The organism is Phytohabitans kaempferiae, assembly GCF_042433955.1.
Lineage (GTDB): Bacteria > Actinomycetota > Actinomycetes > Mycobacteriales > Micromonosporaceae > Phytohabitans > Phytohabitans kaempferiae.
In genome coordinates this window covers 1-56,614 of sequence record NZ_JBHLUH010000010.1, presented here as the reverse complement: position 1 = coordinate 56,614, position 56,614 = coordinate 1, and the positions used below count along the sequence as shown (strand labels likewise).

51 protein-coding genes and 1 pseudogene (1 of these 52 cut by a window edge) are annotated in these 56,614 nt (G+C 73.1%); 31 read left to right on the top strand and 21 right to left on the bottom strand.

What is annotated here, in order from left to right:
- Window positions 1-493: the beginning of a glycosyltransferase family protein gene (locus tag ACFFIA_RS09045; RefSeq protein ID WP_377248454.1), read on the bottom strand. The gene continues 767 nt to the left of window position 1, outside the view; the window shows 493 of its 1,260 coding nt (coding positions 1-493); the start codon lies at window positions 491-493; its stop codon lies beyond the left edge, outside the window.
- 188 nt (window positions 494-681) lie between these two features.
- Here ACFFIA_RS09045 and dop point away from each other — a divergent pair, with 188 nt between their 5' ends.
- From dop to prcA, 4 genes are all read left to right on the top strand, one after another.
- Entirely contained in the window at window positions 682-2,199 is a 1,518-nt protein-coding gene (gene dop, locus ACFFIA_RS09040; protein ID WP_377248451.1) for a depupylase/deamidase Dop, read from the top strand.
- Window positions 2,200-2,289: 90 nt separating this feature from the next.
- Window positions 2,290-2,508 (top strand): ubiquitin-like protein Pup, encoded by a 219-nt coding sequence (locus tag ACFFIA_RS09035; protein WP_377248448.1) that lies wholly within the window; start codon window positions 2,290-2,292, stop codon window positions 2,506-2,508.
- 90 nt (window positions 2,509-2,598) lie between these two features.
- Complete coding sequence (prcB, locus tag ACFFIA_RS09030) at window positions 2,599-3,438, top strand: proteasome subunit beta (protein WP_377248445.1); 840 nt, start codon at window positions 2,599-2,601, stop codon at window positions 3,436-3,438.
- Between the two features lie 90 nt (window positions 3,439-3,528).
- Window positions 3,529-4,374 carry a proteasome subunit alpha gene (prcA, locus tag ACFFIA_RS09025; protein WP_377248442.1) on the top strand — a complete coding sequence of 282 codons (846 nt, stop codon included), beginning with the start codon at window positions 3,529-3,531 and terminating at the stop codon, window positions 4,372-4,374.
- Between the two features lie 99 nt (window positions 4,375-4,473).
- Here the strand turns inward: prcA and ACFFIA_RS09020 are convergent, their stop codons facing one another.
- From ACFFIA_RS09020 to rfbB, 3 genes are read right to left on the bottom strand one after another with little or no spacing between them, the layout of a single operon-like run.
- Window positions 4,474-5,508, bottom strand: a complete 1,035-nt coding sequence (locus ACFFIA_RS09020; protein WP_377248439.1) for a glycosyltransferase family 2 protein — start codon at window positions 5,506-5,508, stop codon at window positions 4,474-4,476.
- The gene (gene rfbD, locus ACFFIA_RS09015; protein WP_377248436.1) at window positions 5,501-6,346 is read right to left on the bottom strand and encodes a dTDP-4-dehydrorhamnose reductase; all 846 of its coding nucleotides are present in this window, start codon (window positions 6,344-6,346) and stop codon (window positions 5,501-5,503) included. The genes ACFFIA_RS09020 and rfbD overlap by 8 nt, the downstream gene beginning before the upstream one ends.
- Complete coding sequence (gene rfbB / locus ACFFIA_RS09010; RefSeq protein ID WP_377248433.1) at window positions 6,343-7,314, bottom strand: dTDP-glucose 4,6-dehydratase; 972 nt, start codon at window positions 7,312-7,314, stop codon at window positions 6,343-6,345. The genes rfbD and rfbB overlap by 4 nt, the downstream gene beginning before the upstream one ends.
- A gap of 96 nt (window positions 7,315-7,410) precedes the next feature.
- Here rfbB and rfbA point away from each other — a divergent pair, with 96 nt between their 5' ends.
- From rfbA to ACFFIA_RS08985, 5 genes are all read left to right on the top strand, one after another.
- Complete coding sequence (gene rfbA, locus ACFFIA_RS09005) at window positions 7,411-8,277, top strand: glucose-1-phosphate thymidylyltransferase RfbA (RefSeq protein ID WP_377248430.1); 867 nt, start codon at window positions 7,411-7,413, stop codon at window positions 8,275-8,277.
- Window positions 8,278-8,374: 97 nt separating this feature from the next.
- A complete protein-coding gene (locus tag ACFFIA_RS09000; protein ID WP_377248427.1) occupies window positions 8,375-8,974 on the top strand; it encodes a class I SAM-dependent methyltransferase in 600 nt (199 codons plus the stop codon).
- The gene (gene rfbC, locus ACFFIA_RS08995; protein ID WP_377248424.1) at window positions 8,971-9,570 is read left to right on the top strand and encodes a dTDP-4-dehydrorhamnose 3,5-epimerase; all 600 of its coding nucleotides are present in this window, start codon (window positions 8,971-8,973) and stop codon (window positions 9,568-9,570) included. The genes ACFFIA_RS09000 and rfbC overlap by 4 nt, the downstream gene beginning before the upstream one ends.
- Before the next feature lie 255 nt (window positions 9,571-9,825).
- On the top strand, window positions 9,826-11,184 hold the full coding sequence (pafA, locus tag ACFFIA_RS08990) for a Pup--protein ligase (RefSeq protein ID WP_377248421.1): 1,359 nt from the start codon (window positions 9,826-9,828) through the stop codon (window positions 11,182-11,184).
- A gap of 14 nt (window positions 11,185-11,198) precedes the next feature.
- A complete protein-coding gene (locus ACFFIA_RS08985) occupies window positions 11,199-11,381 on the top strand; it encodes a hypothetical protein (RefSeq protein WP_377248418.1) in 183 nt (60 codons plus the stop codon).
- A 521-nt stretch (window positions 11,382-11,902) separates the two neighbouring features.
- Here ACFFIA_RS08985 and ACFFIA_RS08980 read toward each other — a convergent pair.
- Both ACFFIA_RS08980 and ACFFIA_RS08975 read right to left on the bottom strand, forming a co-directional pair.
- Entirely contained in the window at window positions 11,903-13,084 is a 1,182-nt protein-coding gene (locus tag ACFFIA_RS08980) for a DUF3866 family protein (RefSeq protein ID WP_377248415.1), read from the bottom strand.
- Between the two features lie 9 nt (window positions 13,085-13,093).
- Window positions 13,094-14,065 carry a cation diffusion facilitator family transporter gene (locus ACFFIA_RS08975; RefSeq protein ID WP_377248412.1) on the bottom strand — a complete coding sequence of 324 codons (972 nt, stop codon included), beginning with the start codon at window positions 14,063-14,065 and terminating at the stop codon, window positions 13,094-13,096.
- A gap of 91 nt (window positions 14,066-14,156) precedes the next feature.
- Between ACFFIA_RS08975 and ACFFIA_RS08970 the strand changes: the two genes are divergently transcribed.
- From ACFFIA_RS08970 to ACFFIA_RS08945, 6 genes are all read left to right on the top strand, one after another.
- Complete coding sequence (locus ACFFIA_RS08970; protein WP_377248409.1) at window positions 14,157-15,149, top strand: helix-turn-helix transcriptional regulator; 993 nt, start codon at window positions 14,157-14,159, stop codon at window positions 15,147-15,149.
- Window positions 15,146-16,096, top strand: coding sequence for a helix-turn-helix transcriptional regulator (locus ACFFIA_RS08965; protein WP_377248406.1), 951 nt, complete (start codon window positions 15,146-15,148; stop codon window positions 16,094-16,096). The genes ACFFIA_RS08970 and ACFFIA_RS08965 overlap by 4 nt, the downstream gene beginning before the upstream one ends.
- 79 nt (window positions 16,097-16,175) lie before the next feature.
- Window positions 16,176-16,433 (top strand): hypothetical protein, encoded by a 258-nt coding sequence (locus ACFFIA_RS08960; RefSeq protein ID WP_377248403.1) that lies wholly within the window; start codon window positions 16,176-16,178, stop codon window positions 16,431-16,433.
- Between the two features lie 71 nt (window positions 16,434-16,504).
- Window positions 16,505-16,786 carry a Sec-independent protein translocase subunit TatA gene (gene tatA, locus ACFFIA_RS08955; protein ID WP_377248400.1) on the top strand — a complete coding sequence of 94 codons (282 nt, stop codon included), beginning with the start codon at window positions 16,505-16,507 and terminating at the stop codon, window positions 16,784-16,786.
- Between the two features lie 15 nt (window positions 16,787-16,801).
- Window positions 16,802-17,737, top strand: a complete 936-nt coding sequence (tatC, locus tag ACFFIA_RS08950; RefSeq protein ID WP_377248397.1) for a twin-arginine translocase subunit TatC — start codon at window positions 16,802-16,804, stop codon at window positions 17,735-17,737.
- Window positions 17,737-18,630 (top strand): diacylglycerol kinase family protein, encoded by an 894-nt coding sequence (locus ACFFIA_RS08945; protein WP_377248394.1) that lies wholly within the window; start codon window positions 17,737-17,739, stop codon window positions 18,628-18,630. Before tatC ends, ACFFIA_RS08945 begins: the two co-directional genes overlap by 1 nt.
- A gap of 240 nt (window positions 18,631-18,870) precedes the next feature.
- Here the strand turns inward: ACFFIA_RS08945 and ACFFIA_RS08940 are convergent, their stop codons facing one another.
- Window positions 18,871-19,602, bottom strand: coding sequence for an HAD family hydrolase (locus tag ACFFIA_RS08940; RefSeq protein ID WP_377248391.1), 732 nt, complete (start codon window positions 19,600-19,602; stop codon window positions 18,871-18,873).
- A 96-nt stretch (window positions 19,603-19,698) separates the two neighbouring features.
- Between ACFFIA_RS08940 and ACFFIA_RS08935 the strand changes: the two genes are divergently transcribed.
- Complete coding sequence (locus ACFFIA_RS08935) at window positions 19,699-22,455, top strand: DEAD/DEAH box helicase (RefSeq protein WP_377248388.1); 2,757 nt, start codon at window positions 19,699-19,701, stop codon at window positions 22,453-22,455.
- 186 nt (window positions 22,456-22,641) lie between these two features.
- On the top strand, window positions 22,642-23,439 hold the full coding sequence (locus ACFFIA_RS08930) for an MHYT domain-containing protein (RefSeq protein ID WP_377248385.1): 798 nt from the start codon (window positions 22,642-22,644) through the stop codon (window positions 23,437-23,439).
- Window positions 23,440-23,593: 154 nt separating this feature from the next.
- On the opposite strand, the gene ACFFIA_RS08925 is transcribed toward ACFFIA_RS08930, so the two are convergent.
- Entirely contained in the window at window positions 23,594-24,517 is a 924-nt protein-coding gene (locus ACFFIA_RS08925) for a 5'-3' exonuclease (protein WP_377248382.1), read from the bottom strand.
- A gap of 190 nt (window positions 24,518-24,707) precedes the next feature.
- On the opposite strand from ACFFIA_RS08925, the gene ACFFIA_RS08920 reads away from it, so the two are divergent.
- From ACFFIA_RS08920 to ACFFIA_RS08885, 8 genes are all read left to right on the top strand, one after another.
- Complete coding sequence (locus ACFFIA_RS08920; RefSeq protein WP_377248379.1) at window positions 24,708-25,928, top strand: glycosyltransferase family 4 protein; 1,221 nt, start codon at window positions 24,708-24,710, stop codon at window positions 25,926-25,928.
- On the top strand, window positions 25,921-27,510 hold the full coding sequence (locus ACFFIA_RS08915) for a lipopolysaccharide biosynthesis protein (RefSeq protein ID WP_377248376.1): 1,590 nt from the start codon (window positions 25,921-25,923) through the stop codon (window positions 27,508-27,510). Before ACFFIA_RS08920 ends, ACFFIA_RS08915 begins: the two co-directional genes overlap by 8 nt.
- A gap of 44 nt (window positions 27,511-27,554) precedes the next feature.
- The gene (locus ACFFIA_RS08910; RefSeq protein ID WP_377248373.1) at window positions 27,555-29,090 is read left to right on the top strand and encodes an O-antigen ligase family protein; all 1,536 of its coding nucleotides are present in this window, start codon (window positions 27,555-27,557) and stop codon (window positions 29,088-29,090) included.
- Window positions 29,083-30,105, top strand: coding sequence for a Gfo/Idh/MocA family protein (locus tag ACFFIA_RS08905; RefSeq protein WP_377248370.1), 1,023 nt, complete (start codon window positions 29,083-29,085; stop codon window positions 30,103-30,105). Before ACFFIA_RS08910 ends, ACFFIA_RS08905 begins: the two co-directional genes overlap by 8 nt.
- Entirely contained in the window at window positions 30,095-30,763 is a 669-nt protein-coding gene (locus tag ACFFIA_RS08900; RefSeq protein WP_377248367.1) for an acyltransferase, read from the top strand. Before ACFFIA_RS08905 ends, ACFFIA_RS08900 begins: the two co-directional genes overlap by 11 nt.
- The gene (locus ACFFIA_RS08895) at window positions 30,760-31,878 is read left to right on the top strand and encodes a DegT/DnrJ/EryC1/StrS family aminotransferase (protein ID WP_377248364.1); all 1,119 of its coding nucleotides are present in this window, start codon (window positions 30,760-30,762) and stop codon (window positions 31,876-31,878) included. The genes ACFFIA_RS08900 and ACFFIA_RS08895 overlap by 4 nt, the downstream gene beginning before the upstream one ends.
- 1 nt (window position 31,879) lies before the next feature.
- A complete protein-coding gene (locus tag ACFFIA_RS08890; protein WP_377248361.1) occupies window positions 31,880-32,848 on the top strand; it encodes a glycosyltransferase family 4 protein in 969 nt (322 codons plus the stop codon).
- A 182-nt stretch (window positions 32,849-33,030) separates the two neighbouring features.
- Window positions 33,031-33,699 (top strand): FKBP-type peptidyl-prolyl cis-trans isomerase, encoded by a 669-nt coding sequence (locus ACFFIA_RS08885; RefSeq protein ID WP_377248358.1) that lies wholly within the window; start codon window positions 33,031-33,033, stop codon window positions 33,697-33,699.
- Window positions 33,700-34,049: 350 nt separating this feature from the next.
- On the opposite strand, the gene ACFFIA_RS08880 is transcribed toward ACFFIA_RS08885, so the two are convergent.
- Window positions 34,050-34,874: a TIGR03619 family F420-dependent LLM class oxidoreductase gene (locus ACFFIA_RS08880; RefSeq protein ID WP_377248355.1), complete on the bottom strand. Its 825-nt coding sequence runs from the start codon at window positions 34,872-34,874 to the stop codon at window positions 34,050-34,052.
- A 124-nt stretch (window positions 34,875-34,998) separates the two neighbouring features.
- Window positions 34,999-36,102, bottom strand: coding sequence for a serine hydrolase domain-containing protein (locus ACFFIA_RS08875; RefSeq protein WP_377248607.1), 1,104 nt, complete (start codon window positions 36,100-36,102; stop codon window positions 34,999-35,001).
- A 290-nt stretch (window positions 36,103-36,392) separates the two neighbouring features.
- Between ACFFIA_RS08875 and ACFFIA_RS08870 the strand changes: the two genes are divergently transcribed.
- Window positions 36,393-37,898, top strand: coding sequence for a serine/threonine-protein kinase (locus ACFFIA_RS08870; RefSeq protein ID WP_377248352.1), 1,506 nt, complete (start codon window positions 36,393-36,395; stop codon window positions 37,896-37,898).
- On the opposite strand, the gene ACFFIA_RS08865 is transcribed toward ACFFIA_RS08870, so the two are convergent.
- Together ACFFIA_RS08865 and ACFFIA_RS08860 are read right to left on the bottom strand one after the other, a co-directional pair.
- Window positions 37,882-39,942, bottom strand: a complete 2,061-nt coding sequence (locus tag ACFFIA_RS08865) for an alpha-galactosidase (RefSeq protein ID WP_377248349.1) — start codon at window positions 39,940-39,942, stop codon at window positions 37,882-37,884. The genes ACFFIA_RS08870 and ACFFIA_RS08865 overlap by 17 nt on opposite strands.
- A 149-nt stretch (window positions 39,943-40,091) precedes the next feature.
- Window positions 40,092-41,798, bottom strand: coding sequence for a glucuronyl esterase domain-containing protein (locus tag ACFFIA_RS08860; protein WP_377248346.1), 1,707 nt, complete (start codon window positions 41,796-41,798; stop codon window positions 40,092-40,094).
- Between the two features lie 258 nt (window positions 41,799-42,056).
- Between ACFFIA_RS08860 and ACFFIA_RS08855 the strand changes: the two genes are divergently transcribed.
- Window positions 42,057-42,749 carry an alpha/beta fold hydrolase gene (locus ACFFIA_RS08855; protein ID WP_377248343.1) on the top strand — a complete coding sequence of 231 codons (693 nt, stop codon included), beginning with the start codon at window positions 42,057-42,059 and terminating at the stop codon, window positions 42,747-42,749.
- Window positions 42,750-42,922: 173 nt separating this feature from the next.
- Here the strand turns inward: ACFFIA_RS08855 and ACFFIA_RS08850 are convergent, their stop codons facing one another.
- From ACFFIA_RS08850 to ACFFIA_RS08840, 3 genes are all read right to left on the bottom strand, one after another.
- A complete protein-coding gene (locus tag ACFFIA_RS08850; protein WP_377248340.1) occupies window positions 42,923-43,885 on the bottom strand; it encodes an AraC family transcriptional regulator in 963 nt (320 codons plus the stop codon).
- A 98-nt stretch (window positions 43,886-43,983) separates the two neighbouring features.
- Window positions 43,984-44,367: a VOC family protein gene (locus ACFFIA_RS08845; protein WP_377248337.1), complete on the bottom strand. Its 384-nt coding sequence runs from the start codon at window positions 44,365-44,367 to the stop codon at window positions 43,984-43,986.
- Window positions 44,368-44,374: 7 nt separating this feature from the next.
- Window positions 44,375-45,199 carry a helix-turn-helix domain-containing protein gene (locus ACFFIA_RS08840; protein WP_377248334.1) on the bottom strand — a complete coding sequence of 275 codons (825 nt, stop codon included), beginning with the start codon at window positions 45,197-45,199 and terminating at the stop codon, window positions 44,375-44,377.
- A 56-nt stretch (window positions 45,200-45,255) separates the two neighbouring features.
- On the opposite strand from ACFFIA_RS08840, the gene ACFFIA_RS08835 reads away from it, so the two are divergent.
- Complete coding sequence (locus ACFFIA_RS08835; protein ID WP_377248331.1) at window positions 45,256-46,254, top strand: acetylxylan esterase; 999 nt, start codon at window positions 45,256-45,258, stop codon at window positions 46,252-46,254.
- Window positions 46,255-46,318: 64 nt separating this feature from the next.
- On the opposite strand, the gene ACFFIA_RS08830 is transcribed toward ACFFIA_RS08835, so the two are convergent.
- From ACFFIA_RS08830 to ACFFIA_RS08810, 5 genes are all read right to left on the bottom strand, one after another.
- Window positions 46,319-48,034 (bottom strand): IlvD/Edd family dehydratase, encoded by a 1,716-nt coding sequence (locus ACFFIA_RS08830; protein ID WP_377248328.1) that lies wholly within the window; start codon window positions 48,032-48,034, stop codon window positions 46,319-46,321.
- A gap of 81 nt (window positions 48,035-48,115) precedes the next feature.
- Window positions 48,116-48,667, bottom strand: coding sequence for a DsbA family protein (locus ACFFIA_RS08825; protein ID WP_377248325.1), 552 nt, complete (start codon window positions 48,665-48,667; stop codon window positions 48,116-48,118).
- Between the two features lie 35 nt (window positions 48,668-48,702).
- Complete coding sequence (locus ACFFIA_RS08820; RefSeq protein ID WP_377248322.1) at window positions 48,703-50,409, bottom strand: MFS transporter; 1,707 nt, start codon at window positions 50,407-50,409, stop codon at window positions 48,703-48,705.
- Complete coding sequence (locus tag ACFFIA_RS08815; protein WP_377248319.1) at window positions 50,406-51,092, bottom strand: SDR family NAD(P)-dependent oxidoreductase; 687 nt, start codon at window positions 51,090-51,092, stop codon at window positions 50,406-50,408. Before ACFFIA_RS08815 ends, ACFFIA_RS08820 begins: the two co-directional genes overlap by 4 nt.
- A gap of 76 nt (window positions 51,093-51,168) precedes the next feature.
- The gene (locus ACFFIA_RS08810) at window positions 51,169-54,261 is read right to left on the bottom strand and encodes a helix-turn-helix transcriptional regulator (RefSeq protein ID WP_377248316.1); all 3,093 of its coding nucleotides are present in this window, start codon (window positions 54,259-54,261) and stop codon (window positions 51,169-51,171) included.
- 310 nt (window positions 54,262-54,571) lie between these two features.
- Here ACFFIA_RS08810 and ACFFIA_RS08805 point away from each other — a divergent pair, with 310 nt between their 5' ends.
- The 3 genes and pseudogenes from ACFFIA_RS08805 to ACFFIA_RS08795 all read left to right on the top strand — a co-directional run.
- Window positions 54,572-55,435, top strand: a complete 864-nt coding sequence (locus ACFFIA_RS08805; protein ID WP_377248313.1) for an MEDS domain-containing protein — start codon at window positions 54,572-54,574, stop codon at window positions 55,433-55,435.
- Complete coding sequence (locus ACFFIA_RS08800; protein ID WP_377248310.1) at window positions 55,422-55,865, top strand: ATP-binding protein; 444 nt, start codon at window positions 55,422-55,424, stop codon at window positions 55,863-55,865. Before ACFFIA_RS08805 ends, ACFFIA_RS08800 begins: the two co-directional genes overlap by 14 nt.
- Before the next feature lie 86 nt (window positions 55,866-55,951).
- Window positions 55,952-56,218: pseudogene (locus tag ACFFIA_RS08795) on the top strand (macro domain-containing protein); the annotation flags it as partial.
- Window positions 56,219-56,253: 35 nt separating this feature from the next.
- Here ACFFIA_RS08795 and ACFFIA_RS08790 read toward each other — a convergent pair.
- Window positions 56,254-56,451, bottom strand: a complete 198-nt coding sequence (locus tag ACFFIA_RS08790; RefSeq protein WP_377248307.1) for a hypothetical protein — start codon at window positions 56,449-56,451, stop codon at window positions 56,254-56,256.
- Window positions 56,452-56,614 lie beyond the last annotated feature (163 nt).

Here is a 56,614-nt window from a genome sequence, read left to right as displayed (position 1 = left end):
TGGTGGCGAACCGGTAGATCAGGAACATCGCCACGACGAACGCGATGCCCGGCACCACCACGATGCCGCCCGGCCCGAAGAGCGCCACCCACGGGATGGAGAGCAGCGGCAGCAGGATGCGCGGCCGGTAGCTGAGCGTGAAAGGCTTGGAGGCCCACAGGTAGTCGTACGGCGCGAAGGTGCCGTGGTCGCGGATGTAGTCGAGGACGATCTGCTCGCCGTGCGCCTTGTCGTACCCCATGTAGTGGTATGTGTAAATGAGATACCACTGTGAGTCGGGGAAGATCTGGTGCGTCGAGGCGTAGGTCCAGATCATGGCGGTCACCGTGGCCGCGAGCACCACGAGCGCTCCCCACGCGAACGGCCCGGAGGGGCGGCGCCACCGGCGCCAGATCCGCTTTCTGGGCGCCACGGGCCGCTCCTCGGCCGGCACCGCCTCGGCGGACTCATCCTGCTCGGACTTGACGGCTCGCGTGACCGTCAGCTCACCCACCCGCTACGCTCCTCGCTGGTCGCTGTGCGTTGCCGTGCGCCGCCTACTGGGCCGCGTCATGATACCGGAGCGTATGCCCGCCGAGTCGGTGCAACCCCACCCGGTGCGGCGCAGCGCGGAGCGCTACCGGCGGACTACGCTCGACAGGTGGCGCGTCCGCGCTGGGCGGCAGTGAGGTAGGGCGAGGCATGAGTGTTCGGCGAATCATGGGGACCGAGGTCGAATATGGCATCTCTGTGCCTGGCCAGCCCGGGGCCAACCCGATGGTCACGTCTTCCCAGGTGGTCAACGCGTACGGGGCCCGGCCCGAGCTGACCCGTGGTGGTCGCGCGCGGTGGGACTACGAGGAGGAGTCGCCACTGCGCGACGCCCGCGGCTTCACGTACTCGGGAGCCGCCTACGACCCGGCCGAGGCACTGGCCGACGAGGATCTGGGCCTGGCCAACGTCATCCTGACCAACGGCGCTCGGCTCTACGTCGACCACGCCCACCCGGAGTACTCGACGCCCGAGGTGACCAACCCGCTCGATCTGGTCAAGTGGGACAAGGCGGGCGAGCGGGTCATGGCCGAGGCGTCGCGGCGGGCCGCGACCATCCCGGGCACGCACCCGATCCACCTGTACAAGAACAACACCGACAACAAGGGCGCCAGCTACGGCGCGCACGAAAACTACCTGATGCGGCGGCAGACCGCGTTCGCCGACATCGTGGCCTACCTGACGCCGTTCTTCGTGACGCGCCAGATCGTGTGCGGCGCGGGGCGGGTCGGGATCGGGCAGGACGGGTCGCAGCCCGGGTTCCAGATCTCCCAGCGGGCCGACTTCTTCGAGGTCGAGGTGGGGCTGGAGACCACTCTCAAGCGCCCGATCATCAACACGCGCGACGAGCCGCACGCCGACGCCGACAAGTACCGGCGGCTGCACGTCATCATCGGCGACGCCAACCTCTCGGAGATCTCCACGTACCTCAAGGTGGGCACCACCGCGCTGGTGCTCACGATGATCGAGGAGAAGGTGCTCACGCCCGACCTCGGCATCGCCGACCCGGTCTCCGAGCTCAAGGCGGTCAGCCACGACCCGGCGCTGGCTCACCTCATGCGGCTGCGGGACGGCCGCCGGCTCACCGCGCTCGACCTCCAGTGGGCCTACTTCGAGCGGGCCAAGTCCTTTGTAGACGACCGCTACGGCCCCGACGCCGACGCGGCCACCCTCGACGTGCTGGCCCGCTGGGAGAGCGTGCTCGACCGGCTCGGCCGCGACCCGATGCTCTGCGCCGACGAGCTCGACTGGATCGCCAAGTACCGGCTCCTGGAGGGCTACCGGGAGCGGGAGAAGCTGGGCTGGGCCTCGCACAAGCTCCAGCTCGTCGACCTCCAGTACTCGGACGTCCGGCCGGAGAAGGGGCTCTACCACCGGCTGGTCGCGCGCGGCTCGATGAAGACGCTGCTCGACGACGAGCAGACCCGCCGCGCGATGGTCGAGCCGCCGGAGGACACGCGGGCTTACTTCCGCGGCCGCTGCCTCGGCCAGTACGCCTCCGAGGTGGTCGCGGCGAGCTGGGATTCGGTCATCTTCGACGTCGGGCGCGAGTCGCTCGTGCGCGTGCCGATGATGGAGCCCGAGCGGGGCACGCGCAAGCACGTGGGCGCCCTCTTCGACCGCTGCGCCAGTGCGAAGGATCTGCTCGAGGCGATCACCGGCGGGTGACGCCACGCTGTGCGCGAAACCGGCGCGCGACGGGGCTTTCCGTGGCACCGGCGAGGTAGGTTTTCAGCAAGCGATGTTGAGGAGGACCCGATGGCTACCCGTGACACCGGCGGTCAGTCGCAGTCCGGCAAGGCCCGCCGCGACGAGGATGTCGACGCCGGCCCGGCTCCCGAGGCAAACCCGGAGGTCGCCGAGCGCCACGCCGAGATCACCGAGGACGTCGACGACCTGCTCGACGAGATCGACTCGGTACTCGAGGAGAACGCGGAGGAGTTCGTCCGCGGATACGTGCAAAAGGGCGGAGAATAAGCTCTCACCGCCCCCGTCGCTCGCGCCGCCGCGCACGTCGCGGTGGCGTCGAGTATGTTGCTTGGCGATCACCTAACTGAAGGGAAGCACGTGCCAGCGGGTTTCGAGCCATCCGGGCGCCAACCAGACTTCTTCGTCAACCCGGGGACGTCCTCCTTCACCGAGTTCCTGCGGGTGGCCGCGCCCGACCTGCTGCCCGGACGTCGCCCGCTGCCCCCCGGCTACTCGGCCGACCTCGCCCCGCACGCCACCACGATCGTCACGATCGTCTGCCAGGGCGGCGTGGTCATGGCCGGCGACCGCCGCGCCACCGCGGGCAACCTGATCGCCAGCCGAGACATCGAGAAGGTGCACCCCGCCGACCCGTACTCGCTGGTGGGCATGGCGGGCACCGCGGGCGTGGGCATCGAGCTGATCAAGCTCTTCCAGGTCGAGCTGGAGCACTACGAGAAGCTCGAGGGCGCGATGCTCTCGCTCGACGGCAAGGCCAACCGCCTCGCCGCGCTCGTCCGCAACAACCTCGGCGCCGCCATGCAGGGCCTCGCGGTCGTGCCGATCTACGCCGGCGTCGACCTCGCGGCCAGCGACCCGGCCAAGGCGGGGCGCATCTTCAGCTTCGACGTGGCCGGCGGCCTCTACGAGGAGACCGGCTACGACGGGGTGGGCTCCGGCTCGCTCTTCGCGAAGTCGGCGCTCAAGAAGCGGTACCGTCCGGGCATGTCCGTCGAGGACGCCGTCACCATCGGCGTGGAGGCGCTCTACGACGCGGCCGACGACGACACCGCGACCGGCGGCCCCGACCTGACCCGCAAGATCTACCCGGTGGTGATGACCGCGACCGTCGAGGGCACCCGGCGCCTCACCGACGAGGAGACCGGGGCGGTGGCCGAGGCCGTCGTCGCCCGCCGGATGGAGAACATCGGCGGCTGAACCCGCTCTCATCGCGCTTACCCGCCGTCGCCGCTTACCCGCCGTCACCGCGCTTACCCGCCCTCACCTCGCTTAAGGAGAGCCGCCGCAGTGGCCATGCAGTTCTACGCCTCGCCCGAGCAGATCATGCGCGACCGCTCGGAGCACGCCCGCAAGGGCATCTCCCGCGGTCGCAGCGCCGTCGTGCTCACATACGAGGGCGGGGTGCTGTTCGTCGCCGAAAACCTCACCTCGCTGCGCAAGGTGAGCGAGATCTACGACCGCATCGGGTTCGCGGCCGTGGGGCGGTACAACGAGTTCGAAAACCTGCGCACCGCGGGCGTGCGGATGGCCGACCTCAAGGGATACAGCTACGACCGCCGCGACGTGAACGGCCGGGCGATCGCCAACGCGTACGCGCACGCGCTCGGCGCGATCTTCACCGAGCAGGTGAAGGCGTACGAGGTGGAGGTCTGCGTCGCCGAGGTGGGGGCCGAGCCGGGCAAGGACGAGCTGTACCGGATCACGTACGACGGCTCGGTGCAGGACGAGCCCGGCGTGATGGCGATGGGCGGCCAGGCCGAGGCCATCGCGGGGGCGCTCAAGGAGGCCCACCGCCCCGACCAGTCGCTCGGTGAGGCGCTGCGCCTGGCCGTGAAGGCGCTGGGCAGCGTGGGCGGCGAGGGCGGGCAGGCCCGTACGCTCGGCGCCGACCAGCTTGAGGTGGCGGTGCTCGACCGGCGCCGCACCGGCCGCACGTTCCGCCGCATCGCCGACGCCGCACTGACGTCGCTGCTGAAGGAGCCCGCCGCGCAGCCCGAGACGGTGGAGGAGTCGCCATCGGAGCCGCCGCCCGCCACGGAGCGCAAGGCACCGACGCAGTCCGCCGGTTCCGACGACCTCGAAATCCTCGACGACCTCGACGACGCCGACGGGGAGTCGCCAGCGAAGGAGTAGCCCGCGTTCGCCGCTGCGCGGTCCCGCTGAGGGTGTGGTGTGCCATGCCCTCAGCGGTTTCGTCTCCGCCGCGCGCGGCGCAGGACAGGGCGACGCGGGTCAGACCCAGCGGCGGACCAGGCGCCAGTACGCGGCCATGAGCGTGTTCAGGAGCCCCACGCCCGGGGGGTTGATGAGCGGCGTGTCGAAGCGGTCGGTCAGTACGCGCATCCACTCGCGGTCGGGGGTGACGCGCTCGGCCTGGAGGGCGCGGCGGCGGGCGCGCAGGTGGGCGCGGTGGCGCCACAGCCAGCCGTAGCCGCGGAGCTTGTCGCGCAGCCAGCCCTCCTTGGCGGCGAGCAGGATCATCACGAGCTCGAGCGCCAGCAGCGGCGGTGCCAGCAGGGTGAGCGCGCGGCCGCCCCAGACGGTGGTGACGAACATCAGGCGGTTGCGCTCGATCAGGTAGAACTTGAAGCTCACCTTGCTGAACTCGTATCCGTGCAGCGCGACCGCGTCGGGGACGTTGACCACGCGCTGGCCCAGGCGCCACGTGCGGAGGGAGATCTCGGCGTCCTCGACGTACGCGAAGTAGTGGTCGTCGAAGCCGCCCAGCCGCTCCCAGTGCGCGCGGCGGGCGACCACGAAGGCGCCCATCGCCCCGGCGGTCTCGGTGGGCTCGCCGCGGGTCTCGCGCTCGCGGAAGCCGCCGACCCAGCTGACGCCGAGCACGTGGATCTCGTTGCCGCGGGAGTTGAGCAGCTCGGGCTCGTCGGCCAGGCGTACGGCGCCGGCGGCCAGCCCCACGCTCTGGTCGCCCAGCACCTCGACCAGGCGGGCGAGCGCGGTGGGCTCGACGATCGCGTCGCCGTTGACCAGTGCCACGTACTCGCCGGAGGAGGCGGCCACGCCGGCGTTGCAGCCCGCGGAGAAGCCGATATTTTCCCCCGAACCGGTCACCACCACGCCGGGGAGGCCGGCGAGGTACGGAAGGTCGGGATTGGTGCAGCCGTTGTCGACCAGCACGACCTCGACGTCGACCTTGACCGAGCTGAGCAGCGCCTCCACGCACCGCCGCAGCAGTGGCTCCGACCGCCACGCCAGCACCACCGCGCTCACGCGGGGGAGGTCGGGCGGCTGAGGCTGCTCAGGCACGAGGGCTCCGGAGGTAGGCGGACAGCATCGTCTCCCAGTCTTCCATGGGCGTCATGCCCGCCAGCGCCCAACGATCGTGTCCGAGCACGCTGTAGGCGGGGCGTGGCGCCGGCCGCACGAACCGGTCGCTCGTGGTGGGGCGGACGCGGTCGGGGTCGTGGCCGGCGCGGGCGAAGACGGCGCGGGCCAGCCCGTACCACGTGGTCTCGCCGCTCGCGGTGCCGTGGTAGACACCGGGCGGCGCGTCCGCCAGCCCCAGCTCGACCAGCCGCTCGGCCAGCGCCCACGACCAGGTCGGCTGCCCCCGCTGGTCGTCGACCACGTCGAGGGTCTCCCGCTCGCCAGCGAGCCGCAGCATGGTGGCGACGAAGTTGGGACCGTGCGCGCCGTACAGCCACGCGGTGCGCACCACGTAGCCGCCGGCGGCCAGGACCGCCCGCTCGCCGGCGAGCTTGCCGCGCCCGTACGCGTTGATCGGGTCGGTGGGGGCGTCCTCGGGATAGGGCGAGGTGGCATCACCCCGGAAGACGTAGTCGGTGGAGACGTGCACCAGCCGCGCGCCGGTCGCCCCGGCCGCGCGCGCCAGGTGGGCCACGCCGTCGCCGTTGACCGCGGTGGCCTCCGCCTCGCGCGCCTCGGCGCCGTCGACGTCGGTCCACGCGGCCGCGTTGAGCACCAGGTCGTGGCCGCGCACGGCGGCCAGGACCGCGGCCTCGTCGGTCACGTCCAGCTCCGCCCGCGCGAGCGGGGTCACGTCGAGGTCGGGCCGCCCCTTGAGTACGCCGAGCAGGTCTTGCCCGAGCATCCCACCGGCACCGGTGACGAGGATCCGCCTCATGCCTTCAGCGGCTCCCACCAGGCGCGGTGCTCCCGGTACCAGGTGACCGTCTCGGCCAGGCCGCGGGAGAGGTCGACCGTCGGCGCGTACCCCAGCTCCTGACTGATCTTGGTGATGTCGAGGCTGTAGCGCCGGTCGTGGCCCTTGCGGTCGGGCACCGGCGTCACCCGGTCCCAGGAGGCGCCGCAGGCGTCGAGCAGCAGCTCGGTGAGCTCGCGGTTGGTGAGCTCGGTGCCGCCGCCGATGTGGTAGATCTCGCCCGGCCGCCCCTTGTCCTGCACCAGCGCGATGCCCCGGCAGTGGTCGTGCACGTGCAGCCAGTCGCGCACGTTGCCGCCGTCGCCGTAGAGCGGCACCGTGCCGCCGTCGAGCAGGTTGGTGACGAACAGCGGGATGACCTTCTCGGGGTACTGGTGGTGGCCGTAGTTGTTGGAGCACCGGGTCACCACGACGTCGAGCCCGTGGGTGCGGAAGTAGGCGAGCGCGAGCAGGTCGGAGCCGGCCTTGGTGGCGGAGTACGGCGAGTTGGGCGCGAGCGGCCAGTCTTCGGTCCACGAGCCGTGCGCGATCGAGCCGTACACCTCGTCGGTGCTCACGTGCACGAACCGCCCGGTGCCGTGCTTGAGCGCCGCGTCCAGGAGGGACTGCGTGCCCAGCACGTTGGTGGTCACGAACGGCTCGGCGCCGGCGATCGAGCGGTCGACGTGCGACTCGGCGGCGAAGTGCACGATCACGTCGTGACCGGGCACCACCTCGTCGACCAGCACGGGGTCGCAGATGTCGCCCCGCACGAAGCGGAGGCGGGGGTCGTCGCGCACCGAGTCGAGATTGGCCAGATTGCCCGAGTAGGTGAGCTTGTCGAGCACGGTGACCGCAGCGGGGGTGGCGGCCGGGAGCGTGCCGCGCAGCAGCTCACGCACGTATTCCGACCCGATGAACCCGGCTCCGCCGGTGACGAGGACTCTCACAGGGTCCGGAGTCTACCCAAGGCGGGTCCCCTCGGCCGGGCGGTGGGCTGTCGGCAGCTTGACTGTCGTGGCGCCGCCGGCGGATAAGGTACCGGGGTGCGCGGAATCCTTCTCGCCGGCGGCACCGGCTCTCGCCTGTGGCCGATCACCCGGGCGGTATCGAAGCAGCTCATGCCCGTCTTCGACAAGCCGATGATCTACTACCCACTGTCGACGCTGGTCATGGCCGGGATCCGGGAGATTCTGATCATCACCACGCCGGAGGACCAGTCGCAGTTTCAGCGGCTGCTCGGCGACGGTGGGCAGTGGGGGCTCGACCTGCGCTACGCCGCCCAGCCGCGGCCGGAGGGCATCGCGCAGGCGTTCGTGATCGGGGCGGACTTCATCGGCGACGAGCCGGTCGCCCTCATCCTCGGCGACAACATCTTCCACGGTGTGGGCCTCGGACATCAGCTGGCCAGCCACAACGACGACCTGGTCGGCGGGCGGGTGTTCGCCTATCCGGTGGCCAACCCCGAGGCGTACGGCGTGGTCGAGTTCGACGCCGAGGGGCGCGTGCTGTCGATCGAGGAGAAGCCGACCCGCCCGAAGTCCCGTTACGTCGTCCCGGGGCTGTACTTCTACGACAACCGGGTGGTCGAGATCGCCCGCGGGCTCACCCCTTCCGACCGAGGCGAGCTGGAGATCACCACGGTCAACGAGGCGTACCGCGCGAAGGGCGAGCTGTCGGTCACCGTGCTCGACCGGGGCACGGCGTGGCTCGACACCGGCACGTTCACGTCGCTGATGCAGGCGGCCGAGTTCGTGCGGGTGATCGAGGAGCGGCAGGGCCTCAAGATCGGCTGCGTCGAGGAGGTGGCCTGGCGGGCCGGCTTCCTCTCCGCCTCCGACCTCCGCGAGCTGGCCGGCCCGCTCACCAAGAGCGGCTACGGCGACTACCTGCTGGGCCTCCTGGAGGGCTGAGACGGGGCCGCGGCGGGCGGACCGTGCGCCGGTGTGCCCGTTTGTGTAGGCGTGCCCTGTTGCGGTCGGCGGTGCGCGTCTGACAGGCTTACCGCCCGTGCAGCAGGAGAAGCCGAGCACCCAGGGTGCCGACTACACCGACCGGCTCCAGCGGGTCACCGGGGCCCGGTGGAAGCAGGTTCTCGACGTCCAGCGCCCCTACCGGTGGAACATCCGTCGCCTCGACCTCGGGCGCACCCTCGACGTGGGCTGCGGACTCGGGCGCAACCTGGCCCACCTCGGGGGCAACGGGGTCGGCGTCGACCACAACCCCACGTCGATCGAGGTGGCGCGGGCGCAGGGCTACGAGGCGTACACGATCAACGAGTTCTTCGAGACCGACCGCACCGCCACCTTCGACTCGATGCTCGCCGCCCACCTGCTCGAGCACATGCCCGAAGACCAGGCGCGCAAGGTCGTCGAGTCCTACCTGCCGTGCGTCAAGCCGGGCGGCAGGGCGGTCTTCATCACCCCCCAGGAGCGGGGGTACGCGAGCGACGCCACGCACGTGCGCTTCGTGGGCTTCCCCGAGGCGGCGGCGATCTGCGAAGAGCTGGGGCTGACGGTGGAGAAGCAGTTCTCGTTCCCGTTTCCGAGGTTCATGGGCAAGCTCTTCACGTACAACGAGTTCGTGACCGTCGCGCGGTTCCCGTCATGAAGATCCGTCAGCTCGGCATCGAGGGGGCGTGGGAGATCACGCCCCAGCAGCACGGCGACGACCGGGGCCTCTTCCTGGAGTGGTACCGCTTCGACCGCCTCGCCGAGGCCGTCGGCCACCGCCTCGACCTCGCCCAGGCCAACCTGTCGATCTCGGCGAGCGGCGTCGTGCGCGGCGTCCACTTCGCCGACGTACCGCCTGGCCAGGCCAAATATGTCACGTGTACGCGTGGCGCGGTGCTCGACGTGATCGTCGACATCCGGGTCGGCTCGCCCACCTTCGGTCAGTGGGAGGCGGTGCGGCTGGACGACACCGACCGCAAGGCGGTGTACATCAGCGAGGGCCTGGGGCACGGCTACTGCGCGTTGAGCGACAACCCCGAGTTCGTGTACCTCTGCTCCACCACGTACAACCCGGCGGCCGAGCACACCGTCCATCCGCTCGACCCGGAGCTGGGCATCGAGTGGCCGGCCGAGGCGCCGGTCCTCTCCCCACGAGACGCCGCCGCGCCGAGTCTCGCCGAGGCGCGGGCCGCCGGCACCCTCCCGTCGTACGACGCGTGTCGCGCATACACCGAAACCTTGCGCCAGGAGTGACGATCCGGGCCCCGGGACGGCTAATGTCTGGTCATGAACGGGAATCGCGAGGCTACGGTCATTGAGCCCGGCGGCGGACGAGCGCCGAGCGACGGAGCGTGGTAGGGATGAGCGGGAGTCGCGAGGCTACGGTCATTGAGCCCGGCGGCGGACGAGCGCCGAGCGACGGAGCGTGGTAGGGATGAGCGGGAGTCGCGAGGCTACGGCCATTGAGCCCGGCGGCGGACGAGCGCCGAGCGACGGAGCGTGGTAGGGATGGAACGGCGAATCTTCGGGCTCGAGACCGAATACGGTGTCACCTGCACCTACCGGGGACAGCGGCGGCTGTCTCCCGACGAGGTGGCCCGCTACCTGTTCCGGCGGGTGGTGTCGTGGGGCCGGTCCAGCAACGTCTTCCTGCGTAACGGCGCCCGCCTCTACCTCGATGTCGGCTCGCACCCCGAGTACGCGACACCGGAGTGTGACTCCGTATCCGACCTGGTCGCACACGACCGGGCCGGTGAGCGGATCCTGGAGGGCCTGCTCGTCGACGCGGAAAAGCGGCTGCACGACGAGGGCATCGCGGGCGAGATCTACCTGTTCAAAAACAACACCGACTCGGCCGGCAACTCGTACGGCTGCCACGAAAACTATCTCGTCTCCCGGCACGGCGAGTTCGGCCGGCTGGCCGACGTGCTGATTCCCTTCCTGGTGACCCGCCAGCTGATCTGCGGCGCCGGCAAGGTGCTCCAGACGCCGCGCGGCGCGGTCTACTGCCTCTCCCAGCGCGCCGAGCACATCTGGGAGGGCGTCTCCTCGGCGACGACCCGCAGCCGCCCGATCATCAACACGCGGGACGAGCCGCACGCCGACGCCGAGCGTTACCGCCGGCTGCACGTGATCGTCGGCGACTCCAACATGAACGAGGTGACCACGCTCCTCAAGGTGGGCAGCGCCGACATCGTGCTCCGCATGATCGAGGCGGGCGTGGTGATGCGTGACCTGTCGCTGGAAAACCCCATCCGGGCGATCCGCGAGGTCTCGCACGACATCACCGGCCGGCGCAAGGTGCGCCTCGCCTCCAACAAGGAGGTCAGCGCGCTGGAGATCCAGCAGGAGTACCTGGCGAAGGCGACCGAGTTCGTCGAGCGACGGGGCGGCGACCAGACCGCCAAGCGGGTCGTCGAGCTGTGGGGCCGTGTGCTGCGCGCGGTCGAGACGGGCAACCTCGAGCCGGTATCCCGCGAGATCGACTGGGTGAGCAAGCTCAAGCTGATCGAGCGGTACCAGGAGAAGCACGAGCTGCCGCTCTCCCACCCCCGCGTCGCGCAGATGGACCTCGCCTACCACGACCTGCGCCGCGGCCGTGGCCTGTACGGGCTGCTCGAGCGGCGCGGCCAGGTCGACCGGGTCGCCACCGACCTGGAGATCTTCGAGGCGAAGGAGACCCCGCCGCAGACCACGCGGGCCCGGCTGCGCGGCGAGTTCATCCGGCACGCGCAGGAGAAGCGCCGCGACTTCACCGTCGACTGGGTGCACCTCAAGCTCAACGACCAGGCGCAGCGCACCGTGCTCTGCAAGGACCCCTTCCGGGCGTACGACGAGCGGGTGGAGCGCCTGATCGCCAGCATGTGAGACTGTTCCTCGTCATGACTGACTCTGGTGAGCCGGAAGAGGGGCGCAAGCCCGGCCTGGTGCAGCGGCGCAAGCAGAAGATCGCCGAGGAGATCGCGCGCAACCGGCGCGGCGAGTACACGGTGCCCACCTGGGTGCTGGCGCTCATCCTCGGCGTCTTCCTGGCGGCCTGGATCGCGCTGATCGTCTTCTCCTAGAGACCTCCCGCGGTCGAGGTCTGAGGGGATCGCGCAGCGTCCGTGCGCGCGTCGGGCTAGCAGCGTGGACGGGCCCGAGATCCTGACCCCGAAGCTCTTGTGGAGAAGCTGTCGAGCTGGGCGCATCGGTGCGCCCAACCCCCGGCGGGGACGCCGGACGTGCGGCTCGTGGCGTGGACGCCGGGTCCGGTTGCCGGGCCTGACCCGGCGGGCGCATGGGCGTTGTCGGGGACATAGCCGTTTCAAACCGGCCGCAAGGGGCTATGCCACCGACATTGTCTCCTTGCGAAGCGACCAGGCCCGGGGCGGAGTCCGTCCGTGGCGACTAATTGCCCCAGACGGAGAATTTCTCGCCACGCACGACCTGGATCTCTCCATGACCGCGAGCGGTCCTGCCCCGAACATATCGATACGCCTTCGAGCAACCAGGCACAGCCTCGCGTGGACCCGGCCGCAGTCCGAGCGCCCGCCGGAGGGCACCACAAGAACCCGCAGCGGCGCCAACCCCGACCGCGAAAGCCTCAGCCCAGCAGCGAGGCCGCGTGTCGGCCGGCGGCCGCGGCGGTGAGGAAGTACCAGCGGTCGGCGTCGAGCCCTCGGCCCATTGTGGACAGCGTCACTGGCGACTCCTTCAGGGCCGCCTCCAGGCCCTCGGCCGGTACGCGGACCACGCGGTGGCGGGCGGCCAGAAACTCGACCGCTGGCTCCACAGTGGACGCCAGCGCCGGTGGCAGGTCGGCGGGGAGCACCACGTCGGCGGGGGCGAGCGCGACCCGGCCGTACGCCGTGAGGCTGTGGTGCGAGATGCCGCGGTGGCGCGGTCGGGGGTCGGCGTCGGAGAGGCGGAGCGAGGCGACCGGGCGGCCGTCCAGCGCCGCCACCGCGTTGACCGCCTCGCCGGCCGCCACGCCGCTGAAGCCCCAGGCGGTGCCCGTACCCAGGTTGCCTGGGCCCTGTGCGACGACGGTGACGTCGGCGCGGAGGACGTGGCGGGCGGCGATCAGTCCGCTGTGGACTGTGGTGGCCTCCAGGTCGCCGCCGAACGACTGGCCGACCGTCACCGTGCCGGCCAGGTGGTCGCGGAGGCCGTCGAGCGTGCGGGAGAACCACGCGGGGAGCGCGCCCCCGTCGGTCATCACGTACGCGACCGAGAGGTCGGACCGCAGCGCCCGGATGCCGGCCAGGATCGCCGGCAGCGCCGAGTGCAGGTCGGCCACCACCACCGGCATGCCGTCGATGCCATCGGCCGTCGCCATGACCGTCCGGTGCGGGGACGCCTCCTCGTCCACGCCGAGCACGATGGCCTGCAACGGCGTGTACCGGGCCTTGACCAGGTGGCCCGAGTCGCGGGAGGCCGGCGCCGGGGGATCGGGCGGGAGGCGGTCGGGGAGGGCGACCACCAGCGCGTACCCGCCGGTGCCGAGGCCCATCTCCAGCGCGCCGATGTTGAGCAGCACGCGGTCGCCCACCGTGGGCTCGCCGGTCAGCGCGGGATACGCCAGCGCGCGGACGACCGAGGACGGCGACACGCGCACGTCCACCGTGACGACGCCACGCCAGCGACGCCTCAGAGCGGTCACCACGCCCGAACGCCAACGTACCGTGCCCGCCCACGCTCCGTCGCTCGGCGCTCGTGCGCCGTCGTGGTTGGGGTCCGAAGCCTCGCGACTCCCGCTCATGCCCGCCTCGCGACTCCCGCTCATGGCAGCCACTTAACCACGGCGTCCGGTCGGGTCGAGAAAGACGTACCGGATGCCGTGGTAGCGGTCGGCGAGCCGGCGTTCGGCCTCCTCCGCGGCGGCCTCGATGTCGGCGCCGGTGGCCTCGTCGGTGAAGTCCACCTTCGCGGCGACCAGCACGTCGGCGGGGCCGAGCAGCATGGTGAGCAGCGTGTCGACGCGTTCGACGGTGGGGAGGGCGGCGAGTTCCTCCTCGATGAGGCGGTGCAGGCGCGGTGGCACCGCCTGGCCCACGAGCAGCGAAAGGTTGGTGCGGGCGAGGGTGGCGGCCACCACGAGCAGGAGCAGGCCGATCGCGACGGAGGCGAGCCCGTCCCACAGCTCGTCGCCGGTGGCGTGGGAGAGCCCCACGCCGGCGGCGGCCAGCAGCAGGCCGACCAGCGCGGCGCTGTCCTCCAGGACGACCGCCTTCACCGTCGTGTCCGGGGTGACCCGCAGGAAGCGGGCGGGCGTGACCCGCCATCCGCGTGCCGAGCGGCGCACCTGGCGTACCGCGCGGGTGAGGGAGACCGACTCGATCACGAACGAGACCGCCAGCACCACGTACGACGCCGTGTAGTGGCCGGTGTGCTCGCCGGTGCGGATCGTGTGCACGCCGTGCGTGATCGAGAAGCCGGCCCCGGCCACGAACGTGAACAGCGCCGCGATGAACGCCCAGATCCAGCTCTCCTTGCCGTACCCGAAGGGGTGTCGCTCGTCGGCCGGGCGGGCGCCGCGCCGCAGCGCGGTGAAGAGCAGCACCTCGGTGGCGGTGTCGGCGAGGGAGTGGGTGGCCTCGGAGAGCATCGCGGCCGAGCCGGCGATGAGGCCGGCGACAAGCTTGGCCGCCGCGATCGTCAGGTTGGCGAGGCCGGCGACGACGACGGTGCCGAGGCTCTCGGACCCACCGCCGCCCTCCGCGAGGCGCGCGTTGAGGTCCAGCGGTAACGGACGGTCATCCGACACGAGCAGATTGTGCCCCAGGAGGAGGAACCCTGGGCGCGATGCGGCGTGGGGTGGGCCGTACGGGCGTGCGAATGGGGCTATTGTCTGTGGCGTGTCGCGGTCACGGACGGAGCGCCTGGTCAACCTGGTGATCTGCCTGCTCTCCACGCGGCGGTTCCTGACCGCCGCGCAGATCGCCGCGACCGTTCCCGGCTACGAGCACGATCCCGACGACCCGCGTGACCACGAGGCGTTCCAGCGCAAGTTCGAGCGCGACAAGGCGGAGCTGCGCGAGTTGGGCGTGCCGCTGGAGACGGGCACGGCCAGCGTGTTCGACGTCGAGCCCGGCTACCGGATCGCCGCTCGGGAGTACGCGCTGCCCGACATCCAGCTCGAGCCCGACGAGGCCGCCGCCGTGGGCATCGCCGCGCGGCTGTGGCGGCACGCGGGGCTGGCCGCCGCCGCCTCGTCCGGGCTGGCCAAGCTGCGCGCGGCGGGCATCGACATCGACCCGTCGGCGACGCTCGGCGTGGAGCCGGTGGTCACCGTCGACCCGGCGTTCGCGCCGCTCACCACGGCCGCCCGCGACCGGCGCGCGGTGGCCTTCGACTATCGCGTGCCCGAGGGCGACGGCCCGACCAGCCGGCGGCTCCAGCCGTGGGGCGTGGTCTGCTGGCGCGGTCGGTGGTACGTGGTGGGTCACGACCTCGACCGCGAGGCGACCCGCTGCTTCCGGCTCTCCCGGATCGTCGGCCAGGTGCGGCTCACCGGCAAGCCGGGGGCGTACGAGCCGCCCACCGACGTCGACCTGATCAGCCACGTGGCCCGCTGGTCCGGCCCGATCGAGCGCACCGGGCGGGCGACCGTGCTGGTGCGTCCCGGGCGGGCGGCCGGGCTGCGCCGCTGGGCCCGCGAGGTCGAGACGACCCCCGAGGGTGACCGGCTGGTGCTGCCGTTCGCCGACGTGGAGGGCTTCGCCGCGTCCGTGGTCGGATACGGCGCCGATGTGCGCGTGCTCGACCCGCCCGAGGTGCGCGAGGCGGTCATCCAGCGGCTCAAGGAGATCGCCACTCGCCACGAGGCGGCGTCGGTGAGCGCGCGATGACCGCGCCGTCCCGCGCCTCCGCCGACCGGCTCGGGCGCCTGCTCAACCTCGTGCCCTACCTGCTCGCCCGCCCCGGCATCGAGCTGGCCGAGGCCGCCGCCGAGTTGGGCGTGAGCGAAAAGCAGCTGCGCGAGGACCTGGAGCTGCTGTGGGTCTGCGGGCTGCCGGGCTACGGGCCGGGCGACCTGATCGACATGGCGTTCGACGGCGACCGGGTCACGATCACGTACGACGCGGGAATCGACCGGCCGCTGCGGCTCACCCCCGACGAGGCGTTGGCGCTGGTGGTGGCGCTGCGGATGCTCGCCGAGACGCCCGGCATGGCCAACCGCGACGCCATCGAGCGCACGCTGGCCAAGCTGGAGAGCGCCGCCGGCGACCTGACCAGCGCGCCGGTGGAGGTGCGGCTGCCGGGCAACGCCGACCGCCTCGACACGCTGCGCGGGGCGGTGGAGCGGCGGCGGGCGCTGCGGATCACGTACTACACGGCGACCCGCGACGAGCTGACCGAGCGCGTGGTCGACCCGATCCGCGTGCTGGTGGTCGCCGGCCGCTCCTATCTGGAGGGGTGGTGCCGCCGGGCCGAGGCGGTGCGGCTCTTCCGGGCCGACCGGATCGACGCGCTGACCGAGCTCGACGAGCCGGCGCGCCTTCCCGGCGAGGTGCGGCTGCACGACGTGAGCGGCGGCATCTACCAGCCTGGCCCCGAGCTGCCGCTGGTCACGCTCCGGATCGGCCGCGGTGGCCGGTGGATCACGGAGTACTACCCGTGTGAGGACGTACGCCCCGACGGCGAGGAGTGGCTGGTGTCGCTGCGGGTCGCCGACCTGGCGTGGGCGCAGCGGTTCGTGCTCGGGCTGGGGCCCGATGCCACCGTGGTCGCCCCGGCCGACCTGGTCGAGCGGGTGCGCCAACAGGCGGTCGCGGCTCTCGACCAGTACAGTTGACGGTCGTGATCGGGAGCCGCGAGGCTGCGGGCCTTGCCCCCGGCGGTGGACGAGCGCCGAGCGGCGGAGCGGGGTAGGCATGGTCTTGTGGATCGTGATAGCCGTGGTGCTGGTGGGGCTCCTGGTGCTCGGGCTCGCCGCCGGATCACTGATGGGGCGGCTGGGGCCACTGCGCCGGGCCTCGACGACGCTGCTGCGCCGCCAGTCAGAGGTGGAGCAGCTCCGGGCGGCCGCGGTCACGCTCGCCCAGGAGGCGGAGGCGCTGCGCCTCAAGACGGAGATCACCCAGGAGCGCCTGGCGCTCATCAAGGTCAAAGACGGGACGCGCAGCCGTTGACGGGCCGCCGCCAGACGCACGTACGATAGGGCTCGACAGTCTTCACGACGATCAGCTAACTGGAGCTTTCCATGGGCGCCCTCAAGCCGTGGCACATCGCTGTACTCGTGGTCGTGCTGGTCCTCCTCTTCGGCGCGAAGCGGTTGCCTGACGCGGCCCGGTCGTTGGGCCGCTCGCTGCGGATCATCAAGGCCGAGACCAAGCACCTGTCCGACGACGACGAGCGCGACCTCGCGGAGAAGGCGGACGCGCAGCACGGCCGCCAGCCGCTCCCGCCGCCGTCGACGTCGACCGAGCAGCGTCCGGCTGCGCCGGTCACCGACCCGGTGCAGCGCACGCGCGACATTTCCTGATTTCCGGCACCCCCGGTGGCGTTCTCCCTCATCCGGCGGCGCGGGCCGAGCAACTTCGAGCGTGCCGCTGACGGCTCGATGACCCTCATCGAGCACATCCGCGAGTTGCGCACGCGCTTGTTCCGGGCCTCGCTGGGCATTCTTGTCGGCGTCATCGTCGGCTACATCGTGTCCCAGGCGGTCTTCGACCTGCTCCAGCAGCCATACTGCGACCTGCCCAACATCCGCACGCCCGACGGCCGCTGCCCGATGACCCAGCTCGGCCCGGCCGACGGCTTCCTCATCCGGTTGAAGATCGCGCTGTGGGTCGGGTTGATCCTCTCCGCGCCGGTGTGGCTCTACCAGCTCTGGGCCTTCATCGCGCCGGGGCTGCACCGCAACGAGCGGCGCTACGCGTACCTCTTCGCCGGCATCGCGGCGCCGCTGTTCGCGGCCGGGTCGGTGCTGGCCTACTTCGTGGTGTCCAAGGGCCTGGAGTTCCTGCTCAGCTCCGGCGTCACCGGCCTGGAGAGCCAGCTGGAGGTGACCCGGTACGTCTCGTTCGTCACCAACCTGATCCTGATCTTCGGGGTGGCGTTCGAGTTCCCACTGCTGATCCTGATGCTCAACTTCGTGGGCGTCACGAGCGGTAAGAGGCTGCTGGGCTGGTGGCGGGTGGCGATCTTCGTCTTCTTCGCCTTCTCCGCGGTCGTCACGCCGACCCCCGACCCGTTCGGGATGACCGCGCTCGCCATCTGCCTGTCCGCGATGTACTTCGTCGCGGTGGGCGTCGCGCTCCTCAACGACCGGCGCCGCCGGCGCGGGCAGGAGTCGTACGCCGGGCTCGACGACGACGAGGCGTCCCCGCTGGAGCACGACGCGGAGCCGGTCGAGGCGGGTGAGCGGTTGGAGGCGGTCACGCCGGTCGCCGCGCCGCTGCCGATCGAGCGCCGCTACGACGAGACCACCTGATGCCGGGCGACCTCGTCGTGCTCGTCAACCCGGAGGCCGGGCGCGGGCGCCACCGAGACCTGCTCCCGCCCGTGCTGGAGCGGCTCGCCGAGTCCGACCTGCCGGTGCGGCTGCTCGACGCCCGCACCCGGGAGGAGGCCCAGGAGGCGTGCCACCGCGCGGTCACCGACGGCGCGGCGGCGCTGGTCGCCGTGGGCGGCGACGGCACGGTCCACCTGGCGCTCCAGGCGGTGGCCGGCACCGACCTGCCGTTCGGGGCCGTGCCGGCGGGCACCGGCAACGACTTCGCGGTGGAGACCGGCATCCCCGCAGAGCCGATCGCCGCGGCGGCCGCCATCGCCGGCGCGGTCAAGGCCGGCCGCACCCGCCCGATCGACCTGGCCCGGCTGACCGGCCCCGGCCGCGCCCCGATGTGGTACGGCGCGGTGCTCGCCGCCGGCTTCGACGCCGTGGTCAACGAACGCGCCAACCGGATGCGCTGGCCACGCGGCCCCCGCCGCTACGACCTGGCGATCTTCATGGAGCTGATCCGCCTCAAGCCCCGGCGATACACCCTGCGCCTCGACGGCGAGGAGCAGGTGCGCGACGCGGTGCTGCTGGCGGTGGGAAACTGCGCCAGCTACGGCGGCGGCATCCGCATCGTCCCCTCGGCGGTGCCCACCGACGGCCTGCTCGACATCGTGCTCGGCGACGTCAGCCGCGCCACGCTGGTCAAGCTCAAGGGCAAGACCTACAAGGGCACGCACGTCGAACACCCCCAGGTGCACACATATCGGGCGCGCACCGTCGAGATCGAGGCCGAGGGCATCACGACGTACGCGGACGGCGAGCGCGCCTTCCCCCTCCCGGTCACCATCACCGCCGTGCCGGGAGCGGTGCGCCTGCTGGGCTAGGAATTTCGGGCTACCGCGACGCCCGTCGTTCTCCAGACCGCCGCTCCCGCGGCCTCACCCTCCGCAAGATCCCGACAATTTCCCTGATTTTGCTGTCTCCAAGTACTGACGTAGCAGCAAACTCCCTGATTTTGCTGCTACGTGCCGCCGGAGGTGGCGGGTCGTGGAGCGCGGACGGTGAGGCCGCGGGAGCAGCGGCCCGCACCACGACGGGCGTCGCGGTAGCCCAGATCCCGGTCTTCAGGGCGTTGTCAGGTTGAGTACGGCGGAGAGGCCGTTGGGCTTGCCGGGGTCGGCGGCGGGCAGCACCAGCGCGGCCAGGCCGGCACGCACCGCGCCCGCGTCGGCCGGTGTGTCGCCGACCATCAGCGCCCGCTCCGGGTCGACGCCGAGCGTGCCGCACGCGCGCAGGAAGATCGCCGGGTCGGGCTTGGTGCGCCCCACCTCGTACGAGAGTACGTAGGCGTCGACCAGGCCGGTGAAACCCCACGCCTCGAAGTGCGGCCGGATGTCGAAGCCGATGTTGCTCACCACCGCCACCGGCACGCCGGCCTCCTTGAGCGCGATGAGCGTGCTGGCGGTGTCCGAGTACAGGACCCAGCCCTCCGGGAGCAGCAGGCGCTCGTACAGCGCCTCCTCGAAACCGTCGAGCCCGGCCCCCACGGTCGTCGCCAGCCCGATGTACGCGGCCCGGTGCGCCTGCTCGTACAGGTCGCGGTCGGCGAACACCTCGGCGAGGTGAGGCGGGACGCGGTGCGGCAGCGGGCCGCCCGCGCGGCCGGCGGTGACCAGCCGGTCGGCGAGTACGGTGGCGCGGCCCCGGTCGAGCGTGGTGCCGCACGCCTCCGCGGCCGCAGTCACCCACGCGACAGGGTCCTCCACCTGCGCGAGTGTGCCGTGGAAGTCGAAGAGCACCGCGTCCAGCGGTCGCCGTGCGGGTCGGGAGTCGGGGAGGGCGGTCTGGTCCGGCACGTCCGTGACCCTACCGAGTCGCCCGGTTGGTCCCGTAAGCCGACCCGCTGGCGCCGTGACCTGAATACTGCTGTGCGGGCAAGATAAATTATGGGCATGAGCAGCCCCGCCGAGCGGTACGCCGCGGCGCGCCGACGGGCCGAAGCGGTCTCCGGTTTCCCGGCCCTCGAGGATTTCGCCCTCGACCTCGGATTCGATCTCGACGACTTCCAGCGGGAGGCGTGCGAGGCACTCGAGCGAGGCAGCGGCGTGCTCGTCTGCGCCCCGACCGGGGCCGGCAAGACCGTGGTGGGGGAGTTCGCCGTGCACCTGGCGCTCTCCACGCCCGGCCTGCGGCGCAAGTGCTTCTACACGACGCCGATCAAGGCGCTCTCCAACCAGAAGTACCACGACCTGGTGGAGCGGTACGGCGCCGAGCGGGTCGGCCTCCTCACCGGCGACAACGCGATCAACGGCGACGCGCCGGTGGTGGTCATGACCACCGAGGTGCTGCGCAACATGCTCTACGCCGGATCCTCCACCTTGGAGGGTCTGGCGTACGTGGTGATGGACGAGGTGCACTACCTCGCCGACCGGTTCCGTGGCGCGGTGTGGGAGGAGGTGATCATCCACCTGCCCGCCTCGGTGACGCTCGTGTCCCTGTCGGCGACCGTCTCCAACGCGGAGGAGTTCGGCGACTGGCTGGTCACCGTGCGGGGCGAGACGGCGGTGGTGGTCAGCGAGCACCGGCCGGTGCCCCTGTGGCAGCACATGCTGGTGGGGCGGCGGATGTTCGACCTGTTCCACGACGCCGACGCGGCCCGTAAGCACGACGTCCACCCCGAGCTGCTGCGCTACTCCCGGGAGACGCTGCGCCGGCTGGAGCTGACCGACGGCTACACGCCGGGGCGCGGCGGTCGTGGCGGGCGGCGCTGGCGGCCCCCGCTCCGCGCCGACATCGTCGAGCGCCTCGACCGCGAGGGGCTGCTGCCGGCGATCCTGTTCATCTTCAGCCGGGCCGGCTGCGACGCGGCGGTGCAGCAGTGCCTGCACGCCGGACTGCGGCTGACCACGCCCGACGAGCGGGCCGAGATCCGCCGCGTGGCCGAGGCGCGGATGGCCTCGATCCCCGGCGGCGACCTCCAGGTCCTCGGCTACTGGGAGTGGCTCGACGGGCTGGAGCGAGGGCTGGCGGCCCACCACGCGGGGCTGCTGCCGGCCTTCAAGGAGGTCGTCGAGGAGCTTTTCGTGCGCGGGCTGGTCAAGGCCGTGTTCGCCACCGAGACGCTCGCGCTGGGCATCAACATGCCGGCCCGCTGCGTGGTGCTGGAGCGGCTGGTCAAGTTCAACGGCGAGGCGCACGTCGACCTGACGCCGGGGGAGTACACGCAGCTCACCGGCCGGGCCGGGCGGCGGGGCATCGACGTGGAGGGGCACGCGGTCGTCGTGTGGGCGCCGGAGGTCGACCCGCGGCACGTGGCCGGGCTCGCCTCGACCCGCACCTACCCGCTGCGCTCCAGCTTCCGGCCGTCGTACAACATGGCGGCCAACCTCGTCGGCACGGTCGGCGCGGCGCCCGCGCGGGAGCTGCTGGAGTCGTCGTTCGCGCAGTTCCAGGCGGACCGCTCGGTGGTCGGGCTGGCCCGGCAGGTGCAGCGCAACCAGGAGACCATCGAGGCGTACGGCAACGAGGTGCGCTGCCACCACGGCGACTTCGACGAGTACTTCGCGCTCCGCGTGGCGATCGCCGACCGGGAGCGGGCGCTGGCCCGGCAGGGGAGCAGCCAGCGTCGCGCCGAGGCGGTGCGCTCGCTGGAGCGGCTGCGGATCGGTGACGTCGTGCGCGTGCCGTCCGGCCGCCGTTCCGGGCTGGCGGTCGTGCTCGACCCGGGCGTGGGCGGCTTCGGCGAGCCCCGCCCGCTCGTGCTCACCCAGGACAGGTGGGCCGGTCGGGTCACCCCGGCCGACTTCACCGCGCCGGCCGAGGTGCTGGCCCGCGTGCGCGTACCCAAGCACTTCAACCACCGCTCGCCAGCGGCGCGGCGCGACCTGGCCGCGCAGGTGACCGCGACGGGCCTCGACCGGCACGCCGGGCGGCGGTCGCGCGCCAAGGGCGGCAACGGCGAAGACCACGAGCTGGCGCTGCTCCGCGTCCAGCTTCGGCAGCATCCGTGCCACGCCTGCCCGGAGCGGGAGGAGCACGCCCGCTGGGCCGAGCGGCGGCACCGGCTGTGGCGGGACACCGAGCAGCTGCGCGACAAGGTCGCCGGGCGGACCAGCTCGCTCGGGCGTACGTTCGACAACGTCTGCGACCTGCTCACCACGCGCGGATACCTGACGCCGGAGGGCGAGGTGACCGACGCCGGCCGCATGCTCGCCCGGATCTGGAACGAGGCCGACCTGCTGGTCGCCGAGTGCCTGCGCCGCGGCGTGTGGGACGGTCTCGCCGCGCCCGAGCTGGCGGCGGCGGTCTCGGTCGTGCTGTACGAGGCGCGGCGCGAGGGCGACGAGCGGGCCTCGGTGCCGCGCGGTCCGATATCCGACTCTGTCGACGCCACCATCAAGATCTGGGCCGAGCTGGAAGCCGACGAGGCGTCCCGAGGGCTCGACCTGACCCGCGAGCCCGACCTCGGCTTCGTGTGGCCGATCTTCCGCTGGGCCCGCGGCGAGGATCTGGCGAAGGTGCTGGCCAGCGGTCACAACCTGGAGGGCGAGATGCCCGCGGGTGACTTCGTGCGCTGGGCCCGCCAGGTGGTCGACCTGCTCGGCCAGGTCGCCGAGGCCGCCTCGGCCACGCCGAAACTGCGCGAAACCGCCCGCGCCGCGATGAGCGCGGTCAATCGGGGAGTGCTGGCGTACAACGCCGTCTCGTAGTTTTCCCGACACGCTGTGACGTTTGGCCGACCGTCCAGTTGTAGAACTCCGATCGTCTCTTAATGATCGCAAACGCGAACTTGCCTCTGTTATGGCTGGCTGAGGCTATTGGGGGACGGACGAAACGTGGAAATACATCATTTCGAGTACGGCTTCATAACGCCGACTCTCAGTTACGCACTGTCGGTGCTGGGCTCCTTGCTCGGCCTCACCTGTGCGGTGCGCGTGCGCGAGGCGACCACCACCGCGCAGCGTGCCTGGTGGCTCATGCTGGCGGCATGGGCGATCGGCGGCACCGCGATCTGGAGCATGCACTTCATGGCCATGCTCGGCTTCTCGGTGGTCGGGCAGCAGATCCGGTACGACGTGGCGCTCACCGCCGTCAGCGCGGTGATCGCGGTCGTGGTGGTGGGCATCGGGCTGTTCATCGCCGCGCTCGGCCGCCCCACGATCATCAAGATCGCGTCAGGGGGCGTCTTCGCCGGTCTCGGAGTCGCCGGCATGCACTACACCGGCATGGCGGCGATGCGGGTCGACGCCGAAATCCAGTACGACCCCCTGCGGGTCGCGCTGTCCGTGGCGATCGCGGTCGTGGCCGCGACGGTGGCGTTCTGGCTCGTCGTGAACGTCAAGGGCGGGCTGGCCATCTTCGCGTCCGCGCTGGTCATGGGCGTCGCGGTGAACGGCATGCACTTCACCGGCATGTCCTCGATGTCCGCGCACGAGCACCTCATGCCCGGCGACCCGGTCGGCGCGACCGCGTCCAACCTGCTGGTCCCGATCATCCTGGCCGTGATCCTCGTGGCGATCGCGCTCATCTACGCGGTGCTGGCGGCACCGAACGAGGATGACCGGGCCGGCGCCGCGTACATGGACGCGCGGCTGGCGGACCGGGCGAACGAGCCGGCTCCCGAGCCGCCCCTGTCGCCGCACGGCCTGGCCGCACGCCGCACCAACCTGCCGTCCTCGACCCGCCGGCGGTAGCGCCCGCCGGCTGAAGCGCCGCCGCTCGTGGCTCCGCCGGCCGGGGCCTAGGGCGTGCCTGGTGGATCTTGTGGGTGCGAGGCGAGGTCCAGGCGCCGCCGGGCGCCGTCTGGGCCCGCCGCAGCCCCGCAAAGATCCACCAGACACGCCCTAGCTACGGGCGGCGGGGCAGGGCCAGGGCGTCGACCAGGCGCTTGCAGGAGCCGGCGAGGTTCCACTTCTCGGCGAGCGCCAGCAGTCGGTCGCCGTCGACGGGCGCGGTCGGCAGGCGCGTGTCGAACTCCGGGATCGGGATGTCGCGGGCGACCCGCACCACCTTCGGCGCCACCGCCAGGTAGTCGCGGGAGGCGGCCAGCTTGCCGCGCAGGCCGGCCGCGAAACCGGCCTTGGGGTCGTCGAGCGCGGCGAGGATGCCGTCCAGGTCGCCGTAGCGCGCGACCAGCCGGGCCGCGGTCTTCTCGCCGACGCCGGGCACGCCGGGCAGGCCGTCGCTCGGGTCGCCGCGCAGGGCCGCGAAGTCGGCGTACGCGGCCGCGGGCACGCCGTACTTGGCGCGCACGGCCGCGTCGTCGCAGTCTTCGAGCTTGGCGACGCCGCGCCCGCAGTAGAGCAGCCGCACCGGCTTGTCGTCGTCGATGAGCTGGAAGAGGTCGCGGTCTCCGGAGGCCACCTCGACCGGGCCGGGCTGCGTGGTGGCGAGCGTGCCGAGCACGTCGTCGGCCTCGTACCCGGCCGCGCCGACAGCCGGGATGCCGACGGCCTCGAGCACATCGAGGATCAGCGGGATCTGCGGTACCAGCGTGTCCGGTACGACCTCGGCGCCGGGAGGGCCGGTCTCGGCGAGGCGGTGCGCCTTGTACGACGGGAGCAGCTCGACCCGCCACGCCGGCCGCCAGCTCGCGTCCATCGCGCACACGAGGCGGTCGGGGTGGCGGCCGCGGACGAGCGTGGCGAGGAAGTCGAGGAACCCGCGCACGGCGTTGACCGGCGTGCCGTCGGGGGCCTTGGCGGCGGACTCGGGGATACCGAAGTACGCCCGGAAGTACAGGCTCGGCGCGTCCACGAGGAGCAGGGTCATGGCGGACAGCCTGTCACACGGGCCGGCGGCGCCGCCCGTACCGCCGAGGTGAGGTGCGCGTGACGGCCCGGTCCGAAGGCTGGGAGGTTACTGGGCGTTAGGTGAACGACGGGTTAACTGACGGTAAAAATTGCGTACTGGGGCCCCCTGCCCGAGAACCCGTGCGGGCTTCGCCCCTATCCTCGGGCGCGTGAAGTTGTCGGCGCCGGAGAAGGCCACCCCACCGACGCGCGATCCGGGCCGACCGCTCCGGATCGGCATGATCGTGGTCAGTGAGTACGAATCGGACCCGCGCGTGCGCCGCCAGGCAGAGGCGCTCGTCGCTCGCGGTGACGAGGTGACCGTAGTCGCGCTCACCGCGCCCGGTCGCCCCACCGTCGACATGGTCGACGGCGTGAAGGTGGTGCACCTGCCCACCCGCAAGTACCGGGGCAGTTCGGCGAAGGCGTACCTGTCGCTGTACGGCGGCTTCGGCGCCCGGGCCGCCCGCTGGCTCGCCACGCGGCCGCGCTCGTTCGACCTGGTGCAGGCGCACTCGATGCCCGAGGCGCTGGTCTTCGCCGCGCTCGTGCCGCGGCTCTTCGGCACCCCGCTGCTGCTCGACGTGCACGACCTGACCTCCAAGCTCTTCGCCTCGAAGTTCGCCGGGCGGAGCAAGGTGCTGGGCGTGATCGCCGCCTCGGAGAAGGCGTCGTTCCGCTTCGCCCACGAGGTGCTGACCGTGCACGAGCAGTACGCGGACGAGATCCGGGCCTGGACCAAGCGCCCCGTCTCCGTGGTGATGAACTGCCCCGACGAGCGCCTTTTCGTCCCCCGCCCCGAGCCGCTGCGCTGGGATCCGGCGGGCGAGGTCGTGTTCAGCTACCACGGGCTGATCGCGCCCCGGCACGGGCTGGTGGCCGCCACCGAGGCCCTGGCCCGGCTGCGCGGCGAGGTTCCCGGCGCCCGCCTCCAGGTGCGGGGGAGCGGCGACGGGCTCGATCAGCTCTCCGCCCGCGCGGCCGAGCTGGGCGTCGCGGACGCGGTCGACCTGCCCACGCGGCTCTACCCGCTGCCCGAGATCGTGCGCGAGCTGGAGAAGGTCCACATCGGACTCGTGCCGAGCCAGCTCGACCCCTGGACCGACGGCGTGCTTCCCACGAAGCTGATGGAGTACGCGATGCTCGGCGTCCCGGTCATCACGTTCCGCAACCCGGTCATCTCGCGGTACTTCCCGGACGACGCGGTGCGCTACGTCGATCCGGCCAACCCGGACACGCTGCACGAGGCGATGCGCGAGCTGGCCGCCGACCCCGACCGGGCGCTCGCCCAGGCGGCGCGGGCCAGCGAGGTCATGGCCGGCCTGCGGTGGAGCGAGCAGAAGAAGCACTACTTCGCGGTCGTCGACCGCCTCGCCGCCAGGCGTGGTTGAGACCCCGGCCCCGGGGGGTGGCACCGTCCGGTCCAAGGAGCGCGGCGACGAGGACAGCCGTCCCGGGGCGCCGGCGGGCGAGGCGAGCCCGACCGGTGCGGCCCCGGCCGGCAAGCGCGCGCCCGCCCGGCCCGGGATCGTCCGCACCGGGCTGCTCACCATGGCCGGGCTGGTCGCCCTCGGGCTGACCCGACTGCTGCACGGCGCGTTGGTCAGCCGTGCCACCGACCAGGAGACGTACGGCCTGGTCGGCACGCTCATCGCGGTCACCACCATCGGCAGCCTGCTGCTGCCGGCCGGTGTGGCGAGCGCGGCGTCCAAGTTCATCCCGTACGAGCACGGGCGGGGTGACCCGGCCGCGGCCCGGGGCGTGCACCGGCTCCTCGTGCGCGTGGGCTGGGCCGGCGCGGTGCCGATCAGCCTCGGCGCGGCCGCCGGTGCCGCGGTCGCGTTCGACCTCGGCTGGGTCGACGCGCTCCAGGTGGCGGCGCTCTGCTGCGCGTTCTCCGCGTACTCCGTGCAGAAGTCGGTGCTGTACGGCTTCGGGCTCGTCCCCGCGTACACCAGGTTGGAGCTGATCTGCTCCGGCCTGTCGCTGGCGGCGACGGTGCTGGTGGTGGCCGCCGGCTGGACCGTCTACCTCCTGCCCCTCGCGGCGGGTTACGCGGTCTTCACCTTCGGCGCCTGGCGGCAGGTGCGGCCGCTCACCCGCGGGGCGAAGGAACGCTTCACCGCGACCCGCGAGATCGCCGTGTTCGTCTCGCTCGCCTGCGTCGGCACGCTCTGCTCGCAGGGCTTCCTGCAAGGCACGCAGCTGCTGGCGCAGCACTTCGCCGCGCCGCGCGAGGTGGCGTACTTCGCGGCGGCGGTCACGCTCATCGCGCCCGCGTACTTCCTGCCTCGCGCGCTCGGCATCGTGCTCTTCCCGTCGATGGCCCGCGCGCACGGCGCCGGCGACGTCGCGGACGTGCGCCGCCAGGCGGACGTGTCCACACGCGCGCTGTTCGTGGTGCTGGCCCCGCTCTTCGCGGTCGCGCTGCTGGTCGCGCCGGAGATCCTGACGCTCTTCGGCGGCGGGGAGTACGCCGATGGCGCGCCCGTGCTGCGGCTGATGCTCGCCGCCACGTACCTGGCGGTGGTCGCGGTGCCGGCCGTCAACGTGCTCTCCAGCGGGGCGCACGTACGCGTGCCGGTCCTCTCCGCGGTCGCCGGCCTGCTGACCGGGCTGGGGGTCGTCGCCGCGCTCGGCGGCCCGCTCGGCGCGGCCGGCGTGGGCATCGGCTACCTCTGCGGCACGGCGGTGACCGCCGGTGGCCCGATCGTCATCGCGTGGCGACTGCACCGGATGTCGTGGCGCGCGCCGGTGGGCGTGGCCGCCGGGTTCGTCGCCCTCGTCCTTGTGGCGGCGTCGGTCGCGGACCGGTGGCTGATACCCGGGACCCGGGCCGCCGCGGCGGCGTTCGCCCTGATCGCTGGCATTTTCTTGTTGCGCGGCCAGATCCGCCTACTGCGCGACGATTCGATCGGCGGACGGCTTAAGGTGGCCGGGGGTTCACCATCTCGTTCGGGACGGAGGGTGTAGTGGCGCGCGGCGCGGTACGGAACGGAACGGATGACGGGGCACAGATGCTTTCTGCAGAACCGGGAACCAAGCCGACCGGTGAGTTAGCAGCACCCCGCACGGTCGGGACGGGCCGTCTGAGCCACCTGCTCGGTGCCGCACTGGTGGTGCTGCTCGGGGCGCTGCTGGTCTGGGTGCTGTTCGAGACCTGGATCCAGGTCATCCTCGCGACACCTGTCGAGGACGACCGCGGCAACCTGCTGCCCGACGGGCCCGACTGGCCCAAGACGGTCAAGAACGCGCTGTACCTGCTCCTCCTCGCCCTCACGCTCCTCAAGATCACAGTGGACCGTCGGTGGCGCGACTTCCGCAGGCCGGCCGACATCGCACTCGTGGTGCTCGGCGTGGTGCTGGTGCTCGCCGGCCTCTTCGGCGACTCCCCGATCCGCCTGATCGCCGAGGCGGGCTACGTCTACCTGCGCGGCGTGATCGTCTTCTACGCCTGGCGAGCGGCCGACCCGAGCCGGAAGCGCGTGCGCACGGTGCTCATCGTCGTGGGCGCGATCGTCGGCCTGAACGCGCTGATCGCCATCTGGCAGACGCTCGCCGGCCCGACCACGTACGAGAACCTGGGCTGGATCAACATGACGTGGGCCCGGATCAACCGGGCGCACGCGCTGCTCGACCACCCCAACCACCTCGGCCACCTGCTCGCGCTCACGATGCTCGGGATCTTCGCCTACATGGCGTCCCGTCCCAAGGTGCACTGGCGGTGGTGGCTCGCCTTCGTGCTGATCGCCTTCGCGCTGTCGGCGACCCAGTCCCGCGAGTCGACGCTCGGCTTCGTCGCCGGTGTCGCGGTGGTCTGCTTCCTGCGCCGCGGCAAGTTCGCCGCCGGCGCGATCTGCGTCACGCTGGTGCTCGGCTTCGCGGTCGCGCAGCTCGCGGTGAGCCCGGAAAACCGGGCCGAGCTGGCCCGCCGCCTCGCCGGCGTGGCGAGCGCGTTCGACCTGCCCAGCGGCGCCGAGTCCGACGACGCCTGCGTGGAGACGCGCACCGACTGCGGCGAGGACCGCGACAGGATCCCCGAGCGCGAGGTGCGTGTCCTCTACGCCCAGCAGGGCGTCGAACTGTGGCTCAAGCGGCCGGTGCTCGGTTACGGCGTGGGCCAGTTCGGCGGCATCGTGGCGTACCAGCACGACCCCCTCTGGTATCAGGATCCCCGCTTCGGCCCCGAGGGCTTCCGCCTCTACGGGTCCAACGAGAAGCAGGTCGACTCGTTCTGGTTGCATTTGCTCGTGGAGACCGGCGCGCTCGGCGCGCTCGCCTACCTCGCGTGGCTCTTCCTGCTCATCGCGCCCATCGTGCGGGCGGTGTGGCGGCGCGGCCTCGCGGTGCACCCGTTCGGCTGGTGGGCTCCGGCCGCGATGACGTTCGCCGTCCTGGTCGCCTGCCTGGCGCCCTCGCTGGAGGATCCGCTCTTCCCGGTGCAGCTCTTCACCATCCTCGGCCTGGCCTGGGTCTGGTGGCAGCGTGGCACGCTAGTGTCTCCCGGAACGAGCGGGAGCGTGACACCCGAGAGGACCGAAGAACGTGAGTGATGCCGTCGCACTGGTCGGCTTCGGCTACTGGGGCCCCAACCTGGCCCGCAACCTCCAGGCCCACGCCGGTGACCGGTGGCGCTACCTGGTCGAGCTCTCGCCCGAGCGGGGCGCGAAGGCGGCCGGGCTGTACCCGAAGGTGACCGTCACGGACGACCTGGCCGCCGTGCTCGCCGACCCCGAGGTCGGCATGGCGGTGGTCGCCACCCCGGCGGCCACGCACGCGCCGCTCACCAGGCGGCTGCTGGAGGCGGGCAAGCACGTCCTGGTCGAGAAGCCGCTCGCGCTCTCCAGCGCCGACGCCGTCGCGCTCGCCCGGCTCGCCGACGAGCGCGACCGGGTGCTGATGGTGGGGCACACCTTCGAGTACGTCCCCGCGGTGCGCAAGATGAAGGAGCTGGTCGACGGGGACGAGTTCGGCGACCTGCTCTACCTGCACTCGCAGCGGCTCAACCTGGGGCGCATCCAGAGCGACATCAACGCGTTCTGGTCGATCGGCCCGCACGACGTCTCGATCGCCAACTTCCTCGTCGGGCAGCGCCCCGAGTGGGCGGCGGCCGAGGGGGCGCGCTATCTCAACAAGACGGTCGAGGACGTGGCATTCGTCACCGTCGGTTACCCCGGCGGCGTGCTCGCACACATGCACGTGAGCTGGCTCGACCCGTCGAAGACCCGGCGCACCACCGTCGTGGGCAGCAAGCAGATGCTGGTCTACGACGACATGGAGGCCGACGCCAAGCTGCGCGTCTACGACAAGGGCGCGGACAAGGTCTTCGAAGACGAGTACGGCGCGTGGCAGTACCGGCTGCGCGACGGCGTCGTGACCGCGCCCGAGCTGGAGAAGGCCGAGCCGCTCGGGGTCGAGCTGCGACACTTCCTGGAGTGTGCCGACACCGGCACGCGCCCGCGTACCGACGGGTGGAACGGGGTCGACGTCGTGGCCGTGCTCGAGGCGGTCGACGCCTCGCTGCGTGCCGGCGGTGCCCAGGTGAAGGTTGAGGCTGGTGAGCGTTAGTCCTCTCGCCGTGGTGGCCGACGGCGTGGCGCTCGGTTCCGGGAGTGTCGTCGAGGAGTTCTGCGTCGTGGGCCGCTCCGGCCCCGCCGGGGTGAAGACCTCCTTCGGCGACGGCGCGAAGCTGCGCAGCCACACCGTCGTCTACGCCGGTGTCACCGCCGGCGCGAAGTTCCAGACCGGGCACCACGTGCTGGTGCGGGAGCACACCACGATCGGCGACGACGTGTCGGTCGGCTCGCTCTCCGTCGTGGAGCACACCGTCCGGATCGGCGACCGGGTGCGCGTGCACTCGCACTGCTTCGTGCCCGAGTTCTCCGTGCTGGAGGACGACGCGTGGCTGGGGCCGCGGGTCACGCTCACCAACGCGCCGTTCCCACGCTGCCCCGACGTCTCCAAGTGCATCAAGGGCGTCCACATCGGACGCGCCGCCCGCATCGGCGCCAACGTCACGATCCTGCCCGGCGTACACATCGGCGAGCGCGCGCTCATCGGCGCCGGCGCCGTCGTCACCAAGGACGTCGCCCCCGGCGCCGTCGTGGTGGGCAACGCGGGGCGGCAAGTGAAGACCGTCGACGACCTGCTCTGCCCGGCCGGGCTCGACCACCGGCCTTACCCATCTGTCCCCCCGTACCCCCCATCGCCATCGGAGTCACGATGACCACCGCAGTACCGCTCGTCGACGTCAAGGCCTCCTACCAGCGCCACAAGGAGGCGATCGACGCCGGCATCCGTGACGTCGTGGAGAGCACGGCCTTCATCCAGGGGCCGCAGCTGCGGGCCTTCGAGGAGCAGTTCGCGGCCTTCTGCGGCACCAAGCACGCGATTGGCGTCGGCTCCGGCACCGCCGCCCTGCACCTGGCGCTCGCGGCCGCGGGCGTCGGACCCGGCGACGTGGTGGCGGTGCCGGCGCACACGTTCATCGCCACGGCCGAGCCGATCACCTGGCTCGGCGCCACGCCGCGGTTCGTCGAGATCGACCCGCAGACCGGCGCGATCGACCCGGTGGCGCTCAAGGACGCGATCGACGGCGTGCGCGCGGTGCTCCCGGTCGACATCCACGGCCGCCCCGCCGACCTTGAGCAGATCTCCGCGGTGGCCGCTTCCGCCGGCGTACCGGTGATCGAGGACGCGGCCCAGTCGCACGGCGCCGACGTGGTCAAGGCCGACGGCAGCGTGGTGCGGGCCGGTGGCTGGGGCCTGGCCGGCTGCTTCTCGTTCTACCCGGGCAAAAACCTCGGCGCCTTCGGCGACGCGGGCGCCATCACCACCAACGACGACGACTTCGCCGCCGCCGTGCGCAAGCTCCGCGACCACGGGCGCACCACGAAGTACGAGCACGAGATCATCGGGTACGCGCACCGCATGGACACGCTCCAGGCGGCCGTGCTCTCGGTGAAGCTGCGGACGCTCGACGCCGACAACCAGCGCCGGGTCGAGTTGATGGCGGACTACGAGGAGGCGCTGACCGGCGTGGGCGACCTGTGGTTCCCGCCGGCGACGCCCGACCGCAGGAGTGTCTTCCACCACGCGCTGCTGCGTACCTCCCGCCGCGACGACCTGCTCGCGCACCTCAAGTCGCAGGGAATCGGGGCGGGCGTGCACTACCCGGTGCCGCTGCACCTCCAGCCGGCGTACGCGTCGCTGGGTCACAAGCGGGGCGACCTGCCGCTGACCGAGGCGTGGGCCGACGAGTGCCTGTCGCTGCCGCTCTACCCGGAGCTGACCGACGAGCAGCTCCAGCGCGTCGTCGCCGCGGTGAAGTCCTTCTTCTGAGATGCGGATCCTGGCAGTCACGAACCTGTGGCCGACGCCGGGCAGCTTCCGTGGCGTGTTCGTGGCCGAGCAGGTGGAGGGTCTGCGCAAGCTCGGCCACGACGTCGACGTGGAGGTGGTGGCGCAGTCGCGCGGGGCCAAGGACTACCTGCTGGCCGCGCCGCGAGTGCGCCGCCGGGCCCGCTCGGCCCGCTACGACCTGGTGCACGTCCACTATGGACTGACCTCGCTCGCCTCCCGCCTCGTCGGCCGCGTGCCGCGCGTGCTGTCGCTCTACGGCAGCGACGTCAACGAGCCCTGGCAGGCTCGCATCACGCGGCTGACGGCGGGGCGGCCGGCCGTCCGCGTGTACCCCTCGAAACGCCTGGTGGAGGCGGCGGGTGACCGGTCCGGCGTGGTCGTGCCCAACGGCATCGACTTCGACCTCTTCACCCCGCTGCGGCCGGACGAGCGGGCGGCGGCCCGGGAGGGCTTCGGCTTCAAGCCCGACGACCTCGTCGTGCTCTTCGGCGCCGCGCCCGAGAACGCGGTCAAGCGCTACGACATCTTCACCGCCGTGCTCGCCGGCCTGCGCGAGCGGGGGCTGCCGGTGCGCGAGCTCATCCTGCCCGGCCCGGGTCAGGCGCGCGCCGACGTGGTGCCGAAGTTCGCCGCCGCCGACCTGCTGCTGGTCACCTCCCGCCAGGGCACCGAGAGCGGGCCGCTGATCGTCAAGGAAGCGGCGGCCATGGAGCTGCCGGTGGTGAGCGTCGACGTCGGCGACGTGCGCGAGGTACTGGCGGACGTGACCCCGTCGGCGGTCGTGCCGTTCCCGCCCGCCGACGCCGAGCTGGTCTCCGCGCTGGTGGAAGCCTCCGCCGGCGTGCTGGCCGCGGGGGCCCGCAGCGACGGGCGCTCGCGGATCGCGCGGTACGACCAGGACGCGGTGGTCCGGCGGCTGGAGTCGGTGTACGCGAGCGTCCTGGGCTGACCCGAGGGTCCGCGGCTGCTCCAGTTCGCCTCTCGCGGTCCGCGGCGCCCGCGCAGGTCGGTCCGGTGACGCGGGTCCGGGGCGGCCCGGTGGCCGCGACGGATCGACCGATGCCCAACCCTCGACGACGGCCACAGGCACGGGCTGTAAGGTGTCGGAGGCTTGGCGGACGAGGAGGGACCGTGGCGGAGCAGAGGTCGACGAAGGCCGAGCGGCGAGCGGCCGCGAAGGCGGCGGCGGCGCGGGCGGCGCAGGTGAAGAAGCGAAACCAGGCGCTCGCCGGCGCGGGGGCCGGCCTCGCCGTGGTCGTGCTCCTGGCCGCGGTCTTCTACATCGCGCGTGACGGCGGCTCCGGCACCGACGTGGGCGCGCCGGCGCTGACCACCTCGGCCACCGCCGCCCCCCAGTCACAGCCGGACGCGGCGACGCAGCAGCCGGCGCCGCCACCGGCCGACTTCCCGCCCGTGCCGGAGGGGGCCGATCCCGCGCTCGCCACCAAGCCGCAGGTGCAGCCGGGCACCGGCGAGCTGGCCAAGCTCACCGTCACGCCGCTCATCAAGGGCACCGGGGCGGCGGCCAAGGCGGGGCAGAACATCACGGTCAACTACGTCGGCGTCTCCTACACCACCGGCCAGGAGTTCGACGCCTCGTGGACCCGCTCCGAGCCGCTCAGCTTCCCGCTCGGCGCCGGCCGAGTGATTCCCGGCTGGGACCAGGGGCTGGTCGGCGCCACCGTGGGCAGCCGCGTGCAGCTCGACATCCCGGCCGAGCTGGCGTACGGCGAAAACCCGCAGGGCGGCGAGCCGCCGGGGCCGCTGCGCTTCGTCGTCGACGTGCTCGGGGTGCAGTAGCGCGCGGCGCCTGAGCGCGCGGCGCCTGAGCGCGCGGCGCCTGAGCGCGCGGCGCCTGAGCGCGCGGCGCCTGAGCGCGCGGCGCCTGAGCGCCTGAGCGCGCGGCGCCTGAGCGCGCGGCGCCTGAGCGCGCGGCGCCTGAGCGCGCGGCGCCTGAGCGCGCGGCGCCTGAGCGCGCGGCGCCTGAGCGCGCGGCGCCTGAGCGGAAACCTAGCTTCCTAGGACGCCCTACCGGATGTGTGCGGCCCTGCCCGAGAGATGGGCCGGCACGCGAAAGCCCTGCTGACCGGACGCGCGGTCAGCAGGGCGGCGGCAGGATCACCAGCGTCACCGTGGCCGGGACGCGGCGGTCACTCCGGGTTGTACTCGGTGATCGCGCGCTCCCACTTCTCCAGCGCCTCCTCGACCCGCCACTTCGGGCCGGACGGGAGCCACTGGGCGACGCGGTGCACGCCGGCGTCGCGGAGGCGCTCGAAGATGGCGGGGTCGGAGGGCACGCTCATCACCTGTACCTCGATGGGGCGCTCGGCGCGGGCGCGGAGCTCGGCGATCCGGTCGTACACGCCGGGCCAGTAGTTGGGGAACCACGCGTCGCCGAAGGCCAGGACCCGGTCGAGCACGGTGGGGCCGCTGCCGCCGACCAGGATCGGCGGATGGGGGCGCTGGGCCGGCTTGGGCCACGACCAGATGCGCTCGAAGTTGACGTACCGGCCGGAGTAGCTGGCCTCCTCGTTCGTCCAGATGGTCTTCATCGCCTCGACCCGCTCGCGCAGGACGCGCATGCGTACGCGCGGGTCGGTGCCGTGGTGCCGCATCTCCGTACGGTTCCAGCCCGCGCCCACGCCGAACTCCAGCCGCCCGCCGGAGAGGTGGTCGACGCTCGCCACCTCCTTGGCGGTGATGATCGGGTCGCGCTCGATCACCAGGCAGATGCCGCTCGCCACGCGCAGCCGGCTCGTGGCGGCCGCAGCCGCGGTGAGCGCGACGAAGAGGTCGTACGTGTGCCAGTACTTCGACGGCAGCGGCCGGCCGGGCGCGCGGTCGGTCTCGGTGGCCGGGATGTGCGTGTGTTCCGCGAAGTACAGCGCGTCCTGGCCGCGCTCCTCGACGAAGCGGGCCACGTCGCCCGGCTTCATGCCGTCGTGGGTGGGGAAGATGCCAACTCCGAACTCCATGCCCCCGATCATTCACCGTCCGCGACAGAGCACGCGTGGCAGGTGCGCGTCCGGACCGCCGTGCCGCGTCCGCGTGACCCCCGCCGCGGTACGCGGGCACGTGGTGCCGGTGTGTCGCGGCCGGTCAGCCCGCCGGGACAGGGAGGGCGCCCGGAAGGGGGAGGCGCGGCGGTGCCGCGGCCCGCTGGGCGGTCGCGCCCGGGCAGAGGCCGGTGACGGCGAAGCCGAGCCACGCGGCGTCGATCGGGTGCAGCTCGGGCACGCCCAGCTGGTAGTGGCTGAGGTTGGTGGCGAGCGAGAGCTGGCGGCTGCCGTCCGGCGCGTGCAGCGAGAGCGTGATCTGCCCGACCACGCCGCCGTCGTGGCCCCAGGCCGGGCCGCAGGGCGTGGCGTTCCAGTACAGGCCGAGGCCGTAGCCGCCGACCTCGGGCTGCGCCGGGTCCATCGGCACGGTGGTGCGCATCTGCGCGAGCTGCGCCGGTGGCAGGAGCTTGCCGCCGAGCAGCGCCCGGTAGAACGTGTCGAGGTCGGCCGGAGTGGAGATCAGCTCGCCGGCCATCCAGGCCCACGACATCTGGTACGTCGCGAAGTCACGGACGCCGAGCAGCGCGAAGTGGGCGCCGGCGTGTGGAACGCGGATCTTCGGGTCGTCGCCGGGGAAGTACGTGCTGGTGAGGCGCAGCGGCCGGATGATCCGCCGCGTGATCTCGGCGGCCGCGTCGTTGCCGGTGACCTTCTCGATGAGCAGGCCGGCGAGGATGTAGCCGGTGTTGGAGTAGGAGTGGCCCTCGCCGGGCGCGCCGGTCACCGGCAGCGAGAGCCCGATCCGCACCAGCTCCTCCGGCGCGTACGACGTCGAGCCCACGCTGATCACCCCGGCGAGCGAGCCGAGCAGCGCGTCGGTGTAGTTGCCGATCCCGCTCGTGTGGTTGAGCAGCATGCGGACCGTGACCTGCTGCCCCAGCTCGCCCGGCACCAGCTCGGGCAGGTGCCGCCCGATCGGGTCGTCGAGCCCCACCTTCCCCTCGGCGACGAGCTGGAGCACGGTGGTGGCGACGAAGCTCTTGGTGATGCTGCCGACCCGGTGGCGCATGTCGGGCTTGGCTGGGCGCGCGGTGGACAGGTCGGCGGTGCCGGCGGCTCCCGACCAGGTGCGGCCACCGTCGCGGACCTCGGCGAACGCGGCGGGCACGCCGGCCGCGTGCACGGCCGCCAGCGCCCGTCGCAACGCCGCGCGGTCGAGCGGGTCGCCCGGCGCGGAGGAGGCGGATCCGGGCAGGCCGGCGACGGCCACGAGGGCGACGGTGGCGGCCGCTATCGCGCGTACGATCTGTCGTCTTCTCATCCGCCCATCGTCGTTCGACGATCCAGCCGGCGCGTCACCCCGTGGCGGGAGGTTGGCGTCCGTCCGAAGTGGGAGGCGGTAGCCGGCTCCCTGATACGTGGCGGAGTGGTCGGAAATCCGTCGGCCGTACGGCGGGCTGCCTGACCGTCGCCGACTACGGCACACTGTGCCGCGTGGAAGCGCTGCGGCTCTTGGGCGGCCGATACCGGCTGGAGGACCAGGTCGGCTCCGGCGGCATGTCGGTGGTCTGGCGGGCCACCGACGAGGTGCTGCGCCGTCCGGTCGCGGTGAAGGTGCTGGCCGGCCGGCTCGTCACCGACGCCGCCGCCCGCCTGCGCATCCAGGCCGAGGCCAGATCCGCCGCCCGCCTGTCCCATCCGCACGTCTGCGGGGTTTACGACTATGGCGAGTCCACCGACGCGGCCGGGCGGCCGGAGCCGTTCGTGGTGATGGAGCTGCTGCGCGGGCCGACGCTGAGCCAGCGGATCGCCGACGGGCCGCTGCCGCCGCCCGAGGCGATGCGGGTCTGCGCCGAGGTGGCGAGCGGGGTCGCCGCCGCGCACGACGCCGGCCTGGTCCACCGCGACATCAAGCCGGCCAACGTCATCCTCACCGGCGGCGGGGCGAAGGTGGTCGACTTCGGCATCGCCGCCGCGGCCGGCCCGATCGAAGACCTCGACCAGGACAGCCGCATGGTCGGCACGCCCGCCTACCTCGCGCCGGAGCGGCTCACCGGCGACCAGGTCGTGCCCGCCTCCGATGTGTACGCGCTGGGGCTGCTGGTCCACTACGTGCTGGTCGGCAAGCTGCCCTGGGCGGCCGAGACGACCACGCAGATGCTGCGCGCGCACACGTACGCCGAGCCCGACCCGCTGCCCCCGGTCAACGGCGTGCCGGCCGAGGTCGTCGAGCTGTGCCGCCGCTGCCTCGCCAAGGACCCGGCCGACCGGCCCACCGCCGCCGAGGTCGCCGAGGTGCTCGCCCGCGCCGCGGGCGTGGTGCTCCGCCCGGCCGGCGGCGCGCCCCGGCACGCGGCCCAGGCCCCGCGGGTCGCCGACGAGCCCACGCTCGAGCCGGCCGGCGACCGGCGCCGCCAGCGCACGCTCGCGGTCGCGGTGGCGGCCGCGACCGTCGTGGCCGCCGTCGTCGTGGCCGCGCTCATCGCCGGTCCCGGCGGCGACACGCAGGGCGCGCTCGCCGAGCAGCGGCCGCCCGAGCCGGAGGCGACCGGCGCGGCGGGCAGCGCGGTCACCGCGACCACGCCCGCCGCCCCCGGTGGCACGCCGGGCGGCGCGCCCCGCCTCGGGCCGGCTCCCGCGCCGGAGACCACCGGCACGACCGCAGTCGGGGCCGCCACCCCACCGGCCGCCCCCACCAGCGCGCCCGCGCCGGGCGTCACGCCGACCACGCCGGAGCCGACGCTGTCGGCGATGCGGTCGCCCGACCCGCCGCCACCGGATACGAGCACGCTGACCTCCGCGGGCGGCAGCGTCGAGGCCCGCTGTGTCGGCCCGGACGCCGAGGTGGTGAGCTGGGAGGCGGCCGAGGGCTTCCGGGTCACCAAGGTCACCACGGGGCCCGCCTTCACGGTCCGTGTGTGGTTCGACGGTCCTTCCCTGATCCGCATGCGGATCCGCTGCAAGGACGGCGACCCCACCTGGGTCAACTCGCCAGACTGAGCTCGATCAGGTCGGCGTCGTAGGTGCCCGTCCAGCGGATCGGGAGCCCCACCGACATGAGGTGGGCGCCGGATAAGGTCGCGCCGCCGGCGGAGTACCTCGCCGACGCGTCGAGGCCGCGCAGCGGCAGCCGCACCGGGCGGGCCGGCACCGTGTCCAGCCCGTCGAGCGGGCCCGGGTTCCAGGCGAGCACGACCACGCGACCGTCCAGTGTGTACTGCACCGCGCAGCGCTCCTCGTCGGGCCCGCCGATCCGGTGCACCTCGCCGCGCGTGACCACGTCCCGTACCGCCTTGTAGCGGGCGACCCAGCGGGCCGCCTCGGCGCGCTCGTCCGGCGTCCAGTGGCGGATGTCGGCGCCGATGCCGAGTACGCCGGCGCTGGCCAGTACGAACCGGAAGGCCAGCGACCTCGGCCGCAGGTCGAACAGGCCGGTCGCGTCGGTGACCCACGAGCTCATCAGGTGCGGCGCGTGCGCCCGCAGGTAGCCGTCCTGCACGCGCAGGCGGTCGATCGGCGCGGTGTTGTCGCTCGGCCACACCACGTCCACTCTGGACGCCATCGCCAGGTCGACGCGCCCGCCGCCGGCCGCGCACCCCTCGACCGTCACCTGTGGATGGTCGCGGCGCAGCGCCTCCAGGATGCGGTAGAGGGCCGCCACGTGCGCGCCGTCGAGGTCCGGCTCGTCCAGGGGTACGCCGGGGCGGCCCGGCTCGGTCCGCGGGCGGTTGAAGTCCCACTTGAGGTACGTGATGTCGTACCCGCGAAGCAGCCCGTCCAGTGTGGAGTGCACGAACTCCTCCACCTCGGGCCGGCCCAGGTCGAGCAGGTACTGGTTGCGGATGGTGGTCTTCGGCCGCCCGTCCACCTGGTAGACCCAGTCGGGGTGCGCCGCGTACAGGGTCGAGCGCGGGTTGACCATCTCCGGCTCGACCCAGAGGCCGAACTCCAGCCCGAGCTTGCGCACGCGGCCGACGAAGGCGTCGAAGCCCTCCGGGAACTTCGCCGGGTCGGGCGTCCAGTCGCCCAGCCCGCCGGTGTCGTCGCCGCGCCCGACGAACCAGCCGTCGTCGACCACGAACGTCTCCACGCCCAGCTCCGCCGCGACCTCGGCGAGCGCGAGCTGGCCGGCGGCGTCGACGTCGAAGCAGGTCGCCTCCCACGAGTTGTAGATCACTTTGCGGGTACGGGTGAGGCGGTCGCCGGCGAGGTCGCGCTCGTACGCGTGCCAGACCCGGGCCAGCCCGTCGACGCCCTCCGCGCTGTACGCCCCCGCGGCGACCGGCGTGACCAGCGTCGCCCCGGGCGCGAGGAGCAGCGGGCCGTCGACCGCGACCCGGCCGGCGCGCACGCGGGTGAGCCCGGCCGCGTCCCGCTCGGCGGCGATCCGCCACGAGCCGGTCCAGGCCAGCGCGACGCCCCAGGTCGGGCCGGCGTCCCGGGCGTCCCGCACGGCGAGGTACGGCGAGAACTGGTGCCCGGTCACGCCGAGCGTGCTGCCGATCTCGAACCGCCCGCGCCACAGCTCGGTGGTGGCCGGCGTGAACTCCCGTGCCCACTGTCCACTCAGGTAGGCGAGGCGGGCGCCGTGCGGCGTCGGTACGGAGAAGGCGGCCGAGCCCATCTCCACCAGGCTGAGCGGGGCGGCTCCGGTGTTGGTCAGCTCGACCCACCGCTCCACCACGTCGGAGCCGGCGGCGAGCCGGTAGCGCAGGGCGGCCCGCAGCCCGGTCGCCGCGTCGGCGAAGTCGACCCGCAGCGCCGCACCGTCGTGGCTGGCGCCGTCGAACGCCCAGCGGAGCGCCCGCGCCGGCCGCACCACCAGGTCGGGGCCGGCGAACGGGCGCACGCCGTCCGGCGCGTACTCGACCGGGGCCACGTCGCCGGGCGTCATGTACTGCGGCTGGCCCTCCCAGCCGACCGGGGAGGGACCGTCGCTCACGCCGTGCGGCCCCCAGGCGCGCAGCTCCAGCCAGCCGCCGTGCTCCGGCAGCCCGACGGTGTACTCGGTCGTGGCCCCGACCAGCGTCCACTCACGACTCACTTGGCAGACCCCTCGTTCAGGCGCTTCTGGAGGATCACATCGTTCCACATGGATGGTGTGGTGACCGCGGCCTGAACCGTGCGGGCGGGCCCGGCGCGGAGGCTTGTCGCCGCCGCACCGGGCCCGGGGATGGGGTACCGCGCGGATGGTTACCGGGCGGCGCAGGTGGGGGTCATGCCGGTGCCGGTACCGGTGCCCTGGAAGCCGAACTCGGTCGACTGCCCGGCCGCGATCGAGCCGTTGTAGCTGACGTTCGTGAACTGGACCGTGCCGCTGTTGCCGCTCCGGCTGCTGTTCCAGGCGTTGGTGACGCTGGCTCCCGAGGGCAGGGTCAGCGAGACCGTCCAGCCGTTGACCGGCGCGGCGCCGGCGGTGACCCGTACGGTGGCCACGAAACCGCCCGTCCACTGGTTGAGCGACACCGATGCCGAGCAGGCGCCGGTCGGCGGCGGGGTGGTCGGCGGTGGCGTGGTGGGCGGCGGGGTCGTGGGCGGTGGCGTGGTGGGCGGGGGAGTGGTCGGTGGCGGCGTGGTGGGCGGGGGCGTAGTGGGCGGCGGGGTCGTCGGCGGCGGTGTGGTGGGGCCGTCGGTGAGCGTGGGCGTCTGCCAGTCCCGCCACTCGGCGAGGTTGCCCTGCTTGCGCGAGGAGATCCGCATGGCGCCGGTGGGGTTGCCGGTGTTGTTCAGGAACTTCTGGATGTACTGCTGCATGGGCGTGCGCCATTCGTTCCTGGTGGCGCAGTGGTTGCCGTCCGTGACGTCGGACCAGTAGGTGATGTTGTTGGTGGCGTCGAGTGCCCGGTAGACCTCAGCGCCGGCGAGGGCGGCGACGCTGCCGGAGCGGGCGGCGAGCCAGTCGATGTGCGGGTTCTCCATGAGGAAGAGCCCGCGCGGCGCGATCATCGCGACCGTCGAGTGCGTGTCCACGGGCAGCGAGTTGGGGTTGCCGGTGTACGCGTTGAAGGCGTCGCCGAGCCAGGGCTGCTCGCCGTACGCGCTGCTCAGCGGCTGGGCGCCGGACTCGCCGGGGATGCCGCGGAAGATCGGGGCGCCGCCGCTGCCGGACTCGACCGGCATGGTCAGCGCGATGCGCTCGTCGAAGGCGCCGGTGACGAAGGCGCCCTTGCCGTACCGGGAGCAGCCGGTCACGCCGATGTCGGCGCGCAGGACGTTGCCGCCGGACTGCTGGATGACGTCGATGATCCGGCTGACGCCCCAGGCCCAGGCGAGCAGGATGCCGGTGCTGGAGTTGGCGCCGTAGAGCGTGTAGAAGGCGCCCTGCTTGTTGTTGCGCGGCGTGCCTTCCCGGCCGACGGCGAGGGGGTCGTAGCTGATGACGGCGGCGCCGGACGAGCGGATGGTGGCGGTGTCCGCGCCGAACCCGCCGATCACGACCACGGCCGGGTACGGCGCCGAGCCGGTGGTGGGGAGCTGGACGCTGGCCGAGAAGGACGTGGTGCGGCCCTGGTCGGAGACGCTGACCGTGATGCCGCTGCTGGAGACGGTGCCGGTCACGGTCGCGGGCCGGGCCGGCTTCTGGCCGTAGACGGTCCGCTCGGCCAGCTCCTTGATCTCCGCCCGGCGGCAGCGCCAGTCGTTCTTCGACGTGATCCGGGACCCGTCGATCTTCCGGAACGGATCCGGAAGCCGTGATGTGGCGGGCACGTTCGCCGACCCGGGAACCGGACAGTCCGCGCCCTCGTCCTCGACCGTCGACGCCGCCAGCAGGCCCGCGTCAGCGGCCCTGGCGGTCGTCGTCCTCGCTACCACGGCAACCGTCCCCACGACCGTCAATGCCGAAACCGCCAGCACGACGCCGAGCGAACGGACCCTGGAGCGGCCCAAGGTGGTGGCCACTGGGGCTCTCCTTCCAGATGGGATGGTGAAGTGACACAGCAATCGAAGATCACGGATGTCAACTTTCGATAAGTTTCGAGTACGCCACCGAAACGTGTCAATACCGCCTGGCGCGCGCGAACGGCCGCCCGGCGCGAGGTCGCTGGCGGGGCCGGCCGTGAGCATCGCGTCGGGCCGGGGCGGTGGCCGCACCCCGGGCGACCCGGACCCGCTGGTCACTCCTAAGTTGGGAGCGACGGTGAGGTTGGAGGGCTGAACATGGCGACGTACGTGCTGATCCCCGGGGCCGGAGGCGACTCCTGGTACTGGCACCGGGTCGTCCCGCTGCTGCGCGAGCGCGGCCACGAGGTGGTCGCCGTCGACCTGCCCGCCGGCGACCACTCCGCCGGCCTGGCCGACTACACGGAGGCGATCCTCGCCGCGATCGGTGGCCGCACCGGGCTCGTGCTCGTCGCCCAGTCGATGGGCGGGCTGAGCGCGCCGCTGGTCTGCGCCCGCATACCGGTGGAGCTGCTGATCCTGCTCAACGCGATGATCCCCAAGCCGGGCGAGTCCGGCGGCGAGTGGTGGGTCAACACCGGCCAGGCCGAGGCGGCGGCGGAACTGGCCGCGCGGGAGGGGCGGCCCGGCGACTTCGACCCGGCGGCGAACTTCTTCCACGACGTGCCGCCGGAGGTGACGGCGGAGGCGTTCGCCCGCGGCGGGCCCGACCAGTCGGGCACTCCGTTCGAGAAGCCGTGGCCGCTCGACCGCTGGCCGGACGTGCCGACCCGGTTTTTGCAGGGGCGCGACGACCGGCTCTTCCCGGTGGAGTTCCAGCGCCGCAACGCCCGCGAGCGGCTGGGCCTCGAGATCGACGAGATGCCCGGCGGCCACCTTGTCGCGCTCAGCCGCCCGGCCGAGCTGGTGGAGCGCCTGGAGAGCTACCGGGCCGCGGCCGGCCTCCACTGAGCCTCCCGCGCCGCGCCCCGCTCCTCGCGGTCCGGCCGCGCCGCTGGCGCCTCGCGCGTCCACGATGCCGCTTTCGCCGCCTGGGCCTCGCGGCCACCCGGACCGCTGGCGCGCAGCGCATCCGCCGCGCCGCCTGAGCCTCGCGAAGCCCGCGCTGGCCGCGGCGCGGCGCGTCAGCGGTCCAGGGTCTCGCCGGGGGAGACGCCGTACGCGCGGCGGTACGTGGCGGCGAAGCGGCCCAGGTGGACGAAGCCCCAGCGGCTGGCGACGCTCGCCACCGTCGCCTCGCCCCGGCTGGCGTGGCGCAGCTCCTCGTGGGCGCGGGCCAGGCGGAGGCGGCGCAGGTAGGCCATCGGGGATACGCCGACGTGCCGGTGGAAGCCCTCCTGTAACGCGCGCACCCCCACACCGGCGATCCGGGCGAGGTCGTGGACCGTGACCGGGCGCCCCGGGTCGGCCTCCATCACGTCGATCGCGCGCTTGACGTGGCGGGGGCGGCTCGGCGGGGCCTCGTGGGCCAGCTCGTCGCGGTACGGATGGTCGGCCGCGAGCAGCAGCCCGGTCAGGATGCCGTGCCACAGCCGGCCGGCGATCAGCGGATGGTTGACCAGCCCGCTGTCGTCGTGCAGCTCGGCGCCGGCCAGCCGGACGAGCCGGGCGAGGCTGCGCCCGGCGCCGGTGGTCAGGTCGAAGCTGCGGGAGAGGCGGACCGGCGACCGCACCGGATGGCCGAGCAGGCTCTCCAGCTCCGCCTCCAGACCGGCCGGCTCGATCTTCACACTGAGCAGCCGGCAGTCGGCGCTGACCCGGGGCGCGACGATGCCGCCGGCGTCGGGGCGGTACACCACGGCCCGCTCGGGCGAGCCGATGACCGACTGCCCCAGCTGCCGGGTCTCCGCGTATCCGGAGAGCGGCAGGTCCATGTGGTACGTGGTCATCCGGTCGGTGCTCACCGAGATCTCGGTGCCGAACTGGATCTCCGCCAGCGTGACCGGGCCGAGCCGGAGCACGTCCAGGTCGAACGCGAACTTGTCCGTGGGCCCCCGGACGTCCATCGCGATGGCGTAGAAGTACTCCGCCACCAGCGCCCGAGACTCGTCGATGCTCTTGCTGACATAGGACAGCGACGCCGGCATCTTTCGGAGTATGCCCGCTGGCCGTGGGGAGGCGTAGGACAGCGGGTCCCCGTCCCGCGCCAAGCCCTTGCGGATCAAGGACTTCCGCTGCCGGCAGGCTACGTGGCCGGGCGTTCTGCGATCATCCAGAGGTGGCCGAACGGGTCGGCGAGCCGGCCGGCGCGCTCGCCGTACGGCTGGTCGTCGATGGGGTAGACCACGGTGGCGCCGTGCTGCTCCATGCGCCGGCCGACCGCGTCGGCGTCGTCCACGTACAGCGCCATCACCACCGGCGTGCCGCCGAGCGTGGGCGGGGCGGGGTCGCCGTGCCCCTCGTCCTTGACCGCGAGCGTGACGCCGGCCAGCTCCAGCTCGGCGTGGACGATCAGCCCGGTCTCGTCGTCGAGGAAGCGGCTGGTCTCCTTGGCGCCGAAGGCCGCCGTGTAGAAGTCGATCGCCTGGGCGGCACCGATCACCACCAGGCGCGGGTACAGGTCACTCATGCCCCGATCATGCCGCCGCGGTGCCGTCGTCGCCTTGTAAGAAAGGGACATGGTTGCGCTCCTCGGCCGAGCGGGGTGAGTACTCGGTCGGGGACTGGCCGGCGAACGCGCGGAAGTCGTGGATCATGTGCGCCTGGTCGTGGTAGCCACACTCGGCGGCGAGCCGCGCCCAGTCGCCCTCGCCGCGGGCCGCTGCGGCGGAGAGGAGGCGCTGGAACCGGCGTATCCGGGCGAATCTCTTGGGAGCCAGGCCCACGTGGGCGCTGAACAGGCGGGCGAGCCGCTTGGTGGTCCAACCCAGGCGGTCGGCGGTGTCGGCGACGGTGGCGCCGCGGTGGAGCGCGGCCACGGCCGCGGTGAGCGCCGGGTCGGGGCGCGGCGGCTCGGCCGCGGCGAGCAGCGCGGCCTCGACCGCCGCCCGCATCTCCTCCGGCGAACCGGCCGCGAGCAGCCGCTCGCGCAGCGCCGGCCCGCGCCGCCCCCACACCGCGTCGAGAGGGACGAGCTGGTCGCACGCCTCGGCCGGCCCCGGGAAGAACGGCGCCGCGCCGCCGGGCCGGAACTCGACCCACAGGATCGCCCGCTGGTCGGCCGTGTCGACCAGGGCCGGGCGGGCGCTGGGGCCCTGGAGTGCCGCGCCGCCCGTGCGGATGGGAGGCAGGCCGTCGGGGGCCGAGTGGAGGGCGTCGCGGTCGAGGTTGACCAGCAGCTGCACGGTGCCGCTGGGCAGCACGCGCTCGCGTCCGTGCGGAAACTCCCCCTCGAGGTAGCCCATCGAGGAGATGAACGGTGCCAGCGCCGGCGAGCGCGGGCGGAGCGGCGTCACCCTCATGGCGCTTCCGACGCTACCCCAGTGGCGTGGCCCGCGGTTAAGGTGTGGGCGGCCCCATGGAAGATCATGAAGGAGTCGCCCCGGTGTTCGTCGACATGCCACTGGACCAGCTGCGCGCCTATCGGCCCGAACGGGATGAGCCGGCCGACTTCGGCACATTCTGGACCACCACGCTCGACGCGGCCCGCGCCGCCGCCACGCCCGCCACCTTCACGCCGTACGACAGTGGACTGTCCACGGTGGAGGTTCACGACGTGACGTTCAGCGGATACGAGGGGCAGCCGGTCAAGGGCTGGTTCCTCGCGCCGCGCGGCGCCGAGGGGCCGCTGCCGTGCGTGGTCGAGTTCGTCGGGTACGGCGGCGGACGCGGCCTCCCGCTCGACTGGCTGGCGTGGAGTTCGGCCGGCTACGCGCACCTGGTGATGGACACGCGCGGCCAGGGCAGCGGCGGCTGGCTCCCCGGCGACACGGCCGACCCGGCCGCCTCCGGCGCGCCGCAGACGCCCGGCTTCATGACCCGCGGCATCCTCGACCCCGAGCAGTACTACTACCGCCGCCTCTTCACCGACGCGGTCCGCGCCGTGGAGACCGCCCGCGACCATCCGCTCGTCGACCCGGCCCGGATCGCGGCCGCCGGCGCCAGCCAGGGCGGCGGCATCGCGCTCGCGGTGGGCGGGCTGGTCGACGGGCTGGCCGCGGTGCTGGCGGACGTGCCGTTCCTCTGCCACTACCGGCGGGCCACCGAGATCACCGACAAGGCGCCGTACTTCGAGCTCACCACGTACTGCAAGGCGCACCGCGACCACGTGGAGCGGGTCTTCGCCACGCTGCGCTACTTCGACGGGGTCAACTTCGCCGCGCACGCCACCGCGCCGTCGCTCTTCTCGGTCGCGCTGATGGACGACGTGTGTCCACCGTCCACGGTGTACGCGGCGTACAACCACTGGGCCGCCGAGAAGGACATCCGGATCTGGTCGTACAACGGGCACGAGGGCGGGCAGAGCTTCCAGCGGGCCGAGCAGATCGCCTTCCTGCGCGGCGTCCTGAAGCCGTAGCACGGACGCCAGGCGTCCCCGGGGCGGCACGGCGGGGCGCGTCCAGCGGTGGCCAGGCGCCTGTCTAATGTGACTCGCGGCCGACGTCGGGGCCGCTGCCGCCGACGAGGAAGTCGAGGTCGGCGCCCTTGTCGGCCTGCATGACGTGGTCGACGTAGAGGCGCTCCCAGCCGCGGGCCGGCGCGGCGTAGGCGGCGGTGCTCGCCTCGGCCGGCCCGCGCGTGGCGAGCACCTCGGCGGGCAGGTCGACGTCGAGCCGCCGCGCGGGCACGTCGAGCACGACCGGGTCGCCGGTGCGCACCAGCGCGAGCGGGCCGCCGACCGCCGCCTCCGGCGCGGCGTGCAGCACCACCGTGCCGTACGCGGTGCCGCTCATCCGCGCGTCGCTGATCCGCACCATGTCGCGCACACCCTTGCCGAGCAGCTTCGCCGGCAGCGGGAGGTTGCCCACCTCGGGCATGCCGGGATAGCCCTTCGGCCCGCAGCCGCGCAGGATCAGCACCGAGGTCTCGTCGACGTCGAGGTCGGGGGAGTCCAGCCGCGCGTGCAGGTCCTCCACGCTGTCGAAGACCACCGCGCGCCCCCGGTGCCGCAGCAGCTCGGGAGAGGCGGCCGCCGGCTTGATGACGGCGCCGTCGGGGGCCAGATTTCCCTTGAGTACGGCGATGCCGGCATCGCCGAGCAGTGGCGCGGCCCGCCGGCGGATCACCTCCTCGTCCCAGATCTCGGCGCCGGCCAGGTGCTCGACCAGCGGGCGGCCGGTGACCGTGAGCGCGGCGGGGTCGAGCAGGTCGCGCACCTCGTTGAGCACGGCGTGCAGGCCGCCGGCCCGGTACAGGTCGTCCATCAGGTGCCGGCCCGCGGGCTGGAGGTCGACCAGCAGCGGTACGCCCGAGCCGATCCGGTCGAAGTCGTCGAGCGCCAGGTCGACACCGGCCCGCCCGGCGATGGCGAGCAGGTGCACGACCGCGTTGGTGGAGCCGCCGATCGCGGCGAGCGTGACGATCGCGTTGCGGAACGAGGCGGCCCCGAGGATGTGGCTGGGCCGCCGGCCCGCCGCGACCATCTCGACCGCGAGCTTGCCGGTCTCGTGGGAGAGCGCGAGCAACCGGCTGTCGGGGGCGGGCGTGCCGGCGATGCCGGGGAGCGTCATGCCGAGCGCCTCGGCCATGCTCGCCATCGTCGAGGCGGTGCCCATCGTGTTGCAGTGGCCGCGGCTGCGGATCATCGCGGACTCCGAGCGCAGGAACGCCTCCCGCGACAGCGTGCCGGCCCGTACCTCCTCGCTGAGCCGCCACACGTCGGTGCCGCAGCCCAGCGGCGTACCCCGGAAGTGGCCCGTGAGCATCGGGCCGCCGGGCACGACGACGGCCGGGAGGTCGACGGAGGCCGCGGCCATGAGCAGCGCGGGGATGGTCTTGTCGCAGCCGCCCAGCAGCACCACGCCGTCGATCGGGTTGGCGCGGAGCATCTCCTCGATCGCCATCGCGGCGAGGTTGCGCCAGAGCATGGCGGTGGGGCGCACCTGGGTCTCGCCGATCGAGATCACCGGCAGGTTGAGCGGCACGCCGCCGGCCTCCCACACGCCGGCCTTGACGCTCTGCGCCACGTCGTCCAGGTGCGTGTTGCAGGGGGTCAGGTCGGAGGCGGTGTTGGCGATCGCGATGTGCGGGCGGCCGGAGAAGGCGCTGTCCGGCAGGCCGCGCCGCATCCAGGCGCGGTGGATGTAGGCGTTGCGGTCGTCGCCCGCGTACCACTGGGCGCTCCGAAGATCCGTCACACGCCCGAGCCTACCGGCGTACGCCGCGCGGAGGTAAGCCCTTCGATGTCTACTGTGGACGCGAGTGCCCGCGGCGGCGGGTCAGGTGTCGGCGGCGTCGTCGACGGCGGTGAGAAGGGCTTCGAGCGAGTACGGGGCGTCGTGGCGGATGCCGTTGACGAAGAAGGTGGGCGTGCTGGCCACGCCGCTGCGTACGCCGCTGCCGAAGTCGCGGCGGATGCGGGCCAGGTAGTGGTGGCCGCCCATCGCCCGCCCGACGCGTTCGATGTCCAGGCCCAGGCGGTCGACGGCCAGGGCGAGCTGGAGCGGCTTGAGCTGGTCCTGGTGGGCGAAGAGCCAGTCGTGCATCTGCCAGAAGCGACCGCGGGCCGCCGCCGCCTCCGCGGCCTCGGCGGCGATCTCGGAGTACGGGTGCACGTCCGTCAGCGGGAAGTGCCGGTAGACGAAGGCGACCTTGGTGGGTCGCTGGCGCAGTACCTCCCGGACCACCCCGTGTGCCACGGCCGAGCCGGGGCACTGGTAGTCGCCGTACTCGACGAGGGTGACCGGGGCATAGGAGCTCCCGAGGAGGTGGTCCTCCTCGGAGACCGGCTCGCGGAGCCGGCTCATCGTCAATCGGAAAGGGTCATCCATGCCGGCATGATCGCGGGCGGCCGGGTGACGGCGCGTCACGCGCCCCGGGTGACTGTTTCGTCGCCGCCGTCGGGGCTGGCCGGAGCGCCGGTGTCGAACCCGGCCGCATCCTCGCGGTCTCGACCGTTGTCGCCCATCCCGATCCCCTGCTCGATGGCCTCCGGCATGGCGGGCAGGAGGTGCCTGGTGGTGGTCTGCACGGAGAGGGTCTGGGCGCGTTCGTCGGAAGTCATGTCGGCGCGGGTGAACCGGCCGCCGCGGTGCTGGCGGAGGTGCTCCTCCCAGGTCGCGACCGAGAAGATCTCGACGAACCGCTGCGGCTCCTCGCCGATCCGGTACAGTCCCCACTTCAGCGCGCCGGTGCGCAGGCGGGTGCCGCGGGTCAGGCGTATCGCCTCCCGAAACTCCTCCTCCCGTTCCGGCGGGATCGTGTACTCGCGGACCACCAGCACCGGGCCGACCTGGGGGTTGGGGCGGACCGGGAGCGAGACGTCGGGCACGTTGCCGGCCGGTTCGCGGTCCATCTCCCGCAGGTCGGGCATCGGCCACCGGCCAAGCGTCGCCGCGTCGAGGAGCATGACCAGCGCGGCCAGCACGAACGTCCATTTCAGCCCGACCACCTGTGCGACCGCGCCCCAGGCGAGCGCGCCGAGCGCCTGCCCACCGGCGAAGACCACCTGGTAGACGGCGAGGCCCCGGCCACGTACCCAGTTTGGCAGGAAGAGCTGGATCTCGGCGTTCAGGTTGGCCAGCACGATGACCCACGCGGCGCCCGCCGGGGCCAGCGTGATCGTGACGGCGACCAGGTTGTTGAGGGTCGCGACGTCGATGAGTACGAGGCCGAAGACGAGCCCGGCCAGCGCCAGCAGCTTGCTCGCCGAGATCCTGGCGCGCAGCCTGGGCAGCGCGATGCCGCCCGCGATCGCGCCGATGCCGAGCGAGGCGAGCAGCAGGCCGTACCCGTTGGAGTCGGTGCCCAACTTCTCGCTCGCCACCAGCGGCAGCAGTGCCCACAGCGCGCTCCCGGGCAGGATGAACACCACGATCCGCGTGAGCATGCGGCGGAGGGTGGGGGAGTGCCGGGCGTACCGGGCGCCGGCGCGGAGCGCGGCGGTGAAGCGTTCCGGCGTCTCGGTCGGCCGGGCGTGCCCCGGCCGCCATCGCAGAAGCGTGCCGGCGAAGAGCACGAACGTCGCGGCGTTCAGGCCGAAGACCACCGCGACCCCGGCCTCCGCCACGAGTACGCCGGCGACGGCCGGGCCGATCGCGCGGGCGACGTTGACGCTGATCGCCCCGAGCGCGGAGGCCGAGCGGATCTGCTCTCTCGGTACGAGCTGGGGGATCACCGCCGCCCACGCCGGCAGCGTCAGCGCCTGGCCGGTGCCGAGCGCGAACGTCAGCGTCAGCAGCAGCACCGGCCCCATCCGGTCCGTCGCGGTCAGCACGGTCATCACCAGGCCGACGACCGCGAGGGAGCCCTGCACGGCGATTAGCAGGTGCCGCCGGTCGAACGCGTCAGCCAGCACCCCGGCCGGCAGCGCGAAGAGCAGGATCGGCAGCATGCTGGCCGTCTGCACGGCCGCCACGAGCGTCGCGGCGTTCGCCTGGTTGATCAGCAGCCACTGGGCGCCGACCGTCTGCATCCACGTGCCGATGTTGGCCGCGAGCAGCGCCAGCCACAGGTTGCGGTACGCCGAGATGCGAAGCGGCGCCCACGCCTGTACCTGGCGCTCGTTGCTCACCACCGGCCGTCGGCCTGCAACACCCTGAGATCGGAGACGTACGGGTCCTGCGGCGCGAGCAGGAGCAGCCGTACGATCTCCCGGGCCACCGCGGCCGGAGGGGTGTAGACCGTGTCGAGGAAGGCGTCGCCCACGCGCTCCTGGAGCCGCGTGGGCATCGGGCCAGGATGTACCTGCATGATCTTGACCTCGTTGCAGCCGGTGGCCTGGGCGATCGACTCGACGAGGCTCTTGCCGTAGCTCTTGGTGGCCCGGTAGACGGGGATGCCGGGGCGTGCGGCGTCCACCGCGATCGCGCCCACGTACACCACGTTGCCGTGCCCCTGGGCGCGCATGCGGCGCAGCGCCTCGCGCAGTACGAACGTGGGGCCGAGCACGTTGACCTCCACGGCCCGGCGGATGCTCTCCGGTGGCAGCTCGTCGAGCTCGCCGCCGGCCCACATCGCGGCACAGTGCGCCACCCCGTGTACCGCGCCGTGCATGGCGACCTCGTCGAAGGCGCGCCGCACCTGCTCGTCCTGGGACACGTCGACGGTCATGCCGTCACAGCCGAGTTCGGTGGCGGCGTCCTTCACCTCGGCCTCCCGGTCGCCGACCACCACCACCCGGTGTTCCGGCGCGAGAAGGCGGGCGACTTCGAACCCGAGTCCGCTGGTGCCACCGATCACTACGAACGTCTTCACCGGCCCAGAGTGGGGGCGGCGCGGGTGAGCCTGGATCACCTGGCGCAGGTGAGCCCGCCCGACCGCGCCGCCGCCGTCAGATCAGCCGCAGCTCGCGCCCCCTTCGTACCGCCTCGCGCCGGCGACTGGCGGAGAGCTTGCGGTAGATGTTTCGCACGTGCGTCTTGACGGTGTTGACCGAGAGCGACAGCTCGCCCGCTATCTCCACTGTGGACAGCATGCTCTGCAGGTACCGCAGCACGGTCAGCTCCCGCTCGGTGAGCGTCTCGCCGGTCTCCGGCGCCGGCGGCGGGTCGGCCGCCGCGGGCGGTGGCATCGCCGCGACCAGGTCGGTGACCAGGGGCCAGTGCGCGGTACCGGCGTCGAGGTGGGCGGCGAGCAGGTCGCGCGCGTCCGCGCCGGCCCGCGTGAAGACCCGTCGGAACCCCTCCGGCCCGGCGAGCGCCAGCACCGACTCCAGCGCCCGCGCGGCCCCTCGGTGGTCGCCCGCCCGCCGCGCGGCCAGCGCCGCGAGCAGGCCGGCGTCCACGCGTACGGCGAGCGGGCAGGTGGTCTCCGCACCGTCCCAGGACGGGAGCGCGTGCGTCGCCGCGGCGGGGTCGCCGGCGCGCAGGTACGCCCGGGCCAGGGCGACCGCGCCGGTGGCCTCACCGCCCCCGCCGTGCCCGTCGTCGCGGGCGGCGCCCCCGTTGCCGGCGGCGGCCGCGGCGGCGAGCGTCCCCGCGCCGGCCGGAACGGCGGTCACCGCCGCGCCGTTGCCGCCGATGCCGGGGACGACGGTGGCGTGCGCGGCCACACCGGCCCGCGCGGCCCCCGACCCGTTGCCGTTGCCGTTGCCGCCCCGGCCGGTGGTGACCGGGCCGAGCAGGGTGCGGGCGCCGCTCGCGTCGCCGCGCGCGGTGTGCAGGTCCGCCTCGGCGATGGTCAGCCACCGCTCGACCAGCGGCGGCAGCGTCCGGCCGGCCCGCGCGGCGGTGAGCGCGCGGTGCGCCGCCGGCAGGTCGCCGCGCGCCTCCAGCAGCCCGGCCCGGGCCACCGCGACGAGCGCCGGGAACGCGTTGCCCGCCCGTTCCGGGTCGGGGAGGCCGCCGTCCACCGGTGAGGCGGGCGCCGCGCGATCCAGATGAGCGGCGGCGTCCGCCAGCTCGTCCCGGTGCAGGGCGACGAGGGCGAGCGCCAGGTGCGCGTGCGCGCGGTCTCCCGGCGACCCGGCCGGGTACGCCGCCGCGGCCTCGCCGGCCTCGCGCAGCTCGCCCCGGATCGCGTGGACCACCGCGAGGCGGCCGGCGCAGGCGGAGGCGGGCCGGGAGAGCCCCGCGGCGCGTGCCTCGGCCAGCCCGGCGGCGAGCGCGTTCGCGGCCGCCGGGAGGTCACCGGTCTCCAGTTCGGCGACGCCGACCGCGGCGAGCGCCACCGCGCGGCTGGCCGGGTCGGCCGCCCGGAACGCGCGCTCGGCGGCCGGTGCGGCGCCGTTGCGGCTGATCGCCGCCGCGCCCGCGGACTCCGGGGCGGACCGCGCCGGTGCCGCGCCGGGCGGGCCGTTCGGCGTGGCCGTCGCCGGCGGGCCGCCGTTGAGGCGTACCACCTGGGCGGCGTTCACACCGGCCGCCGCCGCGGGACGACCGGGCGCCGCCGTGGCGATGCCGCCGCCCGCCGCCGGTGCGGCCGCCGTGGCCGAGCCGCCGTTGCGGGGCGCTGCCCAGGGCGGCGCCGCGCCCGGTGCGGTCGCGGAGAGGTCCAGGAGCTGCCGGGCGGCTGGGAGCACCGCCGGCTGGTCGCCGTAGAGCTGCGCCTCGGTCAGCCGCAGGGCCGCCGCGACCAGCGCGTACCGGGCCCGCTGCCCCTGCGGCATCCGGTCCCGGTGCCGCTGCGCCAAGCGCAGGAAGGCGGTCGCCGACGTCCGGTCCTGCGCGTCGAGGAACGCGGCCGCGTACGCCAGCGCCAGCGCCGGGTCGGTGCGCAGCGCGCTGGCCGGCGGCGGTGGGATCGGCGCCGCGGGCACCGGGTCGGGCTCCGGGCCGTACGGGATCAGCTCCGGCCAGTGCCGCACCAGCAGCTCGGTCGCCCGCCCCCAGTCCTGGCCGGCGAGCGCGTGCCGCAGCGCGTCCGGCGGCATGTGCCGGTCGGCGTGCCACGCGGCCGCCCGCCGGTGCAGGTCGGCGAGCTGGTCGGGCGAGCGCCGGCGCAGCTCCGCGCGGAGCAGTTCGCCGAACATCCGGTGGTACCGGTACGCGCCCGGCCGTCCCTTCAGCGGCACCACGAACCCGTTGGTGCGCTCCAGTTCGGCGAGTACGCGCCCGGCGTCCTCCCGCCCGGTCAGCGCGTCGGCCAGGTCACCGCTGACCGGCTCGGCGATCGAGGTGCGGAGCAGTACGTCCCGCGCCTCGGCCGGCTGCCCGGCGAGCACCTCGTCGACCAGGTAGCCGGCGACGCTCGGATGCTCGCCCCCGAACCCGGCGATGAAGCGGTCCGGGTCGGGATGGGCGTACAGCGACCGGGCGGCGAAGCGGAGCCCCGCGGGCCACCCCTCGGTCCGCCGGTGCAGGTCGTCCACGTGGCGGGCGCTGGCCGGTACCCCGTGGCGGGAGAGCAGCTCGGCCGTCTCCTCCCGGGAGAATGCCAGGTCCTGCGGCGACACCTCGGTCAGCCCGCCCTCCAGCCGCCACCGGTGCAGCCCGAGCGGCGGCTCGGTGCGCGCGGCGGCGACCAGGTGCAGTCGGCGGTCGGCGTGCCGGACCAGGAAGTCCAGCCCGTCGGCGATCGACTGGTCGGTGACCAGGTGCAGGTCGTCGAGGAGCAGCACCGCGGGCCGGGCCAGCTGCGCGATCGCGCCGGCCAGCCGTTCCAGGTCGGGATCCTCGGGCACGGCCACGCCGCTGCGGCCGAGCGCCGCGCCCACGTACGCCCAGAATCTGGGCCCGTCGTCCGCCTCGACCGTGTACCAGGCGACCGGTTGGTCCGGCAGCGCCCGCGCCCACGCGCCGAGCAGAACTGTCTTTCCCCAGCCCGCCGGAGCGGCTACCAGCGTCACCGGCCCGCGAGCCCCGGCATCGAGCAACCGGGTCAGACGCGGGCGGGTGAGTGGAACCTCCGGCGGCGGTGGGACCGAGAGCTTCGACGCCAGCAGGGGGATGGCGTGCCGCTCGGTCCCGACGTGCATATCACGCATCCGTCGCACCCCCGTGATGACGCTAGGGGAGCGTCTCACGTACAGGGCGGGCTTATGGTTTTTGTCCGCCATCCGTGAATCACCCCGTTTGCGCGCTCTGCGTGTGCAACCCGCCCGCGTCCCTGGACCGGCGGCGTGTCCGGCGGCCGGCGGCGCTCTTTCCGTCCACATAGGAGGATGGTGTCACCTCGTCGTCCCGCCGGCCGGCGGGACGACGGCGCCGGGCGCCGGTCACCCCGGGGGTACCGACTTGGTCGCCCGGGGAGGGTGAACCGCGCGGCGGCGGCCAAGACCCTCTATGGTGGCCGCAATGGCCAGTGCAGCATCAGTCGACGACCTGCGTCCCGGCGACCACGCGTGTCTCACCTACTCGGACACGGAGGAGCGCCTGGACCTCGTTGCCGCGTTCGTCCGCGACGGCCTCGGCTCGGGCCAGAAGGTCATCTGCCTCACCGATCCGTCCGGCCCGGCCGACCTCGCCGGTGAGCTGGCCGAACGGGACGTCAAGCCGGCCCACGGCGGCCAGCTCGCGATCCGCGACAACGACGAGGTGTGGCTCTCCGGCGGGCAGGTCTCCGCCGGCAACATCATCGAGATGCTCTCCGGCGAGCTGGCGGCCGCGCACCGCGACGGCTTCACCGGGCTGCGGGTCACGGCCGACATGTGCTGGGCGACCCGCCCGGCCGCCGCCGTCGACGAGCTGCTCGTCTTCGAGACGCGCGTGGCCGGGCTCTTCGCCGACGGGCGGCTGACCGCGATCTGCCAGTACGACCGGCAAAGCTTCGACCAGGTGACGCTCGCGTTCGCGGCGAAGGCGCACCCCCGCGCGGTCGCCGCCGCCGTTTACCACGAAGACCCGCTGCTGCGCATCTGCCGGCAGCACGTGCCGCCCGGCATCCGGCTGGCCGGCGAGATCGACTACCGCCGCGTGACCGAGCTCAACCAGGCCCTGGCCGAGGCGCTGCGGCTGGGCGGCGACATCCACGTCAACCTGAGGCACCTCACCTTCATGGACGCGGCGGCCGCGGCGGCGATCGGCCAGGCCGCGCTCGCGCTCCAGCCGGGCCGGGCGATGTCGGTGGTGTGCGGGCGGGCGGTACACAAGGTGCTGGATCTGGTCGGTGTGACTGACCATCCGGCCGTGCGGGTAAGGCTGGTCCATGGTCGAGCATGACCACGGTCTATCCACACCCGACGGCGCCCGTCACACGGCCGCCGCCGATGTGGAGGTCGCGCTCGACCAGCTCTTCGACTCCGACGGCCTGTACGGGCTGCGCGCCGCCGTCGCCGCCCACGCCGCTGACCTCGGCGCCGGCGAGGAGGTGGTCGAGGAGCTGGTGGTGGTCGCCAACGAGCTGGCCACCAACGCCGTGCGCCACGGCGGCGGCACCGGCCGGCTCCGCCTCTGGCGCGACGGCCACCTGATCCGCTGCGAGGTCAGCGACACCGGCCCCGGCCTCGCCGACGGCACGGTGGGGCACGAGCTGGTGCCGCTCGGCGCGTACGGCGGGCGCGGCCTCTGGGTCGTCCGCCAGATGTCCGCGCACGTCGACGTCCGCACCGGCCCGGGGGGCGCGACCATCACGGCGGCCCTGCGTCTCTGAGCCCGGCCGCGCGTGTCGGCATGCCGACACCGGACGCCCTCTGGCGGCGCCGCGCCGGTGCGAGGGTCCAATGCGATCATCGGGGCATGGTCGCCATCGAGGTCGTGCGCGCGGACATCACGCGCGAGGACGTGGACGCGGTCGTGACCGCCGCCAACGAGTCACTGCTCGGCGGTGGCGGCGTGGACGGCGCGATCCATCGCGCGGCCGGGCCGGAGCTGGCGCGGGCGGGCGGGGCGATCGGGCCGTGCCCGCCGGGCGAGGCGATGGCGACGCCCGCGTTCGACCTCGACCCGCCCGTGCGGCACGTGATCCACACGGTGGGGCCGGTCTGGGAGGGCGGCGGGTGCGGGATGAGCCCGCGCGCCGCTCCGGTTGGCGGTCGGGGTCAGCAGCGGTACGTGCTCTCCGGGTCGTCGCGTACAAGGTCGAAGTAGCCCGTGCCGTCGAGGTCGTAGGAGAGGCGGATCGCGCCGGCGTCGTGGTTGCGGGCCTGGCGCACCAGGTCGAGCAGGCCGTCGGGCTCGGGGTCGCCGCCGTCGTCGCGGTCACGCGGGGTCGGCGGGGGGAGTGGGAAGTCTGCCATACGACAGACGCTAGGAAAACGGTCGTCTCGGGGGATCCCGGAAAAGTGCCACGCGGTCCGCGCCGTGCGGCGGCCGCACAGGCTGGCTCCCGCCGAGCCTGCTGCCGCGTTGTGGCGGGTCGCCCGGGGCTGGTCGGCCCCGGGCGACGTCGCTGTTAGGAGG

What these genes read in the sequence shown, in the direction of transcription:
- dop (WP_377248451.1), top strand. Translation starts at nt 682, where the DNA reads ATGAGTGTTCGGCGAATCATGGGGACCGAGGTCGAATATGGCATCTCT.
- ACFFIA_RS09035 (WP_377248448.1), top strand. Translation starts at nt 2,290, where the DNA reads ATGGCTACCCGTGACACCGGCGGTCAGTCGCAGTCCGGCAAGGCCCGC.
- rfbD (WP_377248436.1), bottom strand. Translation starts at nt 6,346, where the DNA reads ATGAGGCGGATCCTCGTCACCGGTGCCGGTGGGATGCTCGGGCAAGAC.
- rfbC (WP_377248424.1), top strand. Translation starts at nt 8,971, where the DNA reads ATGAAGATCCGTCAGCTCGGCATCGAGGGGGCGTGGGAGATCACGCCC.
- pafA (WP_377248421.1), top strand. Translation starts at nt 9,826, where the DNA reads ATGGAACGGCGAATCTTCGGGCTCGAGACCGAATACGGTGTCACCTGC.
- ACFFIA_RS08985 (WP_377248418.1), top strand. Translation starts at nt 11,199, where the DNA reads ATGACTGACTCTGGTGAGCCGGAAGAGGGGCGCAAGCCCGGCCTGGTG.
- ACFFIA_RS08980 (WP_377248415.1), bottom strand. Translation starts at nt 13,084, where the DNA reads ATGAGCGGGAGTCGCGAGGCGGGCATGAGCGGGAGTCGCGAGGCTTCG.
- ACFFIA_RS08965 (WP_377248406.1), top strand. Translation starts at nt 15,146, where the DNA reads ATGACCGCGCCGTCCCGCGCCTCCGCCGACCGGCTCGGGCGCCTGCTC.
- ACFFIA_RS08960 (WP_377248403.1), top strand. Translation starts at nt 16,176, where the DNA reads ATGGTCTTGTGGATCGTGATAGCCGTGGTGCTGGTGGGGCTCCTGGTG.
- tatA (WP_377248400.1), top strand. Translation starts at nt 16,505, where the DNA reads ATGGGCGCCCTCAAGCCGTGGCACATCGCTGTACTCGTGGTCGTGCTG.
- ACFFIA_RS08945 (WP_377248394.1), top strand. Translation starts at nt 17,737, where the DNA reads ATGCCGGGCGACCTCGTCGTGCTCGTCAACCCGGAGGCCGGGCGCGGG.
- ACFFIA_RS08935 (WP_377248388.1), top strand. Translation starts at nt 19,699, where the DNA reads ATGAGCAGCCCCGCCGAGCGGTACGCCGCGGCGCGCCGACGGGCCGAA.
- ACFFIA_RS08925 (WP_377248382.1), bottom strand. Translation starts at nt 24,517, where the DNA reads ATGACCCTGCTCCTCGTGGACGCGCCGAGCCTGTACTTCCGGGCGTAC.
- ACFFIA_RS08910 (WP_377248373.1), top strand. Translation starts at nt 27,555, where the DNA reads ATGCTTTCTGCAGAACCGGGAACCAAGCCGACCGGTGAGTTAGCAGCA.
- ACFFIA_RS08895 (WP_377248364.1), top strand. Translation starts at nt 30,760, where the DNA reads ATGACCACCGCAGTACCGCTCGTCGACGTCAAGGCCTCCTACCAGCGC.
- ACFFIA_RS08890 (WP_377248361.1), top strand. Translation starts at nt 31,880, where the DNA reads ATGCGGATCCTGGCAGTCACGAACCTGTGGCCGACGCCGGGCAGCTTC.
- ACFFIA_RS08880 (WP_377248355.1), bottom strand. Translation starts at nt 34,874, where the DNA reads ATGGAGTTCGGAGTTGGCATCTTCCCCACCCACGACGGCATGAAGCCG.
- ACFFIA_RS08855 (WP_377248343.1), top strand. Translation starts at nt 42,057, where the DNA reads ATGGCGACGTACGTGCTGATCCCCGGGGCCGGAGGCGACTCCTGGTAC.
- ACFFIA_RS08850 (WP_377248340.1), bottom strand. Translation starts at nt 43,885, where the DNA reads ATGCCGGCGTCGCTGTCCTATGTCAGCAAGAGCATCGACGAGTCTCGG.
- ACFFIA_RS08845 (WP_377248337.1), bottom strand. Translation starts at nt 44,367, where the DNA reads ATGAGTGACCTGTACCCGCGCCTGGTGGTGATCGGTGCCGCCCAGGCG.
- ACFFIA_RS08840 (WP_377248334.1), bottom strand. Translation starts at nt 45,199, where the DNA reads ATGAGGGTGACGCCGCTCCGCCCGCGCTCGCCGGCGCTGGCACCGTTC.
- ACFFIA_RS08835 (WP_377248331.1), top strand. Translation starts at nt 45,256, where the DNA reads ATGGAAGATCATGAAGGAGTCGCCCCGGTGTTCGTCGACATGCCACTG.
- ACFFIA_RS08825 (WP_377248325.1), bottom strand. Translation starts at nt 48,667, where the DNA reads ATGGATGACCCTTTCCGATTGACGATGAGCCGGCTCCGCGAGCCGGTC.
- ACFFIA_RS08810 (WP_377248316.1), bottom strand. Translation starts at nt 54,261, where the DNA reads ATGCGTGATATGCACGTCGGGACCGAGCGGCACGCCATCCCCCTGCTG.
- ACFFIA_RS08805 (WP_377248313.1), top strand. Translation starts at nt 54,572, where the DNA reads ATGGCCAGTGCAGCATCAGTCGACGACCTGCGTCCCGGCGACCACGCG.
- ACFFIA_RS08800 (WP_377248310.1), top strand. Translation starts at nt 55,422, where the DNA reads ATGGTCGAGCATGACCACGGTCTATCCACACCCGACGGCGCCCGTCAC.
- ACFFIA_RS08790 (WP_377248307.1), bottom strand. Translation starts at nt 56,451, where the DNA reads ATGGCAGACTTCCCACTCCCCCCGCCGACCCCGCGTGACCGCGACGAC.